At 68.7% G+C, this 57671-nt stretch carries 47 protein-coding genes and 1 pseudogene; 14 read left to right on the top strand and 34 right to left on the bottom strand.

From position 1 onward, the window contains the following. The first annotated feature begins 208 nt into the window (after nt 1–208). Complete coding sequence (locus tag UG56_RS19875) at nt 209–1516, top strand: Nramp family divalent metal transporter (RefSeq protein ID WP_256206775.1); 1308 nt, start codon at nt 209–211, stop codon at nt 1514–1516. Nucleotides 1517–1630: 114 nt separating this feature from the next. Continuing rightward, a complete protein-coding gene (locus UG56_RS19870) occupies nt 1631–2686 on the top strand; it encodes a LacI family DNA-binding transcriptional regulator (RefSeq protein ID WP_045547053.1) in 1056 nt (351 codons plus the stop codon). On the opposite strand, the gene UG56_RS19865 is transcribed toward UG56_RS19870, so the two are convergent. Continuing rightward, on the bottom strand, nt 2683–3858 hold the full coding sequence (locus UG56_RS19865) for a saccharopine dehydrogenase family protein (RefSeq protein WP_045547052.1): 1176 nt from the start codon (nt 3856–3858) through the stop codon (nt 2683–2685). The genes UG56_RS19870 and UG56_RS19865 overlap by 4 nt on opposite strands. Nucleotides 3859–4006: 148 nt before the next feature. Here UG56_RS19865 and UG56_RS19860 point away from each other — a divergent pair, with 148 nt between their 5' ends. The 3 genes from UG56_RS19860 to UG56_RS19850 are packed head-to-tail and all read left to right on the top strand — an operon-like array spanning nt 4007 to nt 5953. Further along, complete coding sequence (locus UG56_RS19860; RefSeq protein WP_045547089.1) at nt 4007–4768, top strand: response regulator; 762 nt, start codon at nt 4007–4009, stop codon at nt 4766–4768. Between the two features lie 31 nt (nt 4769–4799). Further along, nucleotides 4800–5066 (top strand): DUF2277 domain-containing protein, encoded by a 267-nt coding sequence (locus tag UG56_RS19855; protein WP_045547051.1) that lies wholly within the window; start codon nt 4800–4802, stop codon nt 5064–5066. Beyond that, entirely contained in the window at nt 5066–5953 is an 888-nt protein-coding gene (locus UG56_RS19850; RefSeq protein ID WP_045547050.1) for a Sir2 family NAD-dependent protein deacetylase, read from the top strand. Before UG56_RS19855 ends, UG56_RS19850 begins: the two co-directional genes overlap by 1 nt. Here UG56_RS19850 and UG56_RS19845 read toward each other — a convergent pair. The 7 genes from UG56_RS19845 to UG56_RS19815 all read right to left on the bottom strand — a co-directional run bounded on the left by UG56_RS19845 (nt 5939) and on the right by UG56_RS19815 (nt 14049). Next, entirely contained in the window at nt 5939–6208 is a 270-nt protein-coding gene (locus UG56_RS19845; RefSeq protein WP_008362798.1) for a hypothetical protein, read from the bottom strand. The genes UG56_RS19850 and UG56_RS19845 overlap by 15 nt on opposite strands. Before the next feature lie 241 nt (nt 6209–6449). Then, a complete protein-coding gene (locus UG56_RS19840; protein ID WP_045547049.1) occupies nt 6450–7136 on the bottom strand; it encodes a metal-dependent transcriptional regulator in 687 nt (228 codons plus the stop codon). Nucleotides 7137–7244: 108 nt separating this feature from the next. Then, a complete protein-coding gene (locus UG56_RS19835) occupies nt 7245–7718 on the bottom strand; it encodes a MarR family winged helix-turn-helix transcriptional regulator (RefSeq protein WP_045547048.1) in 474 nt (157 codons plus the stop codon). Continuing rightward, nucleotides 7715–9334, bottom strand: coding sequence for an MDR family MFS transporter (locus UG56_RS19830; protein ID WP_084101346.1), 1620 nt, complete (start codon nt 9332–9334; stop codon nt 7715–7717). Before UG56_RS19830 ends, UG56_RS19835 begins: the two co-directional genes overlap by 4 nt. Before the next feature lie 327 nt (nt 9335–9661). Continuing rightward, nucleotides 9662–11674, bottom strand: coding sequence for an ABC transporter ATP-binding protein (locus tag UG56_RS19825; RefSeq protein ID WP_045547047.1), 2013 nt, complete (start codon nt 11672–11674; stop codon nt 9662–9664). Continuing rightward, nucleotides 11671–13419: an ABC transporter ATP-binding protein gene (locus UG56_RS19820; RefSeq protein ID WP_045547046.1), complete on the bottom strand. Its 1749-nt coding sequence runs from the start codon at nt 13417–13419 to the stop codon at nt 11671–11673. Before UG56_RS19820 ends, UG56_RS19825 begins: the two co-directional genes overlap by 4 nt. Then, entirely contained in the window at nt 13420–14049 is a 630-nt protein-coding gene (locus UG56_RS19815; RefSeq protein ID WP_177191511.1) for a TetR/AcrR family transcriptional regulator, read from the bottom strand. A 180-nt stretch (nt 14050–14229) separates the two neighbouring features. On the opposite strand from UG56_RS19815, the gene UG56_RS19810 reads away from it, so the two are divergent. Beyond that, complete coding sequence (locus UG56_RS19810) at nt 14230–15939, top strand: S8 family peptidase (RefSeq protein ID WP_045547045.1); 1710 nt, start codon at nt 14230–14232, stop codon at nt 15937–15939. Nucleotides 15940–16036: 97 nt separating this feature from the next. Here the strand turns inward: UG56_RS19810 and UG56_RS19805 are convergent, their stop codons facing one another. Genes UG56_RS19805 through UG56_RS19795 form a run of 3 tightly spaced genes read right to left on the bottom strand, consistent with a single transcriptional unit; the run spans nt 16037 to nt 19243 of the window. Further along, nucleotides 16037–18034 (bottom strand): beta-galactosidase, encoded by a 1998-nt coding sequence (locus UG56_RS19805; protein WP_256206773.1) that lies wholly within the window; start codon nt 18032–18034, stop codon nt 16037–16039. Then, nucleotides 18034–18681 carry a pyridoxamine 5'-phosphate oxidase gene (pdxH, locus tag UG56_RS19800; RefSeq protein WP_045547044.1) on the bottom strand — a complete coding sequence of 216 codons (648 nt, stop codon included), beginning with the start codon at nt 18679–18681 and terminating at the stop codon, nt 18034–18036. Before pdxH ends, UG56_RS19805 begins: the two co-directional genes overlap by 1 nt. Nucleotides 18682–18739: 58 nt before the next feature. Further along, nucleotides 18740–19243, bottom strand: a complete 504-nt coding sequence (locus tag UG56_RS19795) for a hypothetical protein (protein ID WP_045547043.1) — start codon at nt 19241–19243, stop codon at nt 18740–18742. A 105-nt stretch (nt 19244–19348) separates the two neighbouring features. On the opposite strand from UG56_RS19795, the gene UG56_RS19790 reads away from it, so the two are divergent. Beyond that, nucleotides 19349–20452: a citrate synthase 2 gene (locus UG56_RS19790; RefSeq protein WP_442756966.1), complete on the top strand. Its 1104-nt coding sequence runs from the start codon at nt 19349–19351 to the stop codon at nt 20450–20452. 60 nt (nt 20453–20512) lie between these two features. Here the strand turns inward: UG56_RS19790 and UG56_RS19785 are convergent, their stop codons facing one another. Continuing rightward, nucleotides 20513–20992, bottom strand: coding sequence for a GNAT family N-acetyltransferase (locus tag UG56_RS19785; RefSeq protein ID WP_045547041.1), 480 nt, complete (start codon nt 20990–20992; stop codon nt 20513–20515). A gap of 43 nt (nt 20993–21035) precedes the next feature. Between UG56_RS19785 and serC the strand changes: the two genes are divergently transcribed. Then, nucleotides 21036–22151, top strand: a complete 1116-nt coding sequence (gene serC / locus UG56_RS19780; protein WP_045547040.1) for a phosphoserine transaminase — start codon at nt 21036–21038, stop codon at nt 22149–22151. Between the two features lie 100 nt (nt 22152–22251). On the opposite strand, the gene UG56_RS19775 is transcribed toward serC, so the two are convergent. The 3 genes from UG56_RS19775 to UG56_RS19765 all read right to left on the bottom strand — a co-directional run bounded on the left by UG56_RS19775 (nt 22252) and on the right by UG56_RS19765 (nt 27382). Beyond that, the gene (locus UG56_RS19775) at nt 22252–23232 is read right to left on the bottom strand and encodes a hypothetical protein (RefSeq protein WP_045547039.1); all 981 of its coding nucleotides are present in this window, start codon (nt 23230–23232) and stop codon (nt 22252–22254) included. Next, entirely contained in the window at nt 23229–24440 is a 1212-nt protein-coding gene (locus UG56_RS19770) for a class I SAM-dependent methyltransferase (protein WP_256206771.1), read from the bottom strand. The genes UG56_RS19775 and UG56_RS19770 overlap by 4 nt, the downstream gene beginning before the upstream one ends. A 140-nt stretch (nt 24441–24580) precedes the next feature. Continuing rightward, nucleotides 24581–27382, bottom strand: a complete 2802-nt coding sequence (locus tag UG56_RS19765; RefSeq protein WP_045547038.1) for an FAD-binding and (Fe-S)-binding domain-containing protein — start codon at nt 27380–27382, stop codon at nt 24581–24583. 150 nt (nt 27383–27532) lie between these two features. Between UG56_RS19765 and UG56_RS19760 the strand changes: the two genes are divergently transcribed. Together UG56_RS19760 and UG56_RS19755 are read left to right on the top strand one after the other, a co-directional pair. Further along, the gene (locus UG56_RS19760) at nt 27533–28891 is read left to right on the top strand and encodes an MFS transporter (RefSeq protein WP_045547037.1); all 1359 of its coding nucleotides are present in this window, start codon (nt 27533–27535) and stop codon (nt 28889–28891) included. A gap of 18 nt (nt 28892–28909) precedes the next feature. Next, a complete protein-coding gene (locus tag UG56_RS19755) occupies nt 28910–29872 on the top strand; it encodes an ornithine cyclodeaminase family protein (RefSeq protein WP_045547036.1) in 963 nt (320 codons plus the stop codon). A gap of 156 nt (nt 29873–30028) precedes the next feature. Here UG56_RS19755 and UG56_RS19750 read toward each other — a convergent pair whose 3' ends face one another. Next, nucleotides 30029–30973: an NUDIX domain-containing protein gene (locus tag UG56_RS19750; RefSeq protein ID WP_045547084.1), complete on the bottom strand. Its 945-nt coding sequence runs from the start codon at nt 30971–30973 to the stop codon at nt 30029–30031. Then, nucleotides 30973–32205, bottom strand: a complete 1233-nt coding sequence (locus UG56_RS19745; RefSeq protein ID WP_045547035.1) for a geranylgeranyl reductase family protein — start codon at nt 32203–32205, stop codon at nt 30973–30975. The genes UG56_RS19750 and UG56_RS19745 overlap by 1 nt, the downstream gene beginning before the upstream one ends. 127 nt (nt 32206–32332) lie before the next feature. On the opposite strand from UG56_RS19745, the gene UG56_RS19740 reads away from it, so the two are divergent. The 3 genes from UG56_RS19740 to UG56_RS19730 are packed head-to-tail and all read left to right on the top strand — an operon-like array spanning nt 32333 to nt 35151. After that, nucleotides 32333–33391, top strand: coding sequence for a FecCD family ABC transporter permease (locus UG56_RS19740; RefSeq protein WP_045547034.1), 1059 nt, complete (start codon nt 32333–32335; stop codon nt 33389–33391). An 18-nt stretch (nt 33392–33409) separates the two neighbouring features. Then, entirely contained in the window at nt 33410–34384 is a 975-nt protein-coding gene (locus UG56_RS19735; protein ID WP_045547033.1) for an ABC transporter substrate-binding protein, read from the top strand. Next, nucleotides 34381–35151, top strand: coding sequence for an ABC transporter ATP-binding protein (locus UG56_RS19730; RefSeq protein ID WP_045547032.1), 771 nt, complete (start codon nt 34381–34383; stop codon nt 35149–35151). Before UG56_RS19735 ends, UG56_RS19730 begins: the two co-directional genes overlap by 4 nt. Before the next feature lie 5 nt (nt 35152–35156). Here the strand turns inward: UG56_RS19730 and UG56_RS19725 are convergent, their stop codons facing one another. From UG56_RS19725 to UG56_RS19710, 4 genes are all read right to left on the bottom strand, one after another. Next, nucleotides 35157–35642, bottom strand: coding sequence for a pyridoxamine 5'-phosphate oxidase family protein (locus UG56_RS19725; protein WP_045547031.1), 486 nt, complete (start codon nt 35640–35642; stop codon nt 35157–35159). A gap of 23 nt (nt 35643–35665) precedes the next feature. Beyond that, complete coding sequence (locus tag UG56_RS19720) at nt 35666–36733, bottom strand: glycerophosphodiester phosphodiesterase family protein (protein WP_045547030.1); 1068 nt, start codon at nt 36731–36733, stop codon at nt 35666–35668. A 30-nt stretch (nt 36734–36763) separates the two neighbouring features. Then, the gene (locus tag UG56_RS28480) at nt 36764–37222 is read right to left on the bottom strand and encodes a DUF4232 domain-containing protein (RefSeq protein WP_177191510.1); all 459 of its coding nucleotides are present in this window, start codon (nt 37220–37222) and stop codon (nt 36764–36766) included. Nucleotides 37223–37527: 305 nt separating this feature from the next. Continuing rightward, a complete protein-coding gene (locus UG56_RS19710) occupies nt 37528–37914 on the bottom strand; it encodes a winged helix-turn-helix transcriptional regulator (protein WP_045547029.1) in 387 nt (128 codons plus the stop codon). Nucleotides 37915–38025: 111 nt separating this feature from the next. Between UG56_RS19710 and UG56_RS19705 the strand changes: the two genes are divergently transcribed. After that, nucleotides 38026–38907: an alcohol dehydrogenase catalytic domain-containing protein gene (locus UG56_RS19705; RefSeq protein WP_045547028.1), complete on the top strand. Its 882-nt coding sequence runs from the start codon at nt 38026–38028 to the stop codon at nt 38905–38907. 56 nt (nt 38908–38963) lie between these two features. On the opposite strand, the gene UG56_RS19700 is transcribed toward UG56_RS19705, so the two are convergent. From UG56_RS19700 to UG56_RS19640, 13 genes and pseudogenes are all read right to left on the bottom strand, one after another. Then, nucleotides 38964–42839: a DNA-directed RNA polymerase subunit beta' gene (locus UG56_RS19700; protein ID WP_045547027.1), complete on the bottom strand. Its 3876-nt coding sequence runs from the start codon at nt 42837–42839 to the stop codon at nt 38964–38966. 86 nt (nt 42840–42925) lie between these two features. Beyond that, nucleotides 42926–46396 carry a DNA-directed RNA polymerase subunit beta gene (gene rpoB / locus UG56_RS19695; protein WP_045547026.1) on the bottom strand — a complete coding sequence of 1157 codons (3471 nt, stop codon included), beginning with the start codon at nt 46394–46396 and terminating at the stop codon, nt 42926–42928. Nucleotides 46397–46728: 332 nt separating this feature from the next. Next, nucleotides 46729–47709 carry a J domain-containing protein gene (locus tag UG56_RS19690; RefSeq protein ID WP_084101335.1) on the bottom strand — a complete coding sequence of 327 codons (981 nt, stop codon included), beginning with the start codon at nt 47707–47709 and terminating at the stop codon, nt 46729–46731. Next, a complete protein-coding gene (locus UG56_RS19685; protein WP_045547024.1) occupies nt 47706–48332 on the bottom strand; it encodes a hypothetical protein in 627 nt (208 codons plus the stop codon). The genes UG56_RS19690 and UG56_RS19685 overlap by 4 nt, the downstream gene beginning before the upstream one ends. A 138-nt stretch (nt 48333–48470) precedes the next feature. Next, nucleotides 48471–49739, bottom strand: a complete 1269-nt coding sequence (locus tag UG56_RS19680) for an MCE family protein (RefSeq protein ID WP_045547023.1) — start codon at nt 49737–49739, stop codon at nt 48471–48473. Further along, nucleotides 49736–51256, bottom strand: coding sequence for an MCE family protein (locus UG56_RS19675; protein ID WP_052693132.1), 1521 nt, complete (start codon nt 51254–51256; stop codon nt 49736–49738). Before UG56_RS19675 ends, UG56_RS19680 begins: the two co-directional genes overlap by 4 nt. Next, nucleotides 51256–52395, bottom strand: a complete 1140-nt coding sequence (locus UG56_RS19670) for an MCE family protein (RefSeq protein ID WP_052693130.1) — start codon at nt 52393–52395, stop codon at nt 51256–51258. Before UG56_RS19670 ends, UG56_RS19675 begins: the two co-directional genes overlap by 1 nt. After that, nucleotides 52392–53366 carry an MCE family protein gene (locus UG56_RS19665; RefSeq protein ID WP_045547022.1) on the bottom strand — a complete coding sequence of 325 codons (975 nt, stop codon included), beginning with the start codon at nt 53364–53366 and terminating at the stop codon, nt 52392–52394. Before UG56_RS19665 ends, UG56_RS19670 begins: the two co-directional genes overlap by 4 nt. Beyond that, complete coding sequence (locus UG56_RS19660) at nt 53363–54415, bottom strand: MCE family protein (protein WP_045547021.1); 1053 nt, start codon at nt 54413–54415, stop codon at nt 53363–53365. The genes UG56_RS19665 and UG56_RS19660 overlap by 4 nt, the downstream gene beginning before the upstream one ends. Next, nucleotides 54412–55773 (bottom strand): MCE family protein, encoded by a 1362-nt coding sequence (locus UG56_RS19655; RefSeq protein WP_256206770.1) that lies wholly within the window; start codon nt 55771–55773, stop codon nt 54412–54414. Before UG56_RS19655 ends, UG56_RS19660 begins: the two co-directional genes overlap by 4 nt. Then, nucleotides 55770–56597, bottom strand: coding sequence for an MlaE family ABC transporter permease (locus UG56_RS19650; RefSeq protein ID WP_045547020.1), 828 nt, complete (start codon nt 56595–56597; stop codon nt 55770–55772). Before UG56_RS19650 ends, UG56_RS19655 begins: the two co-directional genes overlap by 4 nt. Nucleotides 56598–56609: 12 nt before the next feature. Then, nucleotides 56610–57395 (bottom strand): MlaE family ABC transporter permease, encoded by a 786-nt coding sequence (locus tag UG56_RS19645; RefSeq protein ID WP_045547019.1) that lies wholly within the window; start codon nt 57393–57395, stop codon nt 56610–56612. Continuing rightward, nucleotides 57395–57671: pseudogene (locus tag UG56_RS19640) on the bottom strand (ABC transporter ATP-binding protein); the annotation flags it as partial. The gene UG56_RS19645 and the pseudogene UG56_RS19640, both read right to left, overlap by 1 nt.

Below are 57671 nucleotides of genomic sequence, written 5' to 3'. Positions count from 1 at the left end.
CCCCACCACATCGACGGCGATCCACCTCGCCGCCCCGCGCTCCGCATCCGGTCATCTCCGGCAGAGGCTTCTCGCGGAGCACCATCGACGGCATCATGGCGACTGTCACGGTCGGCTGCCGTCCCCCGCCCGACGCCAGTGCGTCGTGAGCGTTCTTCCGCACGGACCCGATGGCGTCGGGGACGTGCCGAGACGAGAGGACCCTCCCATGTCCCACCCCACTGCCGTACCAGCCGCCGTTTCATCCGAGGCCGTCGATGCCTCGCGCCACCCGGCCTCCCCGCCCCGCAAGCGGGGCGTCCTCCAGATGCTCAAGCTGATGGGCCCCGCCTTCATCGTCGGCGCGTGGCAGTTCGGCCCGGGCAATCTCGTCTCCGCCGTCCAGGCCGGGAGTCTCTACACCTACGACCTGATCTGGGTCATCGTGCTCTCCACGGTGCTCATGCTCGTCTTCGCGGACATGAGCGTCCGCATCGGCATCTCCTCACGCGGTTCCGTCGTGACGACCATCAAGGAGACGCTCGGAAAGCCCACCGGCGTCGCAGCCGGACTCGGGGTCTTCGGCATCACCCTGTGCTTCTCCGTCGGCAACGCCGTGGGCACCGGCCTCGGCCTCTCGCTCGTGCTCGGCGGCAACCCGGTGATCTGGACCATCGCGTGCAGCGTCCTCGTCGTCGCGATCCTCTTCACCCGCAGCGCCTACAAGGTGATCGAGAAGCTGGTGCTCGCCATCGTCGCGCTGATGGCGGCCGCCTTCATCGTCACGGCCATCGTCACGAAACCGGACTGGATGGGAGTCGCCGAAGGTGCCGTCGTTCCCACCGTGCCACACGGTGTCGGACTCCTCATCGTCGCCCTGGTCGGCACGAACTTCTCCCTCAACGCCGCCTTCTACGCCGGGTACGCCAGCCGTGAACGTGGCCTTCGGCCCGCGGACTACCGGGACACGACGTTCGCCGACACGATCCCCGGGATCCTCGCTCCCGGCCTGATGACCGCACTCGTGATCGCCGCGGCCGCGGCGACGCTCGCCGGCCAGGGCGGACCGGCAGGAGCCACGATCGAGCAGTTCTCCGCGGTCCTCGAGCCCGTCGCCGGGGAGATCGGCCGGACCATCTTCGCCCTCGGCTTCTTCGGCGCCGCCCTCTCCGCCATGATCGCGAACGCCACCGCGGGCGGCACGCTTCTCGCCGACGGCCTGGGCCTCGGAAACCAGATCGCCTCCAGCAGAGTCCGGATCGGGATCGTCGGCGTGCTCACCTTCGGCGCGAGCGTCACCATCCTCGCGTCGGGCACGTCGCCGGTGCAGCTGATCATCGTCGCGCAGGCGATGACCGTCCTCATCGCCCCGCTGCTCGGCGTCCTGCTGGTGATCCTCGCGAACAACCGGCGCCTGATGGGCGCCCTGCGCAACCACTGGTGGCAGAACGTGCTCGCCGCGGTCGGGCTCGTCACCATCATCGCCATGTGCTACCAGCTCATCGACACCGTCACCACCATGCTCGCCACCTTGTGACCCATGGCGGACGTACGGCCCGACCGGCATCTGCTGCCGGCCGGGCCGTCCTGCTCCGCAGGCTCACACCGCCGATGCGGTTATGCTCGCGCCGACGGCGAGGAGGGGGCACACATGACCGAGACAGCAGGCCCGGCACGGTCCGCGCGTGCGACGATCCGGGACGTCGCCCGCGAGGCCGGCGTCAGCACCTCGACCGTCTCGCGGGTGCTGGACGAACGGCTGCCGCCCTCCCGCAGCGAGACCGCCGAACGCGTACGCGAGGTGGCGGCCCGTCTGGGTTACCGCAAGGACTCCCGTGCCTCCGCCCTGCGCCGCCAGCAGAGCGGCACCATCGGCGTGCTCGTCCCCCGTCTGTCCGACACGGTCATGGCCATCCTCTTCGAGAGCATCGCGGCCGCCGCGGCCGAGCGGCAGATGTTCGCCATCGTGGCCACGACGGCCGACGACCCGGGCTCGGAGCGGTCGGCGGTCGAGAGCCTGCTGGACCAGCATGTCGACGGCCTCGTACTCACCACCGCCCGCCCGGACGACGTGGTGATCCCGGACCTCCGTGAGCGCGGCATCCCCCTGGTCCTCGCCCTGCGGCACGACGGCGTGACATCGGCCGTCGTCGGCGACGACGAGCTCGGCGGTTATCTCGCCACCCGCCACCTCCTGGATCTGGGCCACCGCGAGATCGCGCTGGTCGCCGGGCCGCCGTACGCATCGAGCGCCGTCGGACGAGTCGCCGGGTTCACGCGGGCGATGACGGAAGCGGGCATCGACGACATCGACCGTCTCATCCACCCCTCGACCTTCGGGATGGAGTCCGGGGAGGAGGTCGGCCGTCACATCCTGTCGACCTCGCCTCGCCCCACCGCCGTGTTCGCCGTCAACGACAACACCGCCGTCGGTGTCCTGGCGGCAGCGCGGGCAGCCGGGCTGAGCGTCCCGGACCAGCTCTCCGTCGTGGGCTACAACGACATCCCTCTGGCGGCTCGGCTGCCGGTCCCCCTCACGACCGTCCACGTGCCCTTCGACCAGATCGCCGCGCGCGCCGTCGCTGCGCTCGCTCGCCTGATCGCCTCGCCGGACGAGGCGCCACCTGGCACCACGACGACGCTGATGCCCTCGCTGATACCGCGCGCGTCCACCGCGCCCCCGCCGGGCGCCCGCGCCCCGCGCTAGGACGCGTCGACGACCTCGAACCGGATCCCGGCGGCCTGGAGGCGGGCGAGCAGCGCATCGCCCATGGCCACCGCGGTGGTCACCGACCCGGATGTCTCGGGAAGGGTGTCGAAGGCGAGGCACAGCGCCGACTCGGCGAGCATCTTCGAGGTCTCGGTGTAGCCGGGGTCGCCTCCGGACACCCTGGTGTGGATCGTGCGGCCGCCGGTCTCGGCGACGAAGTCGACCGTGAACCACGACTTCTCGCGCCGGCGCTCGGAGGGTCCGGTGCCCTGCTTGACCCGCTCACCGAGCTTCGCCCGCAACGGCGGCACCTGCATCGCGAGGGCGAGGCCCCCGGCCCCGAGCGCGCCGCCGACGGCGTAGCGCAAGGTCTTGGTCCCGGCGAAGTGCGAGTAGGTGAACGCGGGGCCGTAGGCCTCCAGGTCCCGCCCGGAACGGGCGACGATGAACGGGTCGATGGTCGGCAGCGGCAGCAGCCAGTAGCCGAGCTCGCGATCACGGCCCAGGGAAGGCTTCGCCGGTCGAGACGTACGTCCCTCCGGCCGCCCCTCGAGCGCCCGGCGCTCGCGCGACGCGGCTGCCATCTCCCGAGGCCGCGACATCTGCCCCAGCGCCGAGTGGAAGGTGCCGCCGGAGAAGGACGCGTTGGAGCGGACGACGCCCTTCATGGTCAGCGGGCCGGTGATCTCGCCGCCGGCGGCGAGCTCGCGCACGGTGTAATAGGCGCCGAGGTCGTGCGGGATCGAGTCGAACCCGCAGGCGTGCACGATCCGGGCGCCGTTGGCACGGGCGACGGCGTCGTACTTCACGAACATGGTGTCGACGAACTCGGGTTCGCCGGTCAGGTCGACGTAGTCGGTGCCGGCCTCCGCACACGCCTTGACCAGCGGCTCGCCGAACTCCAGGTAGGGCCCGACCGTGGTGATCACGACGCGAGCACGAGCCGCCAGCGCGGCCAGCGAGGCGGCGTCGTGGACGTCGGCCTGGATGAGCTCGACCTCGGCGGCGTCGAGCCCGTCACGGACCGCCTCGAGACGCGACAGGGAGCGACCCGCGAGCGCCCACCGCAGCCCGTCGGGCGCGTTCGCGGCGAGATACTCGGCGACCAGACCGCCGGTGAACCCGGTCGCACCGAACAGGACGATGTCGAGATCGCGAGAAGTCGTCATACCCGCTACCTTTCCAGAAGCAACGAAATCCGAGACGGCACGGGTCTCTGAGTGATCAAATGTTGCATCAATAGGGATACTCTTAAGCGGTTTCTTTCGGCACGAGCCCCAACCACGAGATGAGTGAGACGAGCCTGTGGGTGACGCGGTGATCAGCGTTCTGCTGGCCGACGGTCACGACGTCGTGCGTGTCGGCGTGCGTACGGTGCTGCAGCCCGAGCCCGACATCGAGGTGGTCGGTGAGGCCCGCACCGCCGCCGAGGCACGGCCGCTGATCGCGACGCTGCGCCCTGACGTACTCATCCTGGACGCTCACCTGCCCGACTCCTCCGGGGTCGCGCTGTGCCGCGAGGCGCTCGCGATCAAGAGCGACATCCGCTGCATGATCCTGGCCACCGACGCCGACGACGAGGTGATGAGCCAGGCGATCATGGCCGGAGCAGCCGGCTATGTGCTCAAACAGATCGAGGCGACGAGCCTGGTCTCGGGCGTACGCCTGGTGGCCAGCGGCCACACCCTCTTCGACCCCGAGGCGGCCGCCAAGGTGGTGCACAACGTCGAGGAGCGCCGGCGGATGCACGAGGTGGTCGCCGAACTGACCCCGCAGCAGCGGCGGATCCTGGTGCTGCTCGCCGAGGGCATCTCCAACCGGCAGATCGCCGATCGCCTGGTGCTGGCGGAGAAGACCGTGAAGAACCACATCACCGGTCTGCTCGCCAAGCTCGGCGTCAGCCACCGCACCCAGGCGGCCCTGATGGCGAGCCAGCTGCTCGAGGACGGCGTCGTGCCGCGGCCGGCGCCGCCGGCCGACGACACCCGGCAGGTCAAGGGCCCGGGCCCGAACGGCGGGCCGGTGCCCCCGCATCCTCGCGGCCCGGCCCCTTCCCGCGCATCCAACCGATCCCGGTAGCCGCTCCGCCGATCCGAGTACCGTGGTTCGCATGTGCCGCAACATCCGCCCGCTCCACAACTTCGAGCCGCCTGCCACCGACGACGAGGTCTCCGCTGCCGCCCTGCAGTTCGTACGCAAGGTGAGCGGCACGACCAAGCCCTCCGCCGCCAACCAGGAGGCCTTCGACCACGCCGTCGCCGAGATCGCCCACATCACCCGGCATCTCCTCGACGACCTGGTCACCAACGCCCCCAAGAAGAACCGTGAGGTCGAGGCCGCGAAGCGCAGGGCTCGCGCCGAGGCGAGGTACGCCTGATGACCCTCGCCCCCGGGGCGACAACGCAAGAGACGTACGCAGCAGCCCTGGCCCTCCTTCAGGACCGGCGCCTCGTGGTGCTGACCGGGGCCGGCGTCTCGACCGACTCGGGCATCCCCGACTACCGCAGCCCCGGCAGCCCCTCACGGCAGCCGATGACCTTTCAGCAGTTCATCTCGGGTCCGCAGGAACGGCAGCGCTACTGGGCACGCAGCCACCTCGGCTGGCGACGGATGGGCAGCGCGGTGCCGAACGCCGGTCACCGGGCGCTGGCGGCGATCGATCCGGAGCTGCTGATCACCCAGAACGTCGACGGTCTGCACGAGCAGGCCGCGCCCGAGCTGGCCAGGAGCGGCCGGATCGTGACGCTGCACGGCCGCGTCGCCGACGTGATCTGCCTGTCCTGCCGCACGGTGAGTCCCCGCCGCGACCTCCAGGTGCGGATGGAGGCGCTCAACGCGGGCTGGGCCGAGGCGCATGCGGATGTGGAGACCCGTCCCGACGGTGACGTCGCGCTCGAGGAGACGCAGGACTTCGTGGTCCCCGACTGCGAGATCTGCGGCGGCATCCTCAAGCCCGACGTCGTCTTCTTCGGGGAGAACGTGCCCAAGGACCGGGTCGCCCGGTGCATGGCGGCGGTCGACGCCCTCGCCGAGGAAGGTTCCGAGCTCCGCGGCGAGCGGCACGAGGGGAAGGGCGTGCTGCTCGTCGCGGGCTCGAGTCTGGCGGTGATGAGTGGCTACCGGTTCGTGCGCCGGGCGGCGAAGGCCGGGATCCCGGTCGTCATCGTGAACCGGGGTGCCACCAGGGGCGATGGGGAGGCGACGTACAAGCTGGAGGTCGGCACCAGCGAGTTCCTCACCGCGCTGTCCTCACGCAGAGCGTGACTGGATCGGTAGGTCGGCCATCCGGCCGGCGGCCTCGTCGACCGACAGTCTGGCCCCGATGAAGAAGTGGTAGACCGGACCTTCGTCGATCAGCAGCACCTTCGCGCTGTGGAAGTCCCCACCGAGGTCGGTGAGCACGATCTCCTCGCCACGCTCGAGGTGACGGGTCAGGCCGGTGTCGGTGTGGTGGACGGCGACCGGGCGGAACGTCTCATCCAGCTCGCGACCGCGAGCGGGCAGATGAACGACCTCCATAGAGCTCTCCCCTCCGGAGACCCCCGCAAGTCTCGACATGACAACTGCTGAAGCCCATGTCCGTGAACTGGCCTTCAGCAGGTCCCGCACATCAAACATAAGCATCTAAGACCTAATCGGTCCAGAGTCGTGTGCCAGATTCTGCCGACGTCGAGAGAATTTCACCCACGGTTACAAAAGTGGGCGCGTCGTTGCCACATCGAAGCCGACTCGTGGAGCCGACGGGCGGTGAATCTGCGGGTCAGAGGGCCTTCACGAAGATATGGTCCGCGGCCTCGGGGATGATCTCGGCGGTCTCTCCACCGGAGCCGAGCAGGACTCCGTCGGCGGTCGCCTTGATGGCGACGGTCTGGTCCGGGATCGCCCCGACCCGGCGCAGGGCGCTCATCAGCGACTCGTCCTTCTGCATCTCCTCGGAGATGCGTCGGACCAGGACGGTGGCGCGCTCGGAGCCCGCCGCGGCGGTGAGCGACTGGACGCCGGCCATGAAGTCCTCGTCGGCCGGCTTGCCACCGAGCTCGTCGAGGCCGGGGATCGGGTTGCCGTAGGGCGACTCGGTCGGGTCGCCGAGCAGGTCGAGCAGTCGCTTCTCGACGGTGTCCGACATGACGTGCTCCCAGCGGCACGCCTCTTCGTGGACGAGCTCCCAGTCGAGACCGATGACGTCGGTGAGCAGTCGCTCCGCGAGCCGGTGCTTACGCATCACCCGGGTGGCCAGGCGAAGGCCCTCGTCGGTGAGCTGCAGGTGACGGTCACCCTCGACCGTGAGCAGACCGTCGCGCTCCATCCGGGCCACGGTCTGGGAGACCGTCGGACCCGACTGGTGCAGGCGCTCCGCGATGCGGGCGCGCAGCGGAACGATTCCCTCTTCGACCAGCTCATAGATGGTGCGGAGGTACATCTCGGTGGTGTCGATGAGGTCGCTCACGGGGTAATCCTACATCCTTGAATCAGTCAAAAAAACCGAACCCAGCAGGGTGTGTCCCGGACGACGTCGGCCTGCAGGAGAGATCATCACGGTGATCCCCTAGGTGCCCTAGCGCTCGAGGGCTTCGTTGTATCTCGAAAGCATAGCGCTGAGCCGGTCTATGTCGTCGGGACTCCAGCTGGACAGCCGGTCGCTGAAACGTACGCGACGCTCCCGGGCCACCCGGTCGAGCCGTTCGCGCGCCTCGGCGGTCAGCGAGACCAGGCTGGCCCGCCCGTCCTCAGGATCAGGATGGCGCTCGAGCAGACCGAGGTCGACGATCGTCTGCACCATCCGGCTGACCGCACCCTTGTCGATGCCGAGCGCGTCGACGAGGGCGGAGGCGCGCAGCGGGCCGTGCTCCGCGACCCAGGTCAGCATCATGTAGCCGCCCGGCGGCAGGTCGGGGTGGACCATCCGGCCGCGGTCGCGCATCGCCCGCTTCGCCCGCCGCATGAGCACGCCGACCTCGGCCTCGAGCCGGATCAGCGACTCCACCCGCGGGGCATCGATCTCGTCGCCCACAGCGGGCTCGTCAGTCATCTCCGAACAGCTCCCTCGGCTTCGGGCTCGGCCTCGGGGAGGGCCTGGGTCTCGGGGAGATCCTCCACGCTCGTCCGGAGCGGGACCTCCTTGATACCCACGATAGCGACCAGTGCGATCAGCGCACACGGGATGGCCACCAGGAAGAGGTCGGCGGTCGCGACGGCGAAGGCGTGCTCGTAGAGAGCCTGGATCGCGCTCGGCATGCTCGACGGGTCGGCGAGCCCGTCGCTCTTCAGGCTCTGCAGCTCTTCGGGCGTCACCTTTCCGCTGGCCACGAGCTTCGGGATGCCGTCGGTGATGACGTCCTCGACGCGGTGGGAGAGGACGGCACCGAGCGCTGCGATGCCCATCGAGCCACCCATCGACCGGAAGAAGGCGACGACGGAGGAGCCCGCGCCCATGTCCTTGGTGTCGAGGTTGTTCTGCACCGCGAGCACGAGGTTCTGGTTGGTGGCACCGACGCCGAGGCCGAGGACCGCCATGTAGACCCCGACCAGGGCGAGGTCGGTGTGCTCGTCGATGGTGCTGAGCAGGTAGAGCCCGATCGGCAGCATGATGCCGCCGAAGAGCAGGTAGCGCTTCCAGCGACCGGTGGAGCTGATCAGGCGGCCGGTGACCATGCCGGCGCCGGAGAGCCCGAGCACCATGCAGATCGACATCAGGCCGGCGTGGGTCGGCGTCATGCCACGGGCGGTCTGGAAGTACTGCTGCAGGTAGACCGTCGCGCCGAACATGCCGGCACCGACGAAGAACGAGGCCAGCGTGGAGAGGACCATCGTGCGGTCCCGGAAGAGCCGCAGCGGGATGATCGGCTCCTTGGCGAACCTGCCCTCGACCAGGATCGCGAGGGCGAGCACGACGAGGCTGCCGGCGACCAGGGCGTACGAGGTCAGCGAGGTCCACGCGAAGGAGTCGCCGCCCAGGGTGACCCAGATCAGCAGGGTCGAGACACCGCCGACCAGCAGGAACGCACCGAGGTAGTCGATGCTGACCTCGCGGCGTACGTGCGGGAGGTGGAGCGTCTTCTGGAGCAGGACGAACGCGACCACCGCGAACGGCACGCCGATGTAGAAGACGCCGGGCCAGCCCAGCGGGGAGTCGACGATCACGCCACCGATGAGCGGACCGATGACCGTGGCCAGCGCGAAGACCGCGCCGATGTAGCCGGAGTAGCGGCCGCGCTCGCGCGGGGAGACGATCATCGCGATGATCACCTGGATCAGCGCGATGATGCCGCCCATGCCGAGACCGGCGATGACGCGGCCGGTGATGATCACCGGCATCGACGGGGCCAGGCCACAGATCGCCGAGCCGACGATGAACAGGCCGAGCGCGGCCTGGACCAGGACCTTCTTGTTGTAGAGGTCGGCGAGCTTGCCCCAGATCGGCGTGGTCGCGGTCATCGCCAGCATGCTGGAGACGACGATCCAGGTGTAGCCGCCCTGGGTGCCGTCGAGGTCGGTGACGATCCGCGGCAGCGCGTTGGCGACCGACGTGCTGGACAGCATGGCGACGAAGAGCGCCATCAGCAGGCCCGAGAGGACCTCCATGATCTGGCGGTGGGTCATCTCCGGCGCGGCGACCGCCTGCGAGGACTGCGTGGACTCTGACAAGTGGGACTCGGCTCTCTCACAAGAATTGGTTGAACATCGGCAACCAATGTACGCCGGGTTAGTTGCTAAACGCAACTTGTCGTCGCTCGTGGTCCACGAAAACGGGGCGACCCGCAGGCGGGCCAGGTGGCCGACCCGGTGGATGAGTCCGGTACGCCTGCGGGTCGGGTGGCTGCTGGTGAATTGCCAGCTCCCCATCCGTGGTTGGAGGGCTGCTAGCGAGCAGCCACCTCACGCATCCAATCGTTCTTCATCTGATCGGATCACCTCCTTTCCCGTGTGCCTCAACGGTAGGCGCCGAGGCCGGCCGGGTTCAAAGGGTTTATTTCACGCCGTGGCCGGCTCCTCCTCCACGATCGCGTGGCTGAACTGCGACTGGTAGAGCTCGGCGTACGCCCCGCCGGCCTCGAGCAGCTCGGCGTGGTTGCCCTGCTCGACGATCGCGCCGTCGCGCATGACCAGGATCAGGTCGGCGTCGCGGATCGTGGAGAGCCGGTGGGCGATCACGAAGGACGTACGGTCCGAGCGCAGCGCCGCCATGGCGTGCTGCAGGAGCAGCTCGGTGCGGGTGTCGACCGAGGAGGTCGCCTCGTCGAGGATCAGCAGCGACGGCTCGGCCAGGAAGGCGCGCGCGATCGTGACCAGCTGCCGCTCGCCCGCCGAGAGGTTGCCGCCCTGGTCGGTGATCAGGGTGTCGTAGCCGTCGGGCAGCGAGTGCACGAACCTGTCGACGTACGTCGCCCGGGCCGCCTCGAGGAGCTCCTCCTCGGTCGCGTCGGGTCGGCCGTAGCGGATGTTGTCGCGGATCGTGCCCTCGAAGAGCCAGGTGTCCTGGAGCACCATGCCGGTGCGTTCGCGCAGGTCGGAGCGGGGGATCGAGGCGATGTCGACGCCGTCGAGGGTGATCCGGCCGGCGTCGAGCTCGTAGAACCTCATGATCAGGTTGACCAGCGTCGTCTTGCCGGCCCCGGTGGGACCGACGATCGCGACCGTCTGGCCCGGACGGGCCACCAGGGAGAGATCCTGGATGAGCGGCTTCTCCTGGTCGTAGGAGAACGAGACGTGCTCGAAGCGGACCTCGCCTGCACCGTCGGACCCCATCCGCGGGGCACCGGCGTCGACCGACTCCTCCTCGGCGTCGAGGAGCTCGAAGACACGCTCGGCCGAGGCGACGCCCGACTGGAGCAGGTTCATCATCGAGGCGAGGGTGGTGATGGGCTGGGTGAACTGTCGCGAGTACTGGATGAAGGCCTGCAGCTCACCGAGGCTCAGGGCACCGCTGGCGACGCGGAGGGACCCGACCACGCAGACCACCACGAACATCAGGTTGCCGACGAACATCATCAGCGGCATCAGGATCCCGCTGATGAACTGGGCCTTGAAGGCGGCGGTGAAGAGCTTGTCGTTCTCCTCCGCGAAGGTCTTCTCGACCTCCTCCTGGCGGCCGAAGACCTTGACCAGGTCGTGGCCGGAGAAGGTCTCCTCGATGTGGCCGTTGAGCTTGCCGGTGTGGCGCCACTGGGACACGAACTGACCCTGCGACCGCTTCATCACCGCACCGGTCACCACCAGCGAGACCGGCACCGCGAGCAGCGCGATCAACGCCAGCACCGGGCTGATCCAGAACATCATGAACAACACCGTGACCAGGGTGAACAGCGCGGTCAGCACCTGACTGAAGGTCTGCTGCAGCGTCTGGCTGATGTTGTCGATGTCGTTGGTGACCCGGCTGAGCAGCTCGCCGCGCGGCTGCTTGTCGAAGTAGGACAGCGGGACGCTGTGGACCTTCTTCTCGACGTCCTCGCGCAGCCCCTTCACGGTGCCCTGGACGACCGAGTTGAGGATCCAGCCCTGCACGAAGGAGAGCATCGAGGCGACGAGATAGACGGCGAGCACGACCATCAGCGCGTTGCGCAGCGCGTCGAAGTCGACGCCGTGGCCGGGGTTGACGTAGTCCATCCCGGCGAGCATGTCGGAGAGCTTGTCGTCGCCCCGTGCCCGCAGACCCTCGACCGCCTGCTCCTGGGTGACCCCGGCCGGCAGCTGCCGGGAGAAGATGCCGCCGAAGATGATGTTGGTCGCCTTGCCGAGCAGCCACGGACCCAGCGACATCAGCGTGACGCTGACCGCGGCCAGGCCGATGGTGGCGAAGGCATGGATCTTGTAGGGCGCCATCCTTGCCAGGAGGCGTTTCGCCGAGGGGACGAAGTTCATCGCCTTGTCCCCCACCGCGCCGCCGGCGCCCATCGGGCCTGGGCCGCCCTGGGGACGTACGATCCGCTCGGTCTTCTTCATCTGGCCGTTCTGGCCGGCCTTCTGGTCGGGCTTCTGGTCGCTCATGCCGCGGCCTCCTCTGCGCTGAGCTGGGAGGAGACGATCTCCTGGTACGTGGCGTTGACGGCGAGCAGCTCGTCGTGGGTGCCCTCGCCGACGATGGCGCCGTCCTCGAGCACGATGATCTTGTCGGCGTCGCGGATGGTCGAGACGCGCTGGGCGACCACGATGACCGTGGCGTCGCGGGTCTCGGGGGCCAGCGCGGCGCGGAGCCTTGCGTCGGTGGCGACGTCGAGCGCGGAGAAGGAGTCGTCGAAGAGATAGATGTCGGGTCTCCTCACCAGTGCCCGGGCGATCGCCAGGCGCTGGCGTTGGCCGCCGGAGACGTTGGTGCCGCCCTGGTCGATCTCGGCGTCGAGGCCGGTGCCTCCCTCGGGGGCCATCCGCTCCACGAAGTCGCGTGCCTGGGCGACCTCGAGCGCGTGCCAGAGCTCCTCGTCGGTGGCGTCCGGCTTGCCGTGGAGCAGGTTGGAGCGAACCGTGCCGGTGAACAGGAAGGCCTTCTGCGGCACCAGCCCGAGCCCGCCGCGCAGGGTGGCCGGGTCGAGGTCGCGTACGTCGATCCCACCCACCCGGACGACACCGGCCGTCGCGTCGAAGAGCCGCGGGATGAGTCCCAGAAGGGTCGTCTTGCCGGCGCCGGTGGAGCCGATGATCGCGACGGTCTGCCCGGGGCGGGCCTCGAAGGTGACGTCGTGGAGGACGGGATGGTCCGCGCCGGGGTAGGTGAAGCCGGCCCCGGTCAGGTCGACGTGCCCGCGCCGGGAGATCTCGGTGACGCCGGCCGCCGGCGGGGTCACCGACGTCTCGGTGTCGAGGACCTCGGCGATCCGATCGGCGCAGACGGCCGCGCGGGGCACCTGCATGAGCATGAACGTGCCCATCATGATCGACATCAGGATCTGCATCAGGTACTGCAGGAAGGCGGTCAGCGGACCGACCTGCATCACCCCGTCGTCGACCCGGATGCCGCCGAACCAGATCACCGCGACGCTGGCGACGTTGATGACCAGCATCATCAGCGGGAACATCGTCGACATCCATCGCCCGGCCCGCAGGGCGACGTCGGTGAGCTCGTCGTTGGCCTGCGCGAAGCGCTCGGTCTCCTGACGCTCGCGCACGAAGGCGCGGATCACCCGGATGCCGGTGATCTGCTCGCGCAGGATGCGGTTGACCGCGTCGATGCGCTCCTGCACCTTGCGGAAGTTGGGGACCATGCCGCGCACGACCACGGCCATGGAGAGGAGCAGCACGGGGATGACGACCGCGAGCAGCCAGGAGAGTCCGGCGTCCTCCCGAATGGCCATCACGACGCCGCCGACCATCATCATCGGCACCATCACCGCGAGGGTGCAGGTGAGCACGGCGAGCATCTGGACCTGCTGGACGTCGTTCGTGGTCCGCGTGATCAGCGACGGGGCACCGAAGCGGCCGACCTCGCGAGCGCTGAAGGAGCCGACCTTCGCGAAGATCGCCGCCCGCAGGTCACGGCCGAAGCTCATCGAGCTGCGCGCGGCGAAGTAGACGCTGACGATCGAGCACAGGATCTGCACCAGCGCCACGCCGAGCATGATCGTGCCGATCCGCATGATGTAGCCCGTGTCGCCCTCGGCCACGCCGTTGTCGATGATGTCGGCGTTCAGGCTGGGCAGCAGCATGAAGGCCGACGTCGAGAAGAGCTGCAGGATCGCGATGACGACCAGGAATCTCTTGTACGGGAGCAGGTAGTCCCGCAACAGCCTGAGAAGCATTCAGTCATTTCCTCTGGTCAGGATGCCGCCGAGCAGTACGTCGATGACGTCCTCACTGCTCAGCGGCTGGTCGGTTCGGTTCAGGCCGGGGAGCCAGGCCCCGGTCGTGAGGCTGCGCAGCACCAGCGCGGCCTTGCGCGGCGGCAGCCGCAGCTCGTTCACGTGCGGCTCGAAGACGAGCCTGGTCAGGTTGTCGACGAGGGCCTTGTTGGCCTCGATGAGGAAGGTCGGCGGACCGGGCGGATGACGTACGCCTTCGGGGTGCGGCTCCTCCATCAGGGCCGAGCGCACGGCCATCATGACGAGGACACCGCGCTGCGAGGACGCGGCGAGCAGGTCGATGACGGCACGGAGCTTGTCCTCGATGTCGGCCTTCCCCTCCACCACCTCGGCCATGGACTCGCCTGCCCGGGTGGGGTCGAAGACGTTCTCGGCCACGGCCCGGTAGAGCTCCCGCTTGTCGCGGAAGTGTCGGAAGATCGTGCCCTCGGCGACTCCGGCCGCCTCGGCGATCGCCCGCGTGGTGGCAGCCGTGCCGTGCTCGATCAGCAGCGTCTCGGTCACCGCGATGATCGCTGCGCGCCGGTCAGCTGCGGGAATCGGCTTGGCCCGCGTACGTCGTTCGTCCACGTCGACGAGGATAAATGAGTGAGCACTCACTCACAACCCAATTATTGGGTGGATGCTGCCTCCAAACCCTGTTCGTACGGATGCGGACTAGGGCATGCTGGGGCGCTATGTCGGGCCGACAAGGGCCACGACAGCGGTGGTCCCGGCAATCCCGACCACCGAATCCGGAATGGAGACAGCATGCGTAGGTTGTTGACAGGCGCGACCGCGGTCGCGCTGGGGGTCACCGGCGCCCTCGTCATGGCGAACTCAGGAACCGCCACCTCCCACAAGGAGGTCCGCTATGTCGTGGCATATGCCGAGGGATCCTCGGCCGCCAGCGCCCGTGCCGCGGTGAAGGCCGCCGGGGGCGAGATCGTCTCGGAGAACAGTGCTATCGGTGTCGCCACGGTCTCCGCGGGCGAGGACTTCGCCGAGGCGGCCAACGCCTCGAGCGCCCTCGTCGGCGCGGCCCAGGACAGGATCGTGGGCGCCAACACGCCTGAAGCGGCCGGCAAGGCCCGCAAGCAGGACGTGTCGAACGTCGAGACCGAGTTCCGCGACGCCAAGGGCAGCGCGCCCAAGGCCCCGAAGCCCAAGGACTCCTCGGAGCCGCTCTCCGGTCTGCAGTGGGACATGAAGCAGATCGACTCCGCGGCGGCCAACAAGACCGAGCGCGGCAAGGGTGTCCGCGTCGGCATCCTGGACACCGGTGTCGACGGGACGCACCCCGACATCGCGCCCAACTTCGACGCCGAGCTGAGCCGCAACTTCACCACCGACATCCCGGTCGACGCCAACGGCGACACGGTCGACGGTCCGTGCGAGGACGAGCCCGACGCCTCCTGCGAGGACGCCGCCAACGTGGACGAGAACGGTCACGGCACCCACGTCGCCTCGACCATCGCCTCGCCGGTCAACGGCATCGGCATCTCCGGTGTCGCGCCGGAGGCCGACATCGTCAACCTGCGCGCCGGCCAGGACTCCGGCTACTTCTTCCTGCAGCCGTCCGTCGACGCGCTGACCTACGCGGGCCGCAACGGCATCGACGTGGTCAATATGAGCTACTACGTCGACCCGTGGCTGTTCAACTGCACCAACCACCCCGCCGACTCCCCCGAGGACCAGGCCGAGCAGATCACGATCATCACCGCGATGCAGCGCGCCCTCGACTACGCCCGCGCCCACGGCGTGACCCTGGTCGCGGCCGCCGGCAACCAGGCGATCGACTACACCAAGCCGCAGACCGACGCGACCAGCCCCGACTACGCCAGCGAGCCCGGCGAGGCCGCGTACGTCCGTGACCTGCTCGACCCCGAGTCGTGCGTCTCGATGCCCACCGAGGGCAACGGCGTCATCGCGGTGAGCTCCACCGGCCAGAGCGAGCGCAAGGCCTACTACTCCAGCTACGGCAACGGCTTCGTCGACGTCGCCGCACCCGGCGGGGACGTCTACGACAACCCGGCGGGCACGCGCGACCTCACCGGGGCCATCCTGGCCGCCTACCCCTACAACATGGCGGTGGAGGAAGGTGCGGTCGACCCGGCGACCGGCGAGGTGATCGCTCCCTGGGCCGTCGCGGACTGCTCCAGCGGCACCTGCTCCTACTACCAGTACCTGCAGGGCACCTCGATGGCCTCCCCGCACGCTGCCGGTGTTGCCGCGCTGATCGTCGGTGAGTACGGCAGCCGTGACTGGTCCGGCAAGACCCTCTCGCCCAAGAAGGTCGAGAAGGTGCTGCTCAAGTCGGCCACCGACAAGGCCTGCCCGGTCCCGGCGGACTACACCTACGTACGCCACCTGCCCAACGGCAACACGGCGACCTCGACCCACACGTGTGAGGGTGGCGAGGGGCCGAACGGCTTCTACGGCAGCGGCATCGTCAACGCGAAGGCAGCGGTGACGCGCTGATCCCGGTGCAGGGATACCCGGTTAACCGGGTATCCCTGCACTTCTCGGGCATTGCAACACCTGAGAAGTGCAGGTTTCCCCGGTGAACCGGGGAAACCTACTCCTCGCGGATGACCGCGACCTGACCCGCACGAACCACATGCGGCCCTCCGTCGTTGCCGGAGAGCAGATCCGTGCCCCGGACGGGGACGATGACCGCCTCGTGGGTGTGGTTGATGACGAAGACGTACGTCCCCTGCTCACCGACCCGCCGGATCGCCTCGACACCCTCGGGAAGCCCACCGACGACCGGCTTGGTCGTGGTGAAGACCTGGGTGGCCAGGGTGTCGAGGGCCTCGGGGGTGAGCTCGGTGCCGACGTACCAGGCGGTGCCCCTGCCGACGCGGCGCCGGGTGACGGCGGGGTCGCCGGCGCAGTCGCCGGTGGCGTACGCAGCGACGACATCGGCCCCGACGGCACGGCCGCGCTCGCTCCAGATCGTGCCGGAGCCGTAGGAGGTCAGCGGGATCTCGTCGCCCTCGGGCAGCGGGCAGAACTCCTCGATCCGCACCCCGAGGAGGTCGGAGAGCCCGCCCGGGTAGCCGCCCAGCCGGATGTGGTCGTGCTCGTCGACGATGCCGGAGAAGTAGGTCGCGACGAGGGTGCCGCCGGCCTCGACGAAGGCGGTGAACCGGGCGACGGCCTCGTCGGAGAGCAGGTACTGCACCGGCAGCACCACCACCTCGTAGCCGTCGAGCGGGTCGGTGACGCCGATGATGTCGACGCCGAGGTTGCGTGCCCAGCAGGCTTTGTGCCAGGCCCGCGCGGTCGCCATCGGGTCGACGTCGACCGACGGGTGCGAGTCGAAGGTCGCCGCCCACCACGACTCCCAGTCGAAGCAGATCGCGACGCCGGCCTGCGCCACCTTCGTGCCACTGACCTCGGCGATCGCGGAGAGATCCGCCCCGAGGCGTACGACGTCTCGCCACAGCCGGCTCTCGGTGCCGGCGTGCGGGACCATCGCGGAGTGGAACTTCTCCGCACCACCGCGCGAGGCACGCCACTGGAAGAACAGGGCGCCGTCCGCGCCGCGCGCGACGTGCTGGAAGGAGTTGCGGCGCATCTCGCCGGTGGTCTTGGCGATGTTGCGCGGCTGCCAGTTGACCGCGGAGGTGGAGTGCTCCATCAGCAGCCACGGCTCGCCATGGGCCAGCGAGCGGGTCAGGTCGGCGGTCATCGCGAGCTGCTGGGTGCGGTCCTCGTCGTCGGCGATGAGGTAGTGGTCGTTGGAGACCAGGTCCTCGACGTCGACCCAGCTGCGGTAGTCGAGCGACTTGCGGAACCCCATGAAGTTGGTGGTCAGCGGCTTGTCGGAGTGCGCCCGCACCGCCGCCGCCTCGACCCGGAAGATCTCGCGGATCTCGTCGGAGCAGAACCGCCACCAGTCGAGCTGCTGGCCGGGGTTGGCGAAGTTGCCGTAGGAGACCTGACGCGGCGGACCGATCTGCTCCCAGCTGGTGTAGCGCTGGCTCCAGAAGGCCGTCGCCCACGCCTCGTTCAGCTTCTCGATCGCGCCGTAGCGGTCCGCCAGCCAGCGCCGGAAAGCCACCGCGCTGGCGTCGCAGAAGCAGTGGTCGTTGTGGCAGCCGTACTCGTTGTTGACGTGCCACATCACCACCGCCGGGTGCTCGTCGTAGCGCTTGACCAGCTCGGTGATCAGGGTCGTGGCGGCGTCGCGGTAGGCGGTCGAGGAGGGACAGTACGCCTGGCGCGCGCCGAACGCGCGCCGGTTGCCGACCTGGTCGACGAGCGTGGCCTCCGGGTGGCGCTCGAGGAACCACGGCGGCGGGCTCGCGGTCGCGGTCGCCAGGTCCACGGCGATCCCGCCCGCGTGCAGCTTGTCGAGCACCCGGTCGAGCCAGCCGAAGTCGTGGTCCCCCGGCGTCGGCTCCAGCAGCGCCCAGGAGAAGATCCCCACGCTGACCAGGTTGACCCCGGCCTCCTGCATGAGGCGTACGTCCTCGTCCCAGACCTCCTCCGGCCACTGCTCCGGGTTGTAGTCGGCGCCGTAGGCGATCCGTCCGCCCAGCGCCCGGGTGACCTGCTCCATCCCCATCAGGGAGCCAGCCTCTCCGTCCGCCAGCTGTCGCCCTCGCGCCGGTAGACGAGCCGGTCGTGCATCCGGCCCGGACGTCCCTGCCAGAACTCCACCGTCTCCGGCTCGACCCGGTAGCCGCCCCACTCCTCCGGCACCGGGACCGGCCGGCCCTCGAACTCCGCCTCGACCTTCGCGTACGCCTCCTCCAGCTCCTCGCGGCCGGCGACGACCCGGCTCTGGTGGGAGGCATGGGCGCCGAGCTGGGAGCCGCGCGGACGCTGGGAGAAGTAGGCCTCGACGGCTTCGGCGGAGAGCACGTGAGCGACGCCGTCGACGCGTACCTGCCGCTCCAGCGGGTGCCACGGGAAGAGCACCGCGCAGCGCGGGTTGGTCGCGAGGTCGGAGCCCTTGCGGGACGCGGTGTTGGTGAAGAAGGTGAAGCCCTCGATCGAGAACCCCTTCAGCAGCACGGTGCGCGACGAGGGCGCGCCGTCCGCCGAGACGGTCGAGACCACCATCGCGTTGGGCTCGACGATGCCCGCGTCACGGGCCTCGGCGTACCACTTCTCGAACTGCTCGAACGGGTCTGCCGCGAGGTCGTCCTCGGTCAGACCGCTGCGGGTGTAAGACTCGCGCGCGGCCGCCAGCTCAGCTGAGAGATCCATGGTCTCAACCTACGGCCTGGAGGAGTCACCGGCGGCGGCAGACTCGGCCCGTACGGCCTCAGCCCATGAAGCCCTTGACCTGGGTGCCCGACTCGTCGAGCTTGTCGCCCAGCTGCTCCAGAGCCGATCCGACCTTCGCCAGCAGCGCTGCGATCGTCTCGAGCGAGCCGGAGAGGTCGTCGAGCGCCGAACCGGCGCCGCCGATCTCCTTCGCCGCGCTCGCGATCGACTTGGCCGGACCGTCGGCCATCGGCACCCGGCCGAGCCCCTCGGCGACGTCGGCGAGCCGGTCGACGCCCTTGGAGATCGCGGCCGAGATGCCACCCAGGGAGGTGGCGACGTCGCCCAGTGCGTCCTTGACGCCGCCGGCGCCGTCCCCGACCAGCACGGCACCGGCCTCACGGGCGCGCCCACCGGCCGCCTCGAGCCCCTCGCCGAAGGAGTCGAACAGCTGCGGCAGCCGCTCGAGGGCCGCCAGTACGTCCTTGTTCTCCGTGATCAGCTTGATCACCTTGTCGATGTCCTTGGCGTTGAGACCACCGACGAGCTTCCCCAGGTCCATGGTGGGGACACTAGTGCCGGACCCCCTATCACGACCGCGCCCCACGCCCGAGTCGAAGCCAGGATGCGGCACAATGCCCATGACAACAGAGGAATGGAGAAGGCAGTGAGCCAGGTACAGCACGGTCTCGAGGGCGTCGTGGCCTTCGAGACCGAGATCGCAGAGCCCGACAAAGAGGGTTCGGCCCTTCGCTACCGCGGGGTCGACATCGAGGACATCGTCGGGCGGGTGCCCTTCGAGAACGTCTGGGGTCTGCTGATCGACGGCTCCTACGGCCCGGGCCTGCCGCCCGCCGAGGCCTACAACCTGCCGGTGCACACCGGTGACGTGCGCGTCGACGTGCAGGCCGCCATCCCCATGCTCGCCCCGGCCTTCGGGTTCGGGCAGACCTACGACATCTCCGACGAGCAGGCCCGCGAGGACCTCGCCCGCGTGGCCGTCATGGTCCTGTCGTACGCCGGTCAGTCGGCGCGCTCCATCCACCTCCCGGTGGTGCCGCAGCGCGAGGTCGACAAGGGCAACACCCTGGCCGAGAAGTTCCTGATCCGCTGGCGGGGCGAGGCCGACCCCGCCCACGCGCACGCCATCGACGCCTACTGGTCCTCGGCCGCCGAGCACGGCATGAACGCCTCCACCTTCACCGCCCGGGTGATCACCTCCACCGGGGCCGACGTCGCCGCGGCCTTCTCCGGCGCGATCGGCGCGATGAGCGGCCCGCTGCACGGTGGTGCGCCCTCGCGCGTGCTCGGCATGATCGAGGACGTCGAGAAGAGCGGCGACGCCGCCTCCTACGTGAAGGGTCTGCTCGACTCCGGCGAGCGGCTGATGGGCTTCGGTCACCGCGTCTACCGTGCCGAGGACCCGCGTGCGCGGGTGCTGCGCCGCACCGCCCGCGAGCTGAACGCGCCACGCTACGAGGTCGCCGAGGCGCTCGAGAAGGCGGCGCTCGAGGAGCTTCGTGCTCGCCGCCCCGACCGGGTCCTGGAGACCAACGTCGAGTTCTGGGCCGCGATCGTCCTCGACTTCGCCGAGATCCCGGCCAACATGTTCACCTCGATGTTCACCTGCGCCCGCACCGGTGGCTGGTCCGCCCACATCCTGGAGCAGAAGAAGACCGGCCGGCTGATCCGGCCCTCCGCCATCTACACCGGACCCGCCCCCCGACCTGCCGACGCGGTCGAGGGCTGGAACCCCGACTGGGGCAAGTAGACCCCGACCGCTTCAAGGACCCGACCGGCTGGAGCCGGTCGGTTCCTGTGCTTCGGGGGTTCAGCTGTCGAGGCGCTTGGCCATGCACACCACGAGCTCGTCGTCCTTGTAGTAGCCGAACGGCTCGACGTCGACGTAGCCCTTGGCGGCGTAGAGCCCGATCGCCTCGTGCTGGAGGCCGCCGGTGGTGAGGACCATCGCCTCGAAGCCGGCCTCGCGGGCCGAGGCCTCGACGTGGGCGAGCATGCGCTTGGCGAGTCCCTGGCCCTGGGCTTCGGGGACGACGTACATCCGCTTGATCTCGGCGGTCACCTCGGTCCCGAGGGCGGGCTCGCCGGAGCGCCGCCAGGCTCCGGAGGCGACCGGGACGTCGTCGAGGTAGGCCAGGAAGTAGGCGCCCACGGGCGCCTCGAACATTTCGGGCACCGTCGGGTCGTGGTCGGGATCGCCGTAGCGCTCGACGTAGAACTCCTGGACCCGGTCGACCAGCTTCTGCGCATCCGGGTGGTCGTAGGCGACCCGGCGAATCTCAACAGACACGTCGGTATTCTGGCCGACGCCCGGCTCTTGCGAGAATGGGTTTATGACGCTGCAGATCCCCGCCGACCTCCTGCCCGCCGACGGACGTTTCGGGTCCGGGCCGTCCAAGGTGCCCGCGGGACGCCTGGAGGCGCTTGCCGCGACCGGGGTGTCGTTGATGGGCACCTCCCACCGGCAGCAGCCGGTGAAGGATCTCGTCCGCCGCGTCCAGTCCGGCCTGGCCGACCTGTTCTCGCTGCCGGAGGGCTACGAGGTCGTCCTCGGCAACGGCGGCTCGGTGGCGTTCTTCGACCTGGTGACCTACGCCCTGGTGCGGGAGCGCAGCCAGCACGCCGTCTTCGGGGCGTTCGGCAAGAAGTTCCTCTCCGCGGCCAAGGCGGCTCCGTGGCTGGCCGACCCGTCGGTGATCTCGGCCGAGCCGGGTGGCCTGGCGGTGCCCGCGCAGAAGGACGACGTCGATGTTTACGCCTGGACACATAACGAGACCTCGACGGGCGTGATGGCTCCGGTCGTACGTCCCGCCGGCGCCGGCGCCCACCAGCTCACGATCGTCGACGCGACCTCGGCCGCCGGCGGCCTGCCGCTCGAGGTGACCGAGAGCGACGTCTACTACTTCGCGCCGCAGAAGTCCTTCGCCTCCGACGGCGGCCTGTGGCTGGCGCTGCTCTCCCCCGCCGCGATCGCACGGGCCGAGGAGATCGCGGCGAGCGGCCGGCACATTCCCTCGTTCTTCTCGCTGACCGAGGCGATCAAGCAGTCCCGCAGCGCGCAGACCGTCAACACCCCGTCGGTCGCGACGCTCTTCCTGATGGCCGAGCAGCTCGACTGGATGAACTCCTCCGGCGGGCTGGACGCGATGGTCGACCGCACCACCGCCTCCTCCGACGTGCTCTACGCGTGGGCCGAGAAGGCGTCGTACGTGCGTCCGTTCGTCGAGGCCCCCACCCACCGCTCCCTCGTCGTCGGCACCGTCGAGCTCGACGCCGGCATCGACAAGGATCTCCTTCGGTCGGTGCTGGCGGAGAACGGCGTCGTCGACCTCGACGCCTACCGCGGCATCGGCACCAACCAGCTCCGAGTCGCGATGTACCCCTCCGTCGACTCCGCCGACATCGAGGCCCTCACCGCCTGCATCGACTGGGTCGTCGATCGCCTCTGATCCGCCGACCCGGCTCGTTCTGACGCAATCCGGTGCCGAGTCGGCTCGTTCTGACGAGCCGACTCGGCCGGGATTTCGGTCAGGACGAGCCGACTCGGCGTCAGGTGCGCTTGCGGAAGATGAAGTACGCGGCGACGGCGAGCACCACCAGCGCGACCGGCCCGAGCGAACCGCCGGCGTCCGAGTCGCCGTCCTCGCCGCTGTCCGTGCTCTCGGCTTCATCCCCGCCCACCGGCTCAGGCCCATCGGTTGGGGTCGGATCAGCCGTCGGCGACGGCCCCTCGCCGAGGACGTCACTCACCAGCGCCGGGTCGACGCGGATCACCTCGGCCCGGATGCCCTCGCTGGTGACGACGACCTCGCCCTCGGCGGTGACGCCGATGGCCTCGCCCTGCTCCTGGTCGGGGGTCCGGAAGGAGCCCACCCGGTCCATCGAGGGCCAGTCGTAGATCGTGGCGGAGTAGTAGCCGCGTACGACCACATGCTTGCCGTCGGGGAAGAAGGCGCCGTCGGTGGCCATCGGGATGACCGGGGCGACCTCCTTCAACCGGTTGGGGCCGTCGGGGTCGAGACGCTTCGGGACGGCGTAGAGCCGGCCGCCGCCCCAGTCCTTCGTGGCGACGAAGACCCGTCCGTCGGGGTGGGCCAGCAGGGACTCGGCGTTGTGCGGACCGTCGGGATAGACCAGCTCGTAGACGGTCGGCGAGACCGTGCGCTCCCCCCGCCCGACCGGCATCTTCGCGATCCGGATCGAGTCCCAGACGCTGTTGTTGTCGCCGATGTCGCCGACCCAGACGTGGTGACGGCCCGCGGGCGCGAGCCCCTCGACGTCGACCGGGTCCGCCGCCCAGTGGGTCACGCCGACCGTGTCGCCGCTGGAGTCGACCGTGAAGACACGTCCGCTGTCGCCGGAGTCGTTGGTGGTGGCGTACAGGCCCTTGCCGAGCGGCGTCAGAGCGCTGGCCTCGCTGATCGTCGGGTCGGAGAAGGAGAAGAGCACGTCGTCGCCGGCGGCGTGCGCGGGCACGGACGAGATCAGCACCAGCCCGAGCGCGCCCGCAGCGGCGACGACCGCCTTCATCGCCCCGAGAGCAGCTCGCCCAGCTTCGGACGTACGCCCCACTCGGCCACCAGCTCGTCGTACTCCTTCTTCACCGAGCCGCCCTTGACCGGCGATCCGGTGCGGATCGCGCGGAGCATGGTGTTGCGCGGGGTGTGCTGGCTCTCGACGAACTGCACGACCTCGACGCGGTAGCCCGACAGCCGCAGCAGGCTCGCCCGAAGGGCGTCGGTGAGCGTGTCGGCGAAACGCTCGCGGAGGATGCCGTGACGGGTGAGCATCGCGTAGGGCGCGGGCGTCGGCGCCTTACGGAGCTGAGCGGCGATGTCGTGGTGACAGCACGGCGCGGCCAGCACCAGGGGCGCCTCCCACTCGATCGCGCGGGCGAGGGCGTCGTCGGTGGCCGTGTCGCAGGCATGCAGGGCGAGGACCACGTCGGGTTGCTGGTCGAGCTGCACGTCGTCGATCGTCCCGGCCACGAACTCGGCGTTCACTCCGAGCTCGGCGGCGATCTTCGAGTTGTGCTCGCGCGACTGCTCCTTGACGTCGACGCCGGTGACGACGACGGGCAGCTCGCGGACCTCGGTGAGGTAGCGCTGGGCGGCGAAGGTCAGATAGCCGTTGCCGGCACCGAGGTCGATGATCCGCAGGGGTTCCTCGGCGGTCGGCCGACGGACCTTGCCGGACTTCATCGCGTCGGTCAGGGCGGCGTCGAGCTGGCGCAGGAACTCCTCGACCTGGCGGTACTTCGCCTGGCGCGACGGCTTCAGCTTCCCGTCCTTGTCCGAGAGGCCGAGGACCCGGAAGACCGGGTCCGACTCCGGCAGCAGCCGCTCTTTTGCCTGGTCATGGCCACGTTCGACCTCGACCGGCGCGGTCAGCTCGGTGGTCGAGACGAGGGCGGTCGTCGGCGTCTTCGCCTGGATCTGGGTCTGCTCGGTCGCGGTCGTGACGATCCAGTTGGCGAACGGTTCGTCGAGAAGATCGTCCAGTGACGAACTATCTCCTACGGGATGGTTCGCGGTGAACGCCTGGGTCGCGTCGTACGTCGTGATCTGCAGGTGTCGCCCGGCCTTGAGGTCGACGTAGCGGATCTCGGCACGTCGCCACTTCGGCGTGGTGCCGCGCTGCTTGCCCGACGCGACCGCCTTGACCAGCTGGTCGGGATCGAGGATCAGCGATCGCATCCGGTTCAGCGCCCGCAGCAGCGGCTCGGACTCCCTGCTCAATTCAGCACCCCGGCGATGACGACGACCAGCAGAAGGGCGACCAGCGCGCCGGGAATGATCATTCGGCGGTAACGCGGGTTCACCGCTTCAGTCTAGGCGCGGGGCGGGCATCAACACCCATCCCCGATCCCGGCCACCCGTCAGACCCGCGACGCGAACAGCTCGGCGAGATGCATGGTCGGCACCGAGGCGAGGTCGTCGAGCTGGACGCGGCACGACATCCCGTCGGCGAGGACGACGGCGTCGGGATGCGACCGGACAGCAGGAAGGAGATGGGTCTCCGCGACCGCGACCGACACCTCGTAGTGCCCCTCCTCGACGCCGAAGTTTCCGGCCAGGCCGCAGCAGCCCGAGACCTTGGTGACCGTCGCCCCGGCCTGCTTCAGGAGCGCCTCGTCGGCGGTCCAGCCGAGCACGGCGTGCTGGTGGCAGTGCGGCTGCGCGACGACCTCGACGCCGGTCAGGTCCGGCAGGGTCACCCGGCCCTCGCCCACCAGGCGGGTGACCAGCTCGGCGAAGGTGAGCATGCCGTCGCGTACGACCTCGGCCTCGGGGAGCGCGGAGAGCTCCACCGAGTCCGACCGCAGCGTCGCGGTGCACGACGGCTCGAGCCCGACGACCGGGACGCCGGAGGAGACATAGGGCGCCAGCGTACGGACCGTCTTCCCCATGATCTTGCGAGCGTCATCGAGCTGACCGGTGGTGATCCAGGTGAGGCCGCAGCAGGCCTTGTCGCCGATGACGCGCACGTTCAGCCCCTGCGACTCGAGCCACCTGATCGCGCCATGACCCGACTGGGCGAAGAAGTGGTCGGTGAAGGAGTCGGCCCAGATCCAGACGTCCGGGGTCTCGGCCCCGAGGCGGGCGACCGGCGCCGACCGCTTCAGCGTCTTCGGCGCGAACGCCGGGATCGAGCGCCGCTGGTCGATGCCGGCGGTCTTCTTGGCGATCTTCGCCAACGGGCGCACCTTCAGCGACGCGTTGGCCATCTGGGTGAACGGCGCCGCGAGCCGGGCCCACTTCGGCAGCTGCCCGAGAAGAGCGTGCGAGCGCGGCCGCCGCTCCCCGAGGACGTCGTGCTTCTGGTAGAGCGCCTCGGACTTGTACGTCGCCATGTCGATGCCCGTGGGGCAGTCGGACGCACACCCCTTGCAGGCCAGGCACAGGTCGAGCGCCTCGCCCACCGCGGGGTCGCCGAGGCCGTCGACGAGCGACCCGTCGAGCGCCTCCTGCAGCACCCGGGCGCGCCCGCGGGTCGCGTCCTTCTCCTCGCGGGTGGCGAGGTAGGAGGGGCACATCACCCCGATGGTCTTCGGGGCCACACACTTGCCGACGCCGGTGCAGCGGTGCACGGCGGCACCCAGGTCACCGGAGTCGTGGATCAGCCGCAGCCCGGTCCGGGGAAGCGCCCGGGGCCGCACCGGCCGCAGGTCGTCGGTGATCGACGCCGGCCGCACGATGTTGCCCGGGTTGAGCAGGTCGGACGGGTCACAGATGCCCTTGACCTGCTCGAAGAGATCGATGGAGGTCTCGTCGTACATGATCGGCAGCAGCTCCGAGCGCACCCGCCCGTCGCCGTGCTCGCCCGACAGCGAGCCGCCGTAGGTCACCAGCTGCGTGGCGCACGCGGTCATGAATTCGCGGAAGACCTGAGCCGACTCCGGCGAGTCCGGCGCAAAGGGAAAGTCGATGCGGCAGTGGATGCAGCCGTCGCCGAAGTGGCCGTAGGGATAGCCGTGCAGACCGAAGTCCGACAGGATCCCCTCGAAGTCCCGCAGCCAGGCACCAAGGTGCTCGGGCGGCACCGCGGCGTCCTCCCAGCCCGAGTGGGCCGGCGTCGGCAGCGACACCCCGGCCAGGCCGGCGCCGTCCTCGCGGATCCGCCACAGCGCGGCAGCCTCGAGGGGATCGACCACCACCCGCGACTCCAGCGCACCCGACTCCGCGGCAAGGCGTTTCACCAGGTCAGGCGCGTCCTGACCGGCGACCTCGACCATCAGCCAGCCGGCGCCCTTGGGCAGGTCGGGCACCGCGCGGCCCTTGGCGCGCACCAGATCGGCGATCCGGGCATCCATCCCCTCGCACGCGATCAGCCGCCCCGGCGCCACCCGCAGAAGGCCCGGCACCGCGTCGGCCGCCTCGGCCATGGTCGGGTAGCCGAGCACGAGCAGCAGCCGTCCGGGCGTGTCCTCGACGAGCCGAACGGTCGTCTCCAGGATGGTCGCCAAGGTGCCCTCGGTCCCGGCCAGGAACCGGTCCACCCGGCCGCCCTTCTCCGGCAGCAGGTGCTCGAGCGAGTAGCCCGAGACCTGGCGCCCGAAGCGGCCGAACTCGGTGCGCACGTGCCCGAGGTTGGCGCCCACGAGCGCCTGGAGCCGCTCGGCCGTCTCCCCGGAGGAGACGCCGTCGGCATAGCTCGCCTGCTCGCCGTTGCCGAAGAGCACCGTCAGCGCCTCGATGTTGTCGACGGTGCGGCCATAGCCCAGCGCACGGTTGCCGCAGGCGTTGTTGCCGATCATCCCGCCGATCGTGCAGCGGGTGTGGGTGGACGGGTCCGGCCCGAAGCGCAGCCCGTACGGAGCGGCGGCCCGCTGCAGGTCGGCGTGCACGACGCCGGGGTCGATCCGCGCGGTCCGCGCCTCCGGGTCGATCTCGTAGATGGTCCGCAGGTCTCGGGTGTCCACGACGATCCCGGAGCCGACCGCGTTGCCGGCGATGGAAGTGCCCGCGCCCCGCATGGTCACCGGAACCCCGACGGATCGAGCCACCGAGTGCACGCCGATCAGCTCGTCGCGGGACTGGGGTCGCACGACGACGGACGGCACGACCCGGTAGAGGCTCGCGTCGCTGGAGTAGAGCGCCCGGGCCAGCGGCGAGTCGTCGACCCGGCTGATCCCCTGGTTGCGCAGCTCATTCACCAGATCCGAGGCAGTCGCATTCACCCGCTCATTGTCACAGACCCCCGCGCGGTCGCCGGCCAGCGCCCACCGACGACGACCACAACTCGAACCCGTCTCATGGAGCGATATCGGACTCTCATATAATGGGACGACCCGCGAGAGGCGGGAACTTACAGACCTCGGAGAGAGACCATGTCCGCCACCCCCGCACCGGCCAACCCGCGTTCGCGCGTGCTCGTCGCCAGTCTCATCGGGACGACGATCGAGTTCTACGACTTCTACGCGTACGCGACCGCAGCCGTCCTCGTCTTCCCCGCCCTCTTCTTCCCGGCCGGTGACCCGACCACCGCGCTCCTGGCGAGCTTCGCCGTCTTCGGCGCGGCGATGGTCGCCCGCCCGGTGGGCGCGGTCTTCTTCGGACACCTCGGCGACCGTCTCGGCCGCAAGACGACCCTGGTGATCTCGCTGCTCACCATGGGCATCGCGACGTTCCTGATCGGTGCGCTCCCGACGTACGAGACCGTCGGCTGGGTCGCCACCGCGCTGCTCGTGCTGATGCGCCTGGCCCAGGGCTTCGCGCTCGGTGGTGAGTGGAGCGGTGCCGCGCTGGTCGCGACCGAGAACGCACCGGAGGGCAAGCGCGCGATCTTCGGTACGTTCCCGCAGCTCGGCGCGCCCCTGGGCTTCATCCTCTCCAACGGCCTGTTCCTGACCATCGCCGCGCTGCTCTCCGCGGAGGGCGCCGACCCGACCAAGCCGTCCGACGCGTTCCTGGCGTGGGGCTGGCGGGTGCCGTTCCTCTTCTCCGCGGTCATGGTGATCGTCGGCCTGTGGGTCCGGCTGCGGCTGGTCGAGAGCGAGGTGTTCACCAAGAGCCAGGACGCCGGCCTGGTCCGCAAGGTCCCGCTGGCCTCGGTCGTCCGCAACCAGGGCAAGCAGCTGATCCTCGGCACCTTCTTCATGCTGGCGACCTACGTCCTCTTCTACCTGATGACCGCGTTCTCGCTGTCGTTCGGCACCGCTGCCAAGGACCTGCCGGTGCCCGGCCTGGGCTACGGCTACACGACCTTCGTCCTGATGCTCATCTTCGGCGTGATCTTCTTCGGCATCTTCACCATGGTCTCCGGGCCGTTGGCCGAGCGCTTCGGCCGCCGCCGGCTGCTCATCGGGGTCACCCTCGGGATCATCGCCTTCGGTCTGGCCTGGGTGCCGCTGGTCGACGCCGGCACCCCCGGCGTACTCCTCTGGCTCGTCCTCGGCTTCTCCCTGATGGGCCTCACCTTCGGGCCGATGGGCGCGCTGCTGCCCGAGCTGTTCCCGACCAGCGTGCGCTACACCGGCTCCGGCATCTCCTACAACGTCGCCTCGATCCTCGGCGCCGCGGTCGCGCCGTTCATCGCGGTCGCGCTGTGGAAGGAGGCCGACGGTTCGCCCGTACTGGTCGGCGTCTACCTCTCCGTCATGGCCGGCATCACCCTGATCTCGCTGGTGATCGGCAAGGAGACCAAGGACGTGGCCCTCGAGGAGACCACCGAGAAGGCCACGGTCTGACCGTCTAACGTGGCGAGGGTGACCGTCAGGATCCTCTCCGCCACCGACGTACGCAGCATCTTCACGCCGCAGCTCGCGCTGGAGTCCCAGCGCGAGGCGTTCACCCGACTGGGAGCCGGGGAGGCCGTCCAGCCTCCCCGGCTCCTCGTTCCGGGACCGGACTCGTCGGTCTCGTTCTGCTACTCCTCCCGGCTCGCTCCCGACGCCCCCGCGGTGAGCAAGTTCGGCAGCGTCAACCCGGCCAACGCCGCCCGTGGCCGCGGCGCCGTGCACTCGGTCATCACCGTCCTCGACGCCGAGACCGGCGAGCCTCGCGCGATCATCAACGGTGACAGCGTCACCGGCCTACGCACCGCTGCCGCGACCAGCCTCGCCATGCAGCAGCTCGCTCCCGGTGCCCGGAGAATCCTCGTCGTCGGCACCGGCGCCCAGGCCCGCGCGCACCTGGACGCTTTCGCGGTGAGCCATCCCGACGCCGAGCTCCAGATCTACGGCCGGGACCATGCTGCGGCCACCGAGATCGCCGGGTCGCACGGCGCCGTCGCGATGACCGACCTGGAACAGGCCGTACGCGACGCCGACATCGTCGTCCTCTGCACCTCGTCCCTCACCCCGGTCATCGAGGACGCCTGGGTCACCGACGGCACCACGGTGGCCAGCGTCGGCTCCTTCGCACCCGACCGCGTCGAGCTGCCGCCGTCGCTGCTGACACGCTCCACGGTCGTGGTCGACTACCGTCCGTCCGCGCTCACCGACTCCGGCCCAGTCGTCGAAGCCGTCGCCTCCGGCTCGGTCGACCCGGACCGGATCACCGACCTCGGCTCGCTCCTGACCGGCGCCACCCTCGACCGCAGCCCAACCCCGACGGACGTCAACGTCTACCTGTCCGTAGGCGTCGGTGTCCAAGACGCCGCAGCAGCAGCCATGATCCTGACCGCCGCCGAGGCCCAAGACGCCGGCACCCAAGCCGACCTAGGGTAACCCGCCCCGAACAGTCGAAATCTGACGCCGAGACGTCAGTTCTTGGCCTTGAGTAGTCGATTTCTGCCCGCGAGAGGTCGTCCTTGGACGCACTATCTCGGTGCCAGAAATCGACGTTTCACCACCAGAAATCGACCTCTCGGCGTCAGATTTCGACTACTCGGCGTCAGATTCTGACTTCTCAGCGGCTAGCGCGGCCTCCACCACATCGAGGAGGGGGAGGGTTTCCAACTCGGGGCGGGTCACCCAGCGTACGGCGTCGGTGGTGCCACCCACCTCGACCACCCGCGGCTCCGCGCCGTCGGGAACGGTCGCGGCGAAGATGAGATGGACGCCGTGGAACTCCTCGTGACGGCCACTGGGAGCGGTGCCGGTGATGTTCACGTCGTGCACGTCGATCAGGGCGCCGACCTCGCAGGTCAGGCCGCACTCCTCGACCACCTCGCGCACCAGCGCATCCCGCGGCTGCTCCCCGAAGTCGACCCCGCCGCCGGGCAGCGTCCACGAGCCCGAGTGGTAGCCGAGCGGCGAGATCCGGGTGAGCAGGATCGCGTCGTCGGCGGCACGGGTGATGAACGCGTACGCAGCCAACCGCTGCATCCGCGCCGGCTTGTGCACCTCGAGGGCGTCGGTGACCAGCGGGGACGTCGGGATCTCGCCGCTCACCACCGCGGCGAGAGGCAGCCAGGCCGCCTCAGCCGTCGACCCGTCGACCTCCATCGTCTGCGGCTCGGGAGCGTCGTGAGGCACCCAGCCGTCGTAGACGATCCGGATCGCGTGGGAGTTGACCCGTCGGCCCAGCCGCCAGGCCTTGGCCTGATGGACGGAGTAGACCCGTGCCTCGACACCGACCTCGACCGGCACGCCGGCCTCCTCGTAGACCTCACGCACGACCGCGTCACGCGGGTCCTCGCCGTGGTCGATCCCGCCGCCGGGCAGCGTCCACCGCTCCTCCGGCGTGACCTTCTCCGAGAGCCGGCTGAGCAGGATCTCCGGCTCGGCGCCCGCGCCGGCCCTGATGATGACGGCGTACGCCCCCACCCGCTGCACCATCGGAAGCTTGCGTCGCCGCCCACCGCGGCCCCGATTCCGCGTCGCCATCAGCTGAACGGGGGTCGGGAGTCGAGAGCGAGCGAGCGGCGACCGGCCCAGCGCCACACCTTGGCGGCGCGGTCACGGTCCTCCTCGGTGACGAGGTTGCCCATCCACCGCAGAGCCAGCGTCATCAGCCAGTCGGAGCGCATCCCCGCAGGCCCGAGGGTGGAGACCAGCTTGGGACGGGTCGCGATGCCGGCCAGGCGGCGAGCGATGGAGAACGCCTCGCCGTAGTGCTCACGCAGGGTCGCCGGCCAGGTGGTGGCCAGGTCCTCCCCGGCGACGATCGCGTCGGCGACCATCCGCCCGGTCTCCAGCCCGTAGTCGATCCCCTCACCGTTGAGCGGGTTCACGCACCCGGCGGCATCGCCGATCAGCGCCCAGTTGGCGCCGGCGACGCCGGAGACCGCGCCACCCATCGGCAGCAGGGCGGACTTCTCCGCCCGCAGCTCGCCCTTGAGGCCGAACTCCTCGCGGCACTGCTCGGTGTAGTGCCGCATCAGCGGCTTGATCGCGACGTCGGCGGGACGTTTGGAGGTGGCCAGCGCACCCGCGCCGATGTTCACCTCGCCCGAGCCCAGCGGGAAGATCCAGCCGTATCCCGGCAGCGCTTCACCGGACTCGTCGCGCAGCTCCAGGTGGGAGGAGATCCACTCGTCATCGGCCTGGTCGGAGGCGATGTAGGCCCGCCCGGCGACGCCGTAGACGGTGTCGCGGTGCCACTCCCGCCCCAGCACCTTGCCCAGCGGCGAGCGCACCCCGTCCGCCACCACGACCGACCGGCACGCGACCTCCTGGCCGCCGGCGAAGACCACGGCGGCGATCCGCGCCCCGTCCCAGCGCACGTCGACCGCACGCACCCCGTCGACCGCCGTCGCGCCGGACTTGATCGCCACGGTGCGCAGATGGTCGTCGAGCTCCGTACGCGGCACCGCGGACCCCCACGACGGCAGCGTCCCACCGGGCCACGGCAGGTGCAGCGTCTGCCCGAACCCGTGCGCCCGCAGCCCCTTCGAGACCGGGTGCGTACGCAGCCAGTCCTCCAGCCCGAGCCGGACCAGCTCGTGGGTCGCGCGCGGGGTCAGCCCGTCGCCGCAGGTCTTGTCGCGCGGAAAGACGGCCGCGTCGGTCAGCAGGACATCGACCCCGGCACGCGCCAGCCAGGTCGCCGCGGCCGAGCCCGCAGGCCCGGCCCCCACGACGAGCACGTCAGCTGACTGCGGAAGGGACGAGGTCATGCGCATATCTTCCCAGACCCGCCACAGGCCCGGTCAGAGAACCCTCACCTCCGGCCGGCAAGGGGTCCTGCTAGGTTATTGCAAGTTCTTCGCATTAACTCTCGAAGCAGTCTCGGAAGGCCCCCACGTGCACGACCCTCTGGGCGTACGTCGCCGCCGCCGGCGCGCCGTCAGCTGGCTCCTCGGCCTCCTCGCAGCCGCCGTGGCGACGGTCGTCGTCGCGGTCGGTCTGGGCGCTGCGTACGTCACCCCGGGGGCGGTCGCCCAGATCCTCGGCCACCACCTCCTCGGCCTGCCCGAGGCCGGCTGGAGGGCCGCCGAGGAGGCGATCGTGTGGAAGGTACGTCTCCCCCGCGTGCTCCTCGGCGCCCTGGTCGGCGCGGGCCTGGCCGTCACCGGCATGGCGCTGCAGGCGATGGTCCGCAACATGCTCGCCGACCCCTATCTGCTCGGGATCAACTCCGGCGCCTCCAGCGGCGCCGCGGCCGCGATCCTCTTCGGCGCGGGCACCGGCCTGGGGGCGTACGCCCTGCCCGGCTCCGCCTTCCTCGGTGCTCTCGCGGCATCGTTCCTGGTCTTCGCCCTCGCCCGCAGCGGCGGCCGGGTCACCTCGCTGCGGCTGCTGCTCTCCGGCGTCGCGGTCGGCTATCTGCTCTACGGTCTGACCAGCTTCCTGATCTTCGCCTCGGGCTCGGCCGAGGGCGCCCGGTCAGTGATGTTCTGGCTGCTCGGCTCGCTCGGCCTGGCGCAGTGGGACGGCCTGCTCGCCGTCGTGGCCGTCGCGGTCGCCACCACGATCACCCTGCTGACGCTGTCCGGTCGCGGTCTCGACGCCCTCGCGATCGGCGACGAGACCGCCCACACTCTCGGCATCTCCCCCGACCGCTTCCGCACCCTGCTGCTGGTCGTCGTCGCCCTGACCGTCGGCGTGGTCGTCTCGGCAGCCGGCAGCATCGGCTTCGTCGGCCTGGTCGTGCCACACCTGGCCCGCCGCGCGGTCGGCTCCGCCCACTCCGTCGCCGTCCCGGCCGCCGCCCTCATGGGCGCGATCCTGCTGGTCTGGGCCGACGTGCTCGCCCGGGTCCTCCTCCAGCCCCAGGAGATCCCGATCGGGATCGTCACCGCGCTCCTCGGCGCCCCGTTCCTCATCGTCCTCATCCGGCGCTTCTCGGCGCGCGACGTCTGACCCCTCAGGAGCCCACGAATGATCCGCCCCATGATCGCCACCGCGGCCCTCGTGCTGACCACGACCACCGCCTGCGGCGCCGACGCCACCACCACCGGCACCGACGCCGCCCGAGACGGCTTCCCGGTCACCCTCGAGAACTGTGGCGCCCAGGTCACCTTCGACGCTCCGCCGGAGCGCGTCGTGATGCTGAAGAGCTCCGCAGTGCCCTACCTGCACGCGCTCGGCGTGATGGACCAGGTCGTCGCCCGGGCCGGTGACTACCCCGCCGACTACTACGACGCCGCGACCCGGGCCGAGCTCGACGACATCCCGCTGCTCACCGACGAGATGGACACCAGCGGCCACCTGCAGATCTCCAAGGAGGTCGTGATCGCCGAGCAGCCCGACCTGGTCATCGGCGAGGTCGACAACCTCTCCCGGGACACCCTCGACGCCGTCGACATCGACCTCCTCGAGGAGCCGGCGATGTGCCCCGAGGGCGTCGACGACCCCGGGTTCGAGGACGTCTACAGCCAGCTGGAGGCCTACGGCAGGGTCTTCGACAGGACGGACGAAGCCGCCCAGGCTGTCACTGACCTGCGCAGACGCGTCACCGACCTGGAGACGAAGAAGGTCGGCAAGGGACGTACGGCAGCCGTTCTCTACCCCACCGTCGGCGGTGGCGTGACCTACGCCTACGGCACCCGGTCGATGGCCCACCCGCAGCTGGAGGCAGCCGGGTTCGAGGACGTCTTCGCCGACGTCGACGAGCGGGTCTTCGAGGTCTCGACCGAGGACCTCCTCGAACGCAACCCCGACGTCCTCATCCTGCTCCACAACGCCGGCGACCCTGCGATGGTCGAGAAGTCGATCACGCAGCTGGCCGGCGCCGAGGACCTCACCGCGGTCAGGAACGGCGACGTGATGGCGCAGCTGTTCAACTTCACCGAGCCGCCCTCGGCCCTCTCGGTCGACGGCCTGGAGCGGATCATCGACAGGTTCGCCCAGTGATCGAGGCACGCGGCCTGTCCTGGACGTACGGCACGACGACGATCCTCGACGACGTCGACGTCTCCTCCCACGATGGCCGGGTCCTCGGACTGATCGGGCCGAACGGGAGCGGCAAGACCACCCTCCTCCGGCTGCTCTACGGGGCCCTCCGCGGCAGTGGCACCGTCGAGATCGACGGCGACGACCTCGCCGGCCTGCCGGCCAAGGAGGTCGCCCGCCGGCTGGCCGTCGTCGTCCAGGAGTCCGGCACCGCTGATCCCAATTTTTCGGGGACACTGACCGCCGGCGAGATGGTGCTGCTGGGACGTACGCCGCACCTGTCCGCCTTCGCCAGAGCCGGCGAGCACGACCTGGAGATCGCGGCCGAGTGCCTCGAGCGGGTCGGCGGCACCCACCTCGGTCCGCGTTCCTTCGCCGCGCTCTCCGGCGGGGAACGGCAGCGGGTGCTCATCGCCCGGGCACTGGCCCAGGAGGCGACCCACCTGCTCCTCGACGAGCCGACCAACCATCTCGACATCCGCTACCAGCACGAGATCCTCGCCCTGGTGCGCAAACTCGGGACGACGGCGATCGTCGTGCTCCACGACCTCAACCTGGCGGCCCGCTACTGCGACGACCTGGTGCTGCTCGACCAGCACCGCGTCGCCGCGCGCGGGACCGTCGACGAGGTGCTCCGGCCCGAGATCCTGGAACCGGTCTACGGCATCGGCATCGAGCGGCTCGAGCTGCGCGAGGAGATCCATCTCCTTTTCCGCCCGGCGACCTGACGACCTCAGAGCTCCGGCGCCGCCTCGACCCGGGTCTCCGGAGCCTCCTCGTCGTCCGGGTCGACCCCGGGCAGATGCGCCTCCCAGAGCTCGACGTCCATCACGTAGAGCCGCAGCGGCGCCTCGCCGCGCAGCTCGGCGGGCTTGAACGCCCGAGCCGTCCCGACGAGCCGGTGGAACGCCACCGCGCAGCGCTTCTCGAGCTCGAAGTCGGGCACCTGGCGGGCCATCCCGGTCACGTACGCAGCACTCGCCCCCGACCCCGGCGGCACCGAGGAGTCGAAGATGACCCCGGCCACCCGCGGGTCGCGGACGATGTTGCGGGAGTGCTGGGCGTCCGGCGCCGAGACCCAGTAGAGGTCCCGGTAGCCGTCGTGGGAGAAGTAGACCGGCGACGTACGCGGCCGCCCATCGGGATCCGTGGTCGCCAGCACCAGGTAGGCGACCCCGTCGACGATCCCGCGGACGTGTCTGTCCAGATCAGCTGCCATACCCCAGAGGGTAGGCGACTTTCCTACACGTGACCTGCATATATGCGCGGCAGCTTGTAGCCGCGCTCGGCCAGCACCTCGCGCAGCACGTCCGGCCGGTCGGTGATCATCCCGTCGACCCCGAGGTCGATCAGGTGCTCCATCGTGGCGACGTCGTCCACCGTCCACGGCACGACCGCGATCCCGCGGGCGTGCGCGGCGTCGACCAGCTCCTGGTTCGTGAACGGCACATAACCGGGGTCCGACACCGAGCCGCCCTGCGGGTCACCGTGAACCGGCGAGACCGCGTCGGCCCCGAAGGAGTCCGCGGCCGCGACGTACCGCTCCTGCAGCGAGCCCTCGAAGTCGTCGATGTCGATCCCGCCCAGCCACGGCGAGGCGCCCGGCTGTCCCTGCTGGAGGAACTGCTGCCCGTTGGTCAGCGCGACGATCGGCAGCCGAGGCTCGACCTCTCGGACTCGCTTCAGCGCGCCCCAGTCGAAGCTCTGGATCGTGACCTGGTTGCGGATGTGCGCCCGCCTGATCTCGGCCAGCACGACGCGTACGAACTGCTCGCGGGGCGCGGTCTGCTCCGGCGCACCCGCCTCGACCTTGGTCTCCACGTTCAGCGTGACCTGGCCCGCGTGGTAGCTGTTGACCAGGGAGAACACCTCCGAGAGCAGCGGCATCCGAGCCCCCGGCGCCAGCTCCTGCTCGGGGAACTGCGGCTGCCGCAGCGATCCGCAGTCGATCGTGCGCACCTGGGCGAGCGTCAGGTCCTTGATGTAGGTCCGGTTCGGCACGTACGGGAACTCGGGATCGCCGGGGAAGGCCGGTGCGGTGTCGACGCACTTGGCCGGGTTCGGGTCCCGGTCATGGGTGACGACCGCGTAGCCGTCCTCGGTGATCTGCACATCGAGCTCGAGGGTGCTCACCCCCAGCTGCAGCGCCCGCTCGAAGGCCGGGAGCGTGTTCTCGACCGTCAGCGCGATGCCGCCGCGGTGCGCCTGGAGATCGAAGGTCCGCGAGTCGTTCGCGGCGTGCGCCGGGGTGAGGGCGGAGCTCGCCAGGAGCACCGCGGACACGAGGAGGCCTGCTCGGACACGTCTCATGCCCGACAGGATCCCGCCGGCGGATGGCCGCTAGTGGAACGCGTGGTGAGACAGGAGCGACACCTTCTTGGACGCACACCCGGTCGTCTCGTGGCGGACGAACTGGGAGTCGTAGGAGTCGGGCGGGTAGACCCGGAACCCGTCCACCTCGGCCGGCTTGCAGGTCGCGGCCGGGTAGTTCTCGGCGGTCGACTCGGAGACCTCGCTCACGGCCACCTGGCCGGGCTTCATGATCACCTTGCGCCACGAGCCCTCACGCGACGCCGGCGCGCCGATCTGGGTGCCGTTGTCACCCCCGACGTACGACAACCCGCCGAAACCGCCCAGGGCGCACGCATGGTCGGAGACGTTGGTCAGGGTGATCTCGCCGAACCTCGAGCCCGCACCCGCATCGGTCGCGCGATAACCGGCCTTCAGGTCGGCGTTGGCGCACTTCGGCGTCACCGGATCCGCCGGCGCCGCATCGGAAGAAGGGGACTCAGTCCTCACCGGCGAACCCCCCGTGGCCGCCGGTGAGGACTGAATCGGGGACGATGGCGAGCTGCCGGCCTGGGTAGGATCTGCGGTCCCGGAGGCAGATGGTGAAGAGTCGACCGCCCCGTCCGTCGTCGACCCGCAACCTCCCACCGCGAGCACGCCGAAGATCCCGACTCCGACCACTATCAGCCGTACGCGCCGCATCTTCGCTCCTCGAGTAGCAGATGTCAGCCAGATGTCACCCAGCCAGTAACTCATCGTCCTACCCCTGAGACGCGCGGACCTGATGGTCCGTTGCATCCGGTTGCGAGAAATTCTCAGGCCCGTGCGTCGTACGCCGTCCGGGCGGCATCGACGTCCGCCATGTGCTCCTCGGCCCACTCCTTGAGGTGGGCGATGACGGGCAGCAGCGTCAGCCCGAGCGGGGTGAGCTCGTAGTCGGTGCGCACCGGCACCGACGGGGTCACCGTGCGGATCAGGAGCCCGTCGCGCTCCATCTTCCGCAGCGACTGGGTCAGCATCTTCTGGCTGACCCCCTCGATCTGGGAGGCCAGCTCCGAATACCTCAGCGGCCCGCGGATCCCGAGCGCCACGATCGCCAGGCTCACCCACTTGTCACCGATCGTGTCCAGCAGCCGCCGGCTCGGACACATCGCCGTGAACGCGTCGAATCCGCTCGGTCGCTCGGCCGTTGTCGTCCCCATGGCAAACCTCCAGGTGCGTACACCACTTCAAAGTGCCTTCTTCCCAATAGAGAGTAGGGCACCGAAAGTAGTGCATGCAAGCAGTCGACCACATACCGAAGGACGAACACCATGTACGCACTCATCTCCCGCGCCGGCGACCCGACCCCGCACCTCGAGGAGCTCCCGTCGCAGCCCCTGGGCACCGACGACATCCGGGTCGAGGTGGCCGCGGCCGGCTTCACCCTCTTCGACGCCTTCGTCGCCGCCGACCACGCGGCCATCGGCCTCCCCGACGTGATCGGTCTCGGCTTCGACTTCAGCGGCGTGGTCACCGAGGTCGGCGAGACGGTCTCCGGCTTCGCCGTCGGCGACCGGGTCGCCGGCTTCCACGGCAACCCCGCCGCAGGTGCCCGTGCACATGCGACCGAGGTCGTGCTCCCCGCAGCCGACGCCGCGGTCGTACCGACCGCGCTCTCGCTCGAGGCGGCCGCCGCAGCCCCGCTCAACGCACTCACCGCCCGCCAGGCCCTCGACCTGCTCGGTCCAGAGCGCGGCAGCCTCCTCGTCACCGGCGCCGCCGGCGGGGTCGGCCTCTGGGCGCTGGCTCTGGCGAAGGCCGACGGTTGGACCGTCGACGCCCTCGTACGTCCCGGAACCGAGCACCTCGCCACCGGCGCCGACCGGACCGTCACCGAGATCGAGCCGCGCGCCCACGATGCCGTCCTCGATCTGGCTGCTCTGAACGAGCCGGCCCTGGCAGGCGTACGCGACGGCGGCCGCTACATCAGCGTCAAGCCCGGCCGGGCGCCGGAGTCCGAGCGTGGCATCGAGGTCTCGACCGTGATGAGCCATGCCGACGGACCGGTCCTGGCCGGTCTCCTCGAGCTGGCCGCCGACGGCACCGTGCCGACCCGGATCGCCGCCACCCGCCCGCTCAGCAAGGCCGCCGAGGCCTACCAGGAGGCGGACGCGGCGCCGGGGTCGGACGGCCGCTGGCTGCTGATCCCGTGAGGAACGGCGAAGGCCCCGCCTCCCGAGGGAGGCGGGGCCTTCAGATGACCACTCGATCAGCTCTGGTAGGAGCCGAAGTCGAAGTCGTCCAGCGCGACGGCCTGGCCGCCGGTGTTGCCGAACTCGTAGTCGTAGTTGTCGTAACCGGTCACGGAGTACGCCGCGGCGCGAGCCTCATCGGTCGGCTCGACCTTGATGTTCCGGTAGCGCTCCAGGCCGGTGCCGGCCGGGATGAGCTTACCGATGATGACGTTCTCCTTCAGACCGCGCAGCGAGTCCGAGCGGCCGTTGATGGCAGCGTCGGTGAGGACGCGGGTGGTCTCCTGGAAGGAGGCCGCCGACAGCCAGGACTCGGTGGCCAGCGAGGCCTTGGTGATGCCCATCAGCTCCGGACGACCCGAGGCCGGCTTGCCGCCCTCGGAGACCACGCGCCGGTTCTCCGACTCGAAGTCGATGCGGTCGGCCAGGTCGGACGGCAGCAGGTTGGTGTCACCGGACTCGAGCACCGTGATCCGGCGCAGCATCTGCCGCACGATGATCTCGATGTGCTTGTCGTGGATCGACACACCCTGCGACCGGTACACGGCCTGGACCTCGTCGACGAGGTGCTGCTGCGTCTTGCGGACACCGAGGATACGGAGGACCTCCTTGGGGTCCGGCGTACCGATGGTCAGCGCCTGGCCGACCTCGATGTGGTCGCCGTCGGCCACCCGCAGCCGCGAGCGACGGGAGACGACGTACTCCTTGACGTCCGAACCGTCGTCCGGGGTGACCAGGACCTTGCGGGCCTTGTCGGTCTCCTCGATCTCGACGCGACCGGCGACCTCGGAGATCGGCGTGACACCCTTCGGCGTACGCGCCTCGAAGAGCTCGACGACACGCGGCAGACCCTGCGTGATGTCGTCGGCCGAGGCCACACCACCGGTGTGGAACGTACGCATGGTCAGCTGGGTGCCGGGCTCACCGATGGACTGGGCGGCGATGATGCCGACCGCCTCACCGATGTCGACGAGCTTGCCGGTGGCCAGCGAGCGGCCGTAGCACTTGGCACACGTACCCGTGCGAGCCTCACAGGTGAGGACCGAACGGACCTTGACCTCGGTGATGCCGGCGCGAACCAGCTCCTCGATCTTGACGTCGCCCAGGTCCTCACCGGCGACCGCGAGAACCTCGCCGGTCTCCGGGTGCTCGATGTCGACGGCGGCCGTGCGAGCGTACGCAGCGGTCTCGGCGTTGTCGTCCTTGACGACGACGCCGCCCTGGTCGACACCGATGACCTTCGGCAGACCGCGCTCGGTGCCGCAGTCGTCTTCACGGATGATGACGTCCTGCGAGACGTCCACCAGACGACGGGTCAGGTAACCCGAGTCGGCGGTACGCAGCGCGGTGTCGGCCAGACCCTTACGAGCACCGTGGGTGGAGATGAAGTACTCCAGGACGGAGAGACCCTCGCGGAAGTTCGACTTGATCGGCCGCGGGATGATCTCGCCCTTGGGGTTCGCCACCAGGCCTCGCATGGCGCCGACCTGACGGATCTGGTTGAAGTTACCGGAAGCACCCGAGGTGACCTGCATGAAGATCGGGTTCTTGCGGTCGAACGCCTGCTCCATCGCGGCACCGACGACCTTGGCGGCCTCGGTCCAGATCTCGACGAGCTCCTGACGGCGCTCCTCGTCGGTGACCAGACCACGCTCGAACTGCTTCTGCACCTTGGCAGCCTGCGTCTCGAACGTCTCCAGGATCTCGGCCTTGTTCGGCGGCGTGGTGACGTCGTCGATGGAGACCGTGACACCCGAACGGGTGGCCCAGTGGAAGCCGTTGTCCTTGAGCGCGTCCAGCGACGCCGCGACCTCGACCTTGGTGTAACGCTCGGCCAGGTCGTTGATGATCGCGCCGAGCTGCTTCTTACCGACCTCGTAGTTCACGAAGGGGTAGTCGGCGGGGAGGGTGTCGTTGAAGATCACCCGGCCCAGCGTGGTCTCGAGGACGATCGGGTCGCCCGCGGTCCAGCCCTCCGGCACGTCGTAGCCGAGCGGCGGGACGATGTCGTCGAGGCGGATCTTGATCTTCGACTGCAGCGTGATCTCGAGGTGGTCGAAGGCCATGATGGCCTCGGCCGGGGACGAGAAGGCACGACCCTCGCCGACCTCACCCTCGCGGTCGGAGGTGATGAAGTAGAGACCGATGATCATGTCCTGGGTCGGCATGGTGACCGGACGACCGTCGGACGGCTTGAGGATGTTGTTGGTCGAGAGCATCAGGATGCGAGCCTCGGCCTGGGCCTCCGCCGACAGCGGCAGGTGGACAGCCATCTGGTCACCGTCGAAGTCCGCGTTGAACGCGGTGCAGACGAGCGGGTGCAGCTGGATGGCCTTACCCTCGATCAGCTGCGGCTCGAAGGCCTGGATGCCGAGGCGGTGCAGGGTCGGCGCACGGTTCAGCAGAACCGGGTGCTCGGTGATGACCTCTTCGAGGACGTCCCACACGACCGGGCGGGCCCGCTCGACCATCCGCTTGGCGGACTTGATGTTCTGAGCGTGGCTCAGGTCCACCAGGCGCTTCATCACGAACGGCTTGAACAGCTCCAGGGCCATCTGCTTCGGCAGACCGCACTGGTGCAGCTTGAGCTGCGGACCCGACACGATGACCGAACGGCCCGAGTAGTCGACGCGCTTACCGAGCAGGTTCTGACGGAAGCGGCCCTGCTTGCCCTTGAGCATGTCGGAGAGCGACTTCAGCGGACGGTTGCCCGGCCCGGTGACCGGGCGGCCACGACGACCGTTGTCGAACAGCGAGTCGACGGCCTCCTGCAGCATCCGCTTCTCGTTGTTCACGATGATCTCGGGGGCACCGAGGTCGAGGAGACGCTTGAGGCGGTTGTTGCGGTTGATCACACGACGGTAGAGGTCGTTGAGGTCGGAGGTCGCGAAGCGGCCACCGTCGAGCTGCACCATCGGGCGCAGGTCCGGCGGGATGACCGGGACGGCGTCGAGCACCATGCCGGTCGGCTGGTTGCCGGTCTTGCGGAAGGCGTCGACGACCTTGAGGCGCTTGAGCGCGCGGACCTTGCGCTGACCCTTGCCGGTGGCGATGGTCTCGCGCAGGTTCTCGACCTCGGCCTCGATGTCGAAGTTCTCGAGGCGCTTCTGGATCGCCGTGGCGCCCATGTGGCCCTCGAAGTACTTGCCGAACCAGGTCTTCATCTCGCGGTAGAGCAGCTCGTCGCCCATGAGGTCCTGGACCTTCAGGTTCTTGAAGGTGTCCCAGACCTCGTCGAGACGGTTGACCTCACGCTCGGTGCGGTCGCGCAGCTGCTTCATCTCGCGCTCGGCACCGTCCTTGACCTTGCGCTTGGCGTCGGACTTGGCGCCCTCGGCCTCGAGCGCGGCCAGGTCGGTCTCGAGCTTCTTGGCGCGGTCGTTGATCGCCACGTCGAGCCGGCCGGTCAGCATCTTGCGCTGCTGGTCGACCTTGGCCTCGAGCGAGGACAGGTCGCGGTGACGCGCGTCCTCGTCGACCGAGGTGATCATGTACGCAGCGAAGTAGATGACCTTCTCCAGGTCCTTCGGGGCGAGGTCGAGCAGGTAGCCCAGCCGCGACGGAACGCCCTTGAAGTACCAGATGTGGGTCACCGGAGCGGCGAGCTCGATGTGGCCCATGCGCTCGCGGCGTACCTTCGAGCGGGTGACCTCGACGCCACAGCGCTCACAGATGATGCCCTTGAAGCGCACGCGCTTGTACTTGCCGCAGTAGCACTCCCAGTCCCGGGTGGGACCGAAGATCTTCTCGCAGAAGAGGCCGTCACGCTCGGGCTTGAGCGTGCGGTAGTTGATGGTCTCAGGCTTCTTGACCTCGCCGTGGCTCCACGCGCGGATCTCGTCCGCGGTGGCCAGGCCGATCTTGAGCTGATCGAAGAAGTTGACGTCGAGCACGGTGGCTTCCAGTTCCTTCGTTAGTTCTTGGAAAGTTAAAGGGGACTGAGGGAGGGAGGTGCGCCCGCGGGCGCACCTCCCGCTCGTCAGACTTCCTCTACGGAAGAGGGCTCGCGGCGGGACAGGTCGATGCCGAGCTCCTCGGCGGCGCGGAAGACGTCCTCCTCCGCGTCACGGAGCTCGATCGCCGAACCGTCCTGGCTCAGGACCTCGACGTTCAGGCACAGCGACTGCATCTCCTTGACGAGGACCTTGAACGACTCCGGGATGCCCGAGTCGGGGATGTTCTCGCCCTTGACGATCGCCTCGTACACCTTCACGCGGCCCGGCACGTCGTCCGACTTGATGGTCAGGAGCTCCTGCAGGGCGTAGGCGGCGCCGTACGCCTCCATCGCCCAGACCTCCATCTCACCGAAGCGCTGGCCACCGAACTGGGCCTTACCGCCGAGCGGCTGCTGGGTGATCATCGAGTACGGACCGGTCGAACGCGCGTGGATCTTGTCGTCGACCAGGTGGTGCAGCTTCAGGATGTACATGTAGCCCACGGCCACCGGCTCCGGGAACGGCTCGCCGGAGCGACCGTCGAAGAGGCGGGCCTTGCCGTCGGTGCCGACCACACGCTGACCGTCCCGGTTCGGGAGGGTCGAGGCGAGCAGACCGGTGATCTCGTCCTCACGCGCACCGTCGAAGACCGGGGTGGCCACCTTGGTGCCCGGCTCGGCCTTGTCGGCGTGGATCTTGATCAGGCGCTGCTTCCAGGCGCTGTCCTCGGGGTCGTCGGAGAGGTTGAGGTCCCAACCCTGCTTGGCGAGCCAGCCGAGGTGGAGCTCCAGGACCTGTCCGATGTTCATACGACGCGGAACACCGAGCGGGTTGAGCAGGACGTCGACCGGGGTGCCGTCCTCCATGAACGGCATGTCCTCGACCGGCAGGATCTTCGCGATGACGCCCTTGTTGCCGTGACGGCCGGCGAGCTTGTCACCCACGGAGATCTTGCGCTTCTGCGCCACGTAGACCCGAACCAGCTGGTTCACGCCCGGCGGCAGCTCGTCGCCCTCCTCACGGTCGAAGACGCGGACACCGATGACGGTGCCCTCCTCGCCGTGCGGAACCTTCATCGAGGTGTCGCGGACCTCGCGCGCCTTCTCACCGAAGATCGCGCGGAGCAGGCGCTCCTCCGGGGTCAGCTCGGTCTCGCCCTTCGGGGTGACCTTGCCGACCAGGATGTCACCGGTGGTGACCTCGGCGCCGATGCGGATGATGCCGCGCTCGTCGAGGTCGGCCAGCATCTCCTCGGAGACGTTCGGGATGTCCCGGGTGATCTCCTCCGGACCCAGCTTGGTGTCGCGGGCGTCGACCTCGTGCTCCTCGATGTGGATCGAGGTGAGGTAGTCCTGCTGCACCAGACGCTGCGAGAGGATGATCGCGTCCTCGTAGTTGTGGCCCTGCCACGACTGGAAGGCGACCAGGAGGTTGGCGCCCAGCGCCATCTCGGCACCCTGGGTCGCCGGACCGTCGGCCAGCGGGGAGCCGACCTCGACCCGGGCGCCCTCGTCGACCAGCGGCTGCTGGTTGACGCAGTTGCCCTGGTTGGAGCGCTCGAACTTCGCGAGCTTGTAGGAGGTGTAGGTGCCGTCGTCGTTGAGGGTCTCGATCAGGTCGGAGGAGACCTCCTTGACCACACCGGCCTTCTTCGCGACGAGCACGTCACCGGCGTCGACAGCCGCGCGGTACTCGATACCCGTGCCGACCAGCGGCGAGTCGCTGCGGACCAGCGGCACCGCCTGACGCTGCATGTTGGCGCCCATGAGCGCACGGTTGGCGTCGTCGTGCTCGAGGAACGGGATCAGCGCGGTCGCGACCGACACCATCTGGCGCGGCGAGACGTCGATGTAGTCGACCTCCTCGGCGAGGAGCTCGGAAACCTCACCGTCGCGCTGGCGGACCAGGACGCGCTCGGTGGCGAACCGCATGTTCTCGTCGACGGCCGCGTTGGCCTGCGCGATGACGTACTTGTCCTCGTCGTCGGCGGTCAGGTAGTCGATCTTGTCGGTGACGACGCCGTTCTCGACCTTGCGGTAGGGCGTCTCGACGAAACCGAACGGGTTGATCCGGCCGAAGGAGGCCAGCGAACCGATCAGACCGATGTTGGGACCTTCAGGGGTCTCGATCGGGCACATCCGGCCGTAGTGCGACGGGTGGACGTCTCGGACCTCCATGCCGGCGCGGTCACGGGAGAGACCACCCGGGCCGAGAGCCGACAGACGCCGCTTGTGCGTCAGGCCCGCGAGCGGGTTGTTCTGGTCCATGAACTGCGACAGCTGCGAGGTGCCGAAGAACTCCTTCAGCGCAGCGACCACGGGACGGATGTTGATCAGGGACTGCGGCGTGATCGCCTCGACGTCCTGGGTCGTCATCCGCTCGCGCACGACGCGCTCCATGCGAGCCAGACCGGTGCGGAGCTGGTTCTGGATCAGCTCGCCGACCGTACGCATCCGGCGGTTGCCGAAGTGGTCGATGTCGTCGGCGGCGATGTCGATCGTGCCCTGCGGGGTCTCCAGCTGCGTACGCCCGTCGTGCAGCGCCACCACGTACTTGATCGTCGCGACGATGTCGTCGACGGTCAGGGTCTGCTGGTCGAAGGCCTCGGTCAGACCGAGCTTCTTGTTGACCTTGTAGCGACCGACCTTGGCGGTGTCGTAGCGCTTCGGGTTGAAGTAGTAGTTGTTCAGCAGCGTCTGCGCGGCCTCACGCGTCGGCGGCTCGCCCGGGCGCAGCTTGCGGTAGATGTCGAGCAGCGCGTCGTCCTGGGCGGTGGTGCTGTCCTTCTCCAGGGTCAGCATCATCGACTCGTACTCGCCGAACTCCTCGCGGATCTGCTCGTTGGTCCAGCCGAGGGCCTTGAGCAGCACCGTGACGTTCTGCTTGCGCTTGCGGTCGAGGCGGACGCCGACCAGGTCGCGCTTGTCGATCTCGAACTCGAGCCAGGCACCGCGGCTCGGGATCAGCTTGGCGGTGTAGATGTCCTTGTCGGACGTCTTGTCGGCGGTGCGCTCGAAGTAGACGCCCGGGGACCGGACGAGCTGCGAGACGACGACACGCTCGGTGCCGTTGATGACGAAGGTGCCCTGGTCGGTCATGAGCGGGAAGTCACCCATGAAGACCGTCTGGCCCTTGATCTCACCAGTGTCGTTGTTGGTGAACTCCGCCGAGACATAGAGAGGCGCGGAGTAGGTGAAGTCCTTCTCCTTGCACTCCTCGACGGTGTACTTGGGGTCGTAGAAGACAGGGCTCTCGAAGGAGAGGGACATGGTCTCCGAGAAGTCCTCGATCGGGGAGATCTCCTCGAAGATCTCCTGTAGACCGGACTTGTGGGACACGTCCTCACCCGCTGCTTCGCGGGCGGCGACCTGCTCCTGCCAGCGCTCGTTACCGATCAGCCAGTCGAAGCTGTCGGTCTGGAGGGCGAGGAGCTGAGGAAGCTCGAGAGGCTCTGAGATCTTAGCGAAAGAGATGCGGCGAGGGGTGGAGTCACCCGACGAGGTGCGCGCGGCCAAGAGGAATCCTTCGACAAGGTTCGCAGGTGGATTCGCGCTGCCGACCACCGAACAGCCACCGGGCAGGCTGAGGGGCATATGAAGGCATGCGCAAAGCGCCATAGTACGGCACAAAAGCGCACTTCACAACACCGGGCCCGATTAAAAGTCCGGAGTACCTTCCATCACACCTGCGGCGCTCGAAGATCGGCCCGGTGCTGCAGTGCCTTCGTCGAGCATCGCGGATGATCATGCGCCCCAGAGGAGGCTCTGGTCAAGCATCCGCGCCAATCGGTCCGCCCTCCGGAAATGTCATTCCGATCACTTGACAGGTGAGGCGCAGCGGTCGACCCTCAGCCCTTGCCGGGCTGCGTCTCGAGCTTGTCCACCAACCACTCGTCGCCGACCTTGGCCATCGTGAGCATCGCGTACTCCTGATATCCGATCGGCGTCGTCTGCTGCGCGTTGGTGACCTGACGGTCGACCAGCACCAGCACCTGCACGGCGTCGTCGGAGACCCGGATGACGCCGGCGTCGACCGGCTTCAGCGTCTTGACCACGGTCTTCGTCTCGGGAACGTTGTCGATGAGCACGGCGAAGATGCGGTCGTAGTCCTTCTTCTCGCCCGCCGTCATCACCTTGTGGGCCGCGGCCTTCGACTCGTCCATCTTGCTGTAGTCGTAGGAGAGCAGCGGGACGGCCGCCTTCTTGGCAGCCTCCAGCGCCTCCGCACCCTGCTCCTCGACGAGAAGCTTGTGGTTGCGGGTGATCTCCTTGCCCACCGCACCCTCGACCACGCTGGTGGTGACGTTGTTGTTGGCGACGGTCGAGACCTTCTCCTGCCCGAAGAAGACCACACCCGCCCCGACGACCGCGGCCAGCGCCAGGGCCCCTGCTGCCGCCAGGCTCCAGGTCGGGAGCAGCGGGAGCGTACGTCCGCCCGGCTCCTTCGCGGCGCCCGCTGCGCCCTCGTCGGTCTCATCGGCCTCGTCGGCCTCATCGGCCTCGTCGGCGGCCTGGTCGGGCTCGTCGTCGGGGACGACCTCCTCGGCGGGCGCCGCTGTGGTCGCATCCGCGTCGGCCTCGCCGGCGTCCTCGGCCTCGGCCTCGTCGGACTCGGCCTCCTGCTGGGTCGCCAGCCCCGCGTCGTACGCAGCCCGCTTCTCCTCGTCCAGAAGGACGGCAGCGGCCTCGTTGAGCGTGCGGAAGCGGCGGTCGGTCGGATCCAGATCGGCGATCGCGGCCTTCCACGCCGTGCGGATCTCGTCGGTGGTGGCGTCGGGCTCGACGTCGAGCACGTCGTACCAGGTCGGGCTGGTCATCGCGGAACTCATGGGGTCGCCCCTTCGGTGCTTCCGGCGTTCGGTGTCTCTTCGGCGGGGTACCAGTCGTCGACGAGCCACTCCCCGTCCTGCTTGATCAGCTCGACCTCGGTGCGGGAGAGCTGGCGGGCGGCGTCGACCCGCTCCTCCGACTTCTCGGACTTCGGATAGCTGATCGCGATCTCGGCCACGACGAGCACGGTCGCGCTGTCCTCGTCGAGGCCGGCGACGCCGGCGCTGTGCACGTCGACGGTGCGGTCGACGCCGGTCTGGGCGACGGTGGCCTCGGCGAAGGCGACGTTGCCGAGGAACTCCTTCTCGAACTTCGAGGTCAGCAGCTCCCCGACCCGGGAGCGGTACTTCGGCATCGTCTGCTTGTCGCTGCCGAGGTCACCGGGGCCGTAGGTGTTGACCCGCTGGACGAACTTGTCGGCCGCCGACATCGCCTGCTCACGCTGGCTCACCACCGAGTCCTCGGCCCCGCGGGTGAGCTGCCAGCCGATGTAGCCGGCTGCCGCGAGGATGATCGCGATCAGCACGACCAGGATGCCGAGACGGAGCAGCGCTCCCTGCTGGGGCGTCGCCCGGTCGGTCGCTGCGCCCGTGTCAGGGCCGGGGTCGGTTGTGGTGGTCAAAGCGGATCACTCTCTGTGGTCAGTGGCTCCAGGAGCCATTTCCAAGCGTCATCACCGTACGCTTCGGGTGCAACGGGACGACACGGCACCGCTCCGGGACCCCGTTCCCGGCCGGCTGCGTGGGTTTCGGGCTGGTGACTACTCGGTCTCCATCGGCTGCAGGTAGAGCCACTTCCAGGCGTCGTCGCCGTACGAGGACGGAGCAGCGGTCGACACGGTGGTGTCCGAGGCGTCCTTCCAGGAGAGCTCGCCGGTCTCCGGGTCGAAGCTCGCCACCGAGCTCGTCTCACCGACGGCGGCACGCGGGACCTGGCTGGAGCCACGCGCGTTGGACTTCGACGGGTCCTCGGTGCAGGAGACCTTGGTGTTGAACGGGCGAGAGTCCAGGTCGAGCGGGTCGCGCTTCTTCGTGCTCTCGTAACCCTGTTTGCACGGCGGCTGCGCGGTCAGCGCCATCCCGAAGTGGGCCTGCGCGAGGCCCGGGTGGCCGACGTCGACGACCGCGAAGCTTCCCTCGACGACGATCGGGAAGATCGAGAGCAGGTGCTTGACGCCGGGCAGGTTCTTGCGCACGACCTTGCCGGTCACCAGCACCTCGTTGAGGAGCTCGCTGATGTCGACGTCGTTCTCCTCCAGGAACTGTCGGAGCTCGGTCGAGCTGGCCGAGCCGCTCTCGATCAGCCGGATCAGGTCCTTGTTCGAGCCGGCCAGGGTGCCGGTGAACAGCTCCAGGTCGTTGGCGAACGACTTGATGGCCGTGGTGCTGTCGAGCTGGGTCTGGAGAACCGTGTTGCTGTCCCGGATCAGGTCCGTGGTGAGGCCGAAGTTCTGGTTGGCGGTCTCCACGAAGGCCGTGCCGGTGTCGATGATGGTCTGCAGGTCCTGACCGGTTCCGGTGAATCCCTTGCCGAGCTCGTCGATCGTCGTGGTGAGCGCCTTCTGGTCGACCGAGTTCACCGTCGTGGTGATGTCCTCGAGAAGCTTCTCCGTCGGCAGCGGCGTGGTCGTCGCCGCGCGGGCGATCTCGGACCCCTCCTCGAGGTAGGGCCCGCCCTGCGACTGCGGCTGCAGCTCGACGTACTGCTCACCGACGGCGGAACGGTTGCCGACCACGGCGAGGCTGTCGGCCGGGATCTTGTCCTTCCAGGCCTTGTCGATCTTCAGGGTCACGTCGACACCGCTGCGCTTGAGGATCAGCTCGCCGACCTGGCCGATCTTGACGCCGCGGTAGTCGACCTCGGCGTCCTCGTAGATGCCGCCGGACTGCGCGAAGTGAGCCATCACGACGTAGTGGTCCTTGACGAACAGGGACCCCAGACGGGCGTAGCGTGCACCGACGAAGCTGACCCCGAGCAGGGTGATCAGCAAGAAGACCATCAGCTGGACCTTCGTACGGCGGGTGATCATGAGACGCCCTCCCCATGGGTGTTGCTCGAGGTGCTCAGTCCTGGGATCAGCAGAGCGGTCAGTCCCGGGTCGAGCTCCTTGCTCAGCTCGTCGTAGCTCACCGCGTGCGTCCCCGGTGTGGCTCCGGCGCGACAGAACAGGAGCAGTACGCAGCCCGAGCCGTCGCCGCTGGAGCTCCCGCCGCTGGTGCTCGGGGTGAGATTGAGGTTGAGCAGGTCACCCAGGGTGTCCACGAGACCGCTCAGGGTGTCGGCCAGACATGCCTTCGGAAGCGTACCGAGCGTGTTGTCCCCGGCGAGGCCGGACGTCAGCGCGCTCTGGCAGTTGGACAGCGCGGTCGCGAACTTGCCGTCGCAGGCCTTCTTCACCGCCTCGTTGAGCCCGTCCAGCAGTGCCTGACCGTCCAGCCCCAGGAGCTTGTCGAGGATCTGGTCCTTCGCCCAGCACACGGTGCTGGGGAGGTCGGGAGCGTTGTCGAGCAGCGTGTCGAGGTTGAGGTCGACGGTGACGTCGAGGTTGACGAAGTCACCCATGTGCAGGTTGCGGGCGGTCTGCGGAGAGCCACCCACCGCCTGGTCGACGAACGGGTAGGTGAGGATCGTGTTCATCGCCTTGACGAACTTGTCGCCGGAGTCGGCCAGATTGGTCAGGAGCGGCTTCAGATCCTTCACGATGCCGATCGTGTCGTCCTTGGACGCCCTGATGACGCGTACGCCGGTGTCCCCGAGCCGCTCGAGCGCCTTGAGCATCTTGACCAGGTCGGCGCGCTGGCCGTCCAGGCTCTTGATCGCCGAGGGCAGCTCGTCGAGCGCGGCGTCGATGGAACCCATCTGCGCGTTGGTCGCCTTCGCCAGCGCGTCGAGCGCCTCGATGGCATCGACGATCTTCTGCTTGTTGTCATCGAGCTCGCGAGCCAGCGCCTCGACCTGGTGGAGCACCGAACGGGCGGAGTCCTCGCGGCCGGCGAGCGCCTTGTTGAGCTCGGTCGAGATCGTCTTCAGCTGGGCGACGCCGCCGCCGTTGAGCAGCAGGCTCAGCGCGCTGAAGACCTCTTCGATCTCCGGGTTGCGGCCGGTCTGCGACAGCGGGATGGTCGAGCCGTCGGCCAGCTTGGTCGACGCCGGCTCGGCGGGACGCTCCAGCTGGACGAACTTCTCGCCGAGCAGGGAGGTCTGCTGGATCGACGCCCGGGCGTTGCTCGGCAGGTCGACGTCCTTCTTCAGCAGCATCTCGACGGTGGCGACACCGTCGTCGAGCCAGATCTTGTCGATCTTGCCGACGTCGATGTCCTCGAGCTTCACGGTCGACTGCGGCACCAGATCGAGGACGTCCTGGAACTGCACCTTGACCGCGATCGGCTCTTCTCCGGCGTCCACACCACCCGGGAGCGGCAGGTCGTAGACGGAGAAGTTGCCACAACCGGTCAGCACCAGCGCGCCGAGGATCACGCCGACGAGCGCCTGGACGGCACGTTTCATGGTGGACTGCACCGCTGGCTTCGGGTTCCGCTTCAGCATCACTTCACCTCCACGAGGCCGCCGAGCGACATGTCGTAAGGAACCCCGTAGGACGATCCGGTACCGGGTCCGATCGCGGCAGCGCGGTTGAGACCGGGAAGCTGACGGATCTCGGAGCAGAGCTCGGCGCTGCCGCCGTTGGTCGCCTGGGACACCAGGCTGCACAGGAACGAGGCCGGGTTCTTGATGATCTCGTCGAGGACCATGGTGATGTTGGCGTTGGTGTCGAGCGTGCCGGTCTCGGGGTTGTAGGCCAGACCCAGATTGTTGAGGGCCAGCGGGGCGGTCTCGAGGCTCTCGTTGAGCGCATCGCGCTGGCGTACGAGCACCTTGCCGATCCGGTTGAGGCTCTGGATGTCCTCCTTCAGGATCGACTTGTTCTCCCGGACGAAGTCGGTCACCTTGGTCAACGCCACGGAGAGGTTCTTCATCGACGCGGCGAGCTCCTTGCGCTCACCTTCGAGCATCGAGGAGACCTCCGAGAGGGCCTGGGCGAAGTCGCGTACGGTCTGGTCGTTCTCCGACAGCGTGCTGATGAAGCCCTCGAGCTGCTTGGCGGAGTCGAAGAACTGCTCGTCGCGATTGTCGAGCGTCTTGGTCAGCTTGCCGAGGTCGCCGATGGTCGAGTTGATCTTCTCGCCCTCGCCGCCGAGGTTCTTCGCGGTCTGCTGGAGCAGGTCGGTCAGGGCGCCGTTCTTGTTGGCGCCGTCGGGACCGAGCGCGACCACCAGGTCGTCGACGCTGGAGTAGATCTGGTCGAGCTCCACCGGGACCGAGGTCTTGTCGGTGCTCAGCACCGCGCCGTCGGCCAGCTTCTTGCCGCCGTCGTAGGCGGGCGTGACCTGGACGTAGCGGTCGCCGACGATCGACGGCGAGATGATGACGGCCTTGGCGTCCGCGGGCAGGCTGACGTCGCCCTTGTATTCCATGGTGACCTTGACGTCGGTGCCGTTCGGGTCGACCGCGGTCACCTTGCCGACGGCGACCCCCAGCACGCGCAGGTCGCTGCCCTCGTAGACCGAGACGGTGCGCGGGAAGTGAGCCACCAGCGTCTTCTCGCCGGTGTCGCGGACCAGCGCCCACGCGCCGACACCGAGGACCAACGCACCGATGATGATCGGAACGATGAACTTGTTCATGAGGTCCCCCCGGTAAGAGCCGGAACAGGAGGCATGTTCTGGATGTAGGTGTCCCACCAGGGACCGTTGCCGAGAGTGTTGTTGAAGACCTTGTAGAACGGCGCCATCAGCTTGAGGGACTTCTCGAGGTTCTCCTCGTTCTTCGTGAACACGTCGAGGATCACGTCGAGGCTCTCCAGCGCCGGCTTCAGGTCGGCGCGGCTGTCGTCGACCAGCTGCGAGAGCTCCTTGGCGAGCTGCTGGGTGGAGACGAGCAGGTTGTGCACCGCCTCACGCCGCTCGACCAGCGCCGCGAAGAGCTGGTTGGCGTTGTTCATCAGCGTGATCAGGTCCTCGTCGCGCTCGTCGAGCACCTTCGTCACCCGGTCGAGCTGGGTGAGCAGCGAGTCGATGCGCTCGTCCTTGGCTGCCAGGTTGCGGGAGAGATCCGAGACGCCGGTGAGGGCTGCCTGGAACTCCTCCGGCGTCGACCGGGTCAGGTCGGCGAGCGTGGTGAGCGCCGCGGCGAGCTGGTCCTTGTCGATGTTGGCGGAGGTGTCGGCCAAGCCCTCGAAGGCCTCGACCACGTCGTAGGGAGACTCCGTGCGGTCCACCGGGATGGTGGCTCCCGCCTTCATCTGGCCCTCGCCGGCCGGCTCCAGCTCGAGGAACATGTCACCGAGCAGCGTCTTCACGCGTACGCCGGCACCGGAGTTCTCACCGAAGTTGACCTTCTCGCGGATCTTGAAGGCGACCTTGACCTGGTTGCCGTCGAGCTCGATCGAGTTGACCTTGCCGACACGGACACCGGCCACCCGGACCTCGTCTCCGGCCTTCAGGCCACCGGCCTCGGAGAAGTTGGCGTAGTAGGTGGTGCCACCACCGATCAGCGGCAGGCTGTCGGCCTTGAACGCCATCACCAACAGCATCAGGAGAACGGCGATCGAGACGGCGCCGATCTTGACTGGGTTACGTTCGCGGAAGGGAATCATCCGAGGTTGCACCTCGCTTGACCGGGCTTGTAGATCGGAATGTCGAGGTCCTTGCCGTCACGGTCTCGGATCGTGCCCCGCAGGCCACACAGGTAGAAGTTGAACCAACCGCCGTAGGTCGCGGTCGCACCGATCTTGTCCAGCTTGATCGGCTGGAGCTCGAGGGCGTCGTCGAGCTGGCGCTTGTCCTTGGCCACCTCGTCGGAGAACCTCCGGGCCTGGCGCAGGTCGTCCAGGAGCGGGTCCTTGGTCTCGTGCACCAGGTCTGCGGTCTCGACGGAGAGCGCCGAGATCTGGTCGAGCGAGCCCAGGATCGCCTCGCGGTCCTTGTTGAGACCACCGACGAAGTCACGGAAGGTGACGATCAGGCTGGAGAGCTCCTTCTCCCGATCACCCACGTGCTCGAGCACCTCGGTGAGGTTGTCGACCAGGGCGTTGATGATCTGGTCCTTCTCGGCCAGCGTCGAGGTCAGCGAGGCGGTGTGGGAGAGCAGACTCTCCAAGGTGCCGCCCTCGCCCTGGAACACCTGGACGATCTCGTAGGACAGGGTGTTGACGTCGTTGGGCGAGAGTGCTTTGAAGAGCGGCTTGAACCCGTTGAAGAGCACCGTCAGGTCGAGCGCCGGATGCGTCTGCCCGACCGGGATGGTCTGGCCCTCCTGCATCGCCGAGGCGTCGCCGACCAGCTGGTTGGTCAGCGCGAGGTAGCGCTGGCCGATCAGGTTGCGGTACTTGATCGTCGCCTCGGTGGTGGTCGCGATCTGCTGCGCGCTGTCGACGGTGAAGGTGACCACCGCGCTGTGGGCGTCGTCGGAGATCTCGATGCCCTTGACGGAGCCGACCTTGACCCCGGCGATGCGTACGTCGTCGCCCTTGTTCACACCGGTGACGTCGGTGAAGACGGCCTTGTATTCATCGCTCCTGCCGAAGGTGACGTTGCCGATGGTGATCGCGAGCAGGCCGGTGGCCAGCGTCGTGACGATCACGAAGATGATCAGCTTCCAGAAGTCCTGGAACGTCTTGGCGTCGAAGAGCTTCACGGCGCTCATTCGTAGCTCACCTCCGCTCCACGCGCGGCCGGACCCAGCATGAGCGCGCCCAGGTCGGGGACCTCGTCAGCGCTCATGCCCAGCCCCGGGGCGAACAGCTCGTTGATGACATCGGTCTCGGCCGACGTACCGACATAGGACATCGCCGAGTAGCCGGCCGACCCTGTGGCGGAGCGCATGACGCCCTTTCCGGTGGGCTCGTCCACACCGTCGTTCTTGTTGGGGAAGGGGGCGAACGGCCTCTTCTGGTTCCAGTGGGCGTTCGGGAGCTCGCCGCAGTTGGGACCGCTGTCCTCGCCGTAGCGCGGCTTGTCCGCCGGCGTGTAGGCCCGGGACTGGTGCGGGAGCGTCTCGAGCGTGATGTGCACGGTGTAGTTGCGGAAGACCTCGGTGAACTCGTCCGTCAGGATGTCCATGCCGCCGATGAGGCACGGGAACATCGGGGAGTAGCGGGCCAGTGCCTGGGTGACCGGACGACCGACCTCGCCGACCTCGATCAGCGTGTCGCCGTTCTTGTCGAGGAAGTCGTCGGCCGTGTTCGAGAACGCGGTGACGTCGGTCAGCAGATTGTTGAGCTGCACCTCGCGGTCCTCGAGGGTGGTCGCGGTGACGATGGTGTTGCGCAGGATCTGACCGATCTCCGGGAGCACCGCCTGGTAGGTCCCGGAGACCTTGGTGGCGAGCTCGAGGTCCTCGATCAGCGCCGGGATCTCGGGGTTCAGGCGCTTCAGGTAGGAGTCGAGGGTGTCGAGCGACTCCCCGAGCTTGTCGCCGCGGCCCTCCAGCGCCGTGGCCATCGCGTTGAGGGTGTTGTTGAGGTCGGCCGGCTGGATCGTCCGCAGCAGCGGGTAGAGGTCACGCAGCACCGCCTGGACCTCGGTGGCGATCTTGGTCTTCTCGATCACCGCACCCGGCTTGATCGACTCGGTGAAGTCGGTGTCGGGCGGGATCAGCGAGACGTACTTCTGCCCGAAGAGCGTCTTGGGCAGGATCGCGCCGGTCACGTCGGGGTGGACCTTGCTGATCTCGTCGGGGAACAGCCCCAGGGTCAGCTCGGCGCCGTCCTCGGTCGGCTTCATGTCGAGGACCTCGCCGACGATCAGGCCGCGGACCTTGACGTCGGCACGCTCGGGAAGCTGCAGGCCGATGCGGTCGGCCTTGAGGGTGATCGTGTCGAACTGGGCGAACTTGTGGGTGAACTGCGCCCAGGTCAGGACCAGCGCGGCGAGGACCAGCGCGAGGAAGACGATCCCGAGGATCTTGCCCTTCTGCCGGCCCCAGGCGAGCGCCACCGCGCTCCGCTTGTGCGGAACCGGAACGGTGTGCTCCACGTGGTGCGGCGTCATCGTCTGCGTCATCCCGCCAACCTCACTGTCGTCGTGCTGCCCCAGATCGCCATCGAGAGCATCAGGTCGAGCACGGAGACGGCGACGATGCTCGTACGCACCGCCTTGCCGACCGCGACACCGACCCCGGCGGGACCGCCGGAGGCGTTGTAGCCGTGGTAGCAGTGGATCAGGATCACGACCACCGAGAAGATCAGCACCTTGCCGAAGGACCACAGCACGTCGCCGGGCGGCAGGAAGGTGTTGAAGTAGTGGTCGTAGGTGCCTGCGCTCTGTCCGTAGAAGAGCGTCACGGTGAACCGGGTGGCGACGTAGGACGAGAGCAGACCGACGACGTAGAGCGGCACGATCGCGATCAGACCGCCGATGATCCGGGTGGTCACCAGGAACGGCAGCGACGGGATCGCCATGACCTCGAGCGCGTCGACCTCTTCCGAGATCCGCATCGCGCCGAGCTGGGCGGTGAAGCCGCAGCCGACCGTCGCCGCGAGCGCGATGCCGGCGACCAGCGGCGCGATCTCGCGGGTGTTGAAGTAGGCCGACACGAAACCCGAGAACGCGCTCGTGCCGAGCTGGTCGAGGGCGGTGTAGCCGGAGAGCCCGACCTGGGCACCGGTGAAGAAGGTCATCGCCAGGATCACGCCGACGGTGCCGCCGATGACGGCCAGCGCGCCGGAGCCGAGCGTGACCTCGGCGAGGATCCGGAGGATCTCCTTCTTGTAGCGCGTCAGCGTGCGTGGTGACCACGCGAGGGCACGCATGTAGAAACTGAGCTCGTCACCGAGGTGGTCGAGGCTCTTGGCAGGCTTCTGGTAGATCGCCTTCATGTTCGCCATCCGTCTCGCCCCCTATCCGGCCTTGGCTGGGATGATCTGCAGGAAGATCGCAGACATCACGAAGTTGACGATGAACAGCAGCAGGAACGTGATGACGACCGACTCGTTCACGGCGTCACCGACGCCCTTCGGACCGCCACCCGCGTTCATGCCCTTGTACGCAGCCACGATCGCCGCGATCAGACCGAAGACGAGCGCCTTCGCCAGGCCCTGCCACAGGTCGGCCATCTGGGCCAGCGCGGTGAAGCTGGCCAGGTAGGCGCCCGGGGTGCCGCCCTGGATGATGACGTTGAAGACGTAGCCACCCATGACGCCGACGATCGAGACCAGGCCGTTGAGGAAGACCGCGATCATCATCGCGGCGAGCACACGGGGGACCACCAGACGCTGGATCGGGTCGATGCCCAGAACCATCATCGCGTCGAGCTCTTCACGGATCTTCCGGGCACCGAGGTCGGCGGCGATCGCCGAGCCACCAGCACCCGCGACCAGCAGCGCGGTCGCGATCGGGGCGGCCTGCTGGACGACCGCGAGGACCGCGGCCGACCCGACGAAGGACTGCGCACCGAACTGCTGCACGAGGCCACCCACCTGCAGCGCGATGACCGCACCGAAGGGGATCGCGACCAGCGCGGTCGGGACGATCGTCACCGACGCGATGAACCACGCCTGCTGGATGAACTCTCGGAACTGGAAGGGGCGCCGGAACACGGCTCGCCCCACGTCCAGCCCGAACGCGAAGAGTGAGCCAGCGGTCCCGATCGGTTTCAGGACCCTGGCGGCGGTCAGAGATGACATCAGTGTGGAGCCTCTGTGGGGTCTGCTTTCACGCCGCCGGGAGCCATGGCGGCATCCGGACGGAACGATCCGGGCGGCGGGGTGACACCGTTCTCACGGCACCAGGCACCCGGCGGGCGCTGGTATTTGCGAGGGATGCCGTTGGACGGCTCGAGCTGCATCGGGATCGGCGGCAGCGGCGGCAGGCCCATGTCCTTCTCCGCAGCCAGCTCGTCGGCGTCCTTCTCCTCGGACATACCGATCGGGCCGATCGTCTGAGCGTTGAGGAACTGGCGG

The sequence above is a fragment of the Nocardioides luteus genome, assembly GCF_000960475.2.
GTDB classification, from domain to species: Bacteria; Actinomycetota; Actinomycetes; order Propionibacteriales; family Nocardioidaceae; genus Nocardioides; species Nocardioides luteus_A.
This window is presented reverse-complemented; position numbering and strand designations above follow the sequence as displayed.

Bases quoted from the DNA above. Each gene is read 5' to 3' on its own strand.
- UG56_RS19650 (WP_045547020.1), bottom strand. From the start codon at position 56,597: ATGGCGAACATGAAGGCGATCTACCAGAAGCCTGCCAAGAGCCTCGAC.
- UG56_RS19810 (WP_045547045.1), top strand. From the start codon at position 14,230: ATGCGTAGGTTGTTGACAGGCGCGACCGCGGTCGCGCTGGGGGTCACC.
- UG56_RS19655 (WP_256206770.1), bottom strand. From the start codon at position 55,773: ATGACGCAGACGATGACGCCGCACCACGTGGAGCACACCGTTCCGGTT.
- UG56_RS19805 (WP_256206773.1), bottom strand. From the start codon at position 18,034: ATGGGGATGGAGCAGGTCACCCGGGCGCTGGGCGGACGGATCGCCTAC.
- UG56_RS19710 (WP_045547029.1), bottom strand. From the start codon at position 37,914: ATGGGGACGACAACGGCCGAGCGACCGAGCGGATTCGACGCGTTCACG.
- UG56_RS19745 (WP_045547035.1), bottom strand. From the start codon at position 32,205: ATGACCTCGTCCCTTCCGCAGTCAGCTGACGTGCTCGTCGTGGGGGCC.
- UG56_RS19720 (WP_045547030.1), bottom strand. From the start codon at position 36,733: ATGAGACGTGTCCGAGCAGGCCTCCTCGTGTCCGCGGTGCTCCTGGCG.
- UG56_RS19670 (WP_052693130.1), bottom strand. From the start codon at position 52,395: ATGAACAAGTTCATCGTTCCGATCATCATCGGTGCGTTGGTCCTCGGT.
- UG56_RS19825 (WP_045547047.1), bottom strand. From the start codon at position 11,674: ATGAGCGACCAGAAGCCCGACCAGAAGGCCGGCCAGAACGGCCAGATG.
- UG56_RS19725 (WP_045547031.1), bottom strand. From the start codon at position 35,642: ATGGCAGCTGATCTGGACAGACACGTCCGCGGGATCGTCGACGGGGTC.
- UG56_RS19665 (WP_045547022.1), bottom strand. From the start codon at position 53,366: ATGATTCCCTTCCGCGAACGTAACCCAGTCAAGATCGGCGCCGTCTCG.
- UG56_RS19865 (WP_045547052.1), bottom strand. From the start codon at position 3,858: ATGACGACTTCTCGCGATCTCGACATCGTCCTGTTCGGTGCGACCGGG.
- UG56_RS19775 (WP_045547039.1), bottom strand. From the start codon at position 23,232: ATGAAGGCGGTCGTCGCCGCTGCGGGCGCGCTCGGGCTGGTGCTGATC.
- UG56_RS19835 (WP_045547048.1), bottom strand. From the start codon at position 7,718: ATGACTGACGAGCCCGCTGTGGGCGACGAGATCGATGCCCCGCGGGTG.
- UG56_RS19760 (WP_045547037.1), top strand. From the start codon at position 27,533: ATGTCCGCCACCCCCGCACCGGCCAACCCGCGTTCGCGCGTGCTCGTC.
- serC (WP_045547040.1), top strand. From the start codon at position 21,036: ATGACGCTGCAGATCCCCGCCGACCTCCTGCCCGCCGACGGACGTTTC.
- UG56_RS19820 (WP_045547046.1), bottom strand. From the start codon at position 13,419: ATGCTTCTCAGGCTGTTGCGGGACTACCTGCTCCCGTACAAGAGATTC.
- UG56_RS19645 (WP_045547019.1), bottom strand. From the start codon at position 57,395: ATGTCATCTCTGACCGCCGCCAGGGTCCTGAAACCGATCGGGACCGCT.
- UG56_RS19680 (WP_045547023.1), bottom strand. From the start codon at position 49,739: ATGATCACCCGCCGTACGAAGGTCCAGCTGATGGTCTTCTTGCTGATC.
- UG56_RS19675 (WP_052693132.1), bottom strand. From the start codon at position 51,256: ATGCTGAAGCGGAACCCGAAGCCAGCGGTGCAGTCCACCATGAAACGT.
- UG56_RS19660 (WP_045547021.1), bottom strand. From the start codon at position 54,415: ATGAGCGCCGTGAAGCTCTTCGACGCCAAGACGTTCCAGGACTTCTGG.
- UG56_RS19870 (WP_045547053.1), top strand. From the start codon at position 1,631: ATGACCGAGACAGCAGGCCCGGCACGGTCCGCGCGTGCGACGATCCGG.
- UG56_RS19795 (WP_045547043.1), bottom strand. From the start codon at position 19,243: ATGGACCTGGGGAAGCTCGTCGGTGGTCTCAACGCCAAGGACATCGAC.
- UG56_RS19750 (WP_045547084.1), bottom strand. From the start codon at position 30,973: ATGGCGACGCGGAATCGGGGCCGCGGTGGGCGGCGACGCAAGCTTCCG.
- UG56_RS19850 (WP_045547050.1), top strand. From the start codon at position 5,066: ATGACCCTCGCCCCCGGGGCGACAACGCAAGAGACGTACGCAGCAGCC.
- UG56_RS19705 (WP_045547028.1), top strand. From the start codon at position 38,026: ATGTACGCACTCATCTCCCGCGCCGGCGACCCGACCCCGCACCTCGAG.
- pdxH (WP_045547044.1), bottom strand. From the start codon at position 18,681: ATGGATCTCTCAGCTGAGCTGGCGGCCGCGCGCGAGTCTTACACCCGC.
- UG56_RS19875 (WP_256206775.1), top strand. From the start codon at position 209: ATGTCCCACCCCACTGCCGTACCAGCCGCCGTTTCATCCGAGGCCGTC.
- UG56_RS19690 (WP_084101335.1), bottom strand. From the start codon at position 47,709: ATGAGTTCCGCGATGACCAGCCCGACCTGGTACGACGTGCTCGACGTC.
- UG56_RS19855 (WP_045547051.1), top strand. From the start codon at position 4,800: ATGTGCCGCAACATCCGCCCGCTCCACAACTTCGAGCCGCCTGCCACC.
- UG56_RS19845 (WP_008362798.1), bottom strand. From the start codon at position 6,208: ATGGAGGTCGTTCATCTGCCCGCTCGCGGTCGCGAGCTGGATGAGACG.
- UG56_RS19735 (WP_045547033.1), top strand. From the start codon at position 33,410: ATGATCCGCCCCATGATCGCCACCGCGGCCCTCGTGCTGACCACGACC.